The organism is Paenibacillus roseus (assembly GCF_016424485.1).
In the GTDB taxonomy this organism is placed as follows: Bacteria; Bacillota; Bacilli; order Paenibacillales; family Paenibacillaceae; genus Paenibacillus_D; species Paenibacillus_D roseus.
Window position 1 is genome coordinate 56,913 of record NZ_JAELUP010000016.1, and the last position, 56,911, is coordinate 113,823.

A 56,911-nucleotide genomic window follows, 5' to 3' on the forward strand; every position below is an offset into this window, starting at 1 on the left:
TTAGCGAAAAATTTTAAAATTGGTACTATTTCCATATCGTTCAGGATACAATAAAATAACGGCTTCAAATGGCCCCTGCTTGTGACAAAAGTTTCAGGACTTGGCTGGGAGACCGCAGCATAAGGAGGGATCGTTATCTATTATTCGAAAAAAAATGTAGAGCCGACGCCCGAGGAACAAACTGCAATCTGGACATGCAGTAATGACAGCTGCAGTTGCTGGATGCGAAACGATTTTTCGTTTCTCGAAGAACCTCATTGTCCCATCTGCAAGTCGGAGATGAGCCAAGGGACCAAGCTGCTGCCTGTGTTGAAAAGCTGACCGGGGGCGGGATTATCATGTCCTGCGCTCCGATGCATGATGATGCAATAGCATGCAAAAAACGGCCCCGCAAGTAAACTGGGGGCCGTTTTTTGCATGGGGCAATGGCTTCGTCCAGGCGGATTCCGGGCTAGTCGGCTTTGCCGTTTTGCAACGTCGGATCAGCCTTCCTGCAGGCTCTCCTGGAGTAATTCCTTCATTAGCTGAACATAATGCTTCATCATCGTAACGGAGCTGTATTGGCCACTAAAGTCCTCCAGGCCCAGGTAGCCGTTATAGTTCACCGCGCGCAAATCCTCTATGACCTGTCTGAGCGGCACGATGCCTTCGGTGATCCCGACCCATTTGCTGCTCCAAACGTACTCACGGGCTGAAAGCTGCTCTCCCTGTCTGAACCAGCCCGCATTTTTAATATGCACATGAGCCAAATACGGTCCGAGCAATTCCATGCCCATACGATAATTTTCGAAGCCTTCATGCACCATATTGCCAGGGTCGTAAAGAACACCTATCCACTTTGGGTCGAGTCCTTCCACCAACCGATACGCAGAAGAAGCGCTAGGGGAAATCGTCGCATGATGGGTCTCGATGACCCCTTTGACGCCGTATTGCTTGCACAGCGATTCGGCTTCTTTCAAGTAGTCCCGTTCCTTTTGGAACAGGCTGCCGAAGCTCTCCGTCCGGTTATAGCCAGGTACGCCGAGCCGAATGATGGAGGCGCCCAAATATTGTGCCGCCTGAAGCACTTTCTCTGTAGCCTTCAAATCCCCGGCTGTCAAATAAGGAGTCACGCTGACATGCTCAAGGCTTGCTGAGGCGGCGGCTTGCTTGTAGCGGTCCCAGCCGCTTTCGTCCTCGAACGGGGAGATGGAGCAAAGATTGTTCCGCCAGAAGGAAGGAGCTTCATTCTTGAACTCCTCGGGAGTTTCCTTAAACCGCCATTCGATGCCGTCCAGTCCGGCTTCCTTGGCAGAAGCAGTGAGCTGCTCCGGCGACAAGTCCGGGGTAGCGACAGTAAATACAGATAGCTTCATTGGTTGTCCTCCTGATCCCTTTTTGTTAAGAGCGTTATTCAATCCGAATGGCTTGCTGCTGAGCAATGAGACACAACTCGGCGGCTTTGAATATGTGAGCTTGGGTCATGGCCCGCTCCGTTCTTTCCAGACAGTCGAGGATGAGTTCCCCAAAGAAAGGGTAGCCGACCTTGCCCTCCAGCTCGATATGCTGCTCGCCGTCTGCATTCACGAGATAGAGATGGTTGCCCTGCTGACTGCGGGCGATATCCACATATTTGCGCAATTCAATATAACCTTCTGTACCCAGCAGCAGTGTGCGTCCGTCCCCCCAGGTGGACAATCCGGACGGGGTCAGCCAGTCGACACGGAAATATTGAGTGGAGCCGTTGGCTCCCGTCAGCGTGGCGTCGCCGAAATCCTCCAGCTCCGGGTATTCCTTGTTGTTGTAGTTGGCGACCTTGCTGCTCACTACACGGGCATCCGTATTGCCGGTATAGTACAAAAACTGCTCGATCTGGTGGCTGCCGATATCGCATAGAATGCCTCCGTACTGCTCATGCCGGAAAAACCAGTCCGGCCTGGAGGATGCATTCAGCCTGTGCGGTCCAAGTCCCAGCACCTGTACGACACGCCCGATCGCTCCCTCGGCAATAAGCTGCCCGGCGAACACGGCGCTCTCCACATGCAGCCGCTCACTGAAATAAACGGTATACTTGCGTCCCGTCTCTGCAGCAACTGCTCGCGCTTCCTCGAGCTGTGCAAGTGTCGTGAATGGTGTCTTGTCTGTGAAATAGTCCTTGCCGTGGCGCATAACCTTCACGCCGAGCGGTCCCCGTTCGCAAGGGATGGCGGCGGCCGCGACGAGGCGAATTTCCGGGTCCTGCAAGATATCCTGCTCGGACGAGGCGATTCGAACACCCGGATACTGTCGGCAAAAAGCCGCTACTTTCTCCGGGTCAGGGTCATAGACCATCTTCAGCACAGCGCCAGCTTCGATCAAGCCATTGCACATTCCATAGATATGTCCGTGCTCCAGGGCCATGGCCGCGAAGATAAACTGCCCCGATGCAACGACCGGACGCGGTTTGCCCTTGGGGGCGTAATTCATCCCATCCTGCTTGCTCATCGTACCGTGTCCTCCTTGCTAATGTGTGCCTTTTACATCCAGCGCCTGATAATTATCAGCCTGTTTGTCGGATTTGGATGCGCGAATTCGTTCTTGCAGCTTTTCGTAGAACAGCTCTTCATTAATCGGCAGTTCCACCCAGTCATCGATCCAGGTCGATAGAAGCATGGCGTTGGACAAGGTCAGTCCATGGATTCCTTCCTCGCCTGGCGCGAGCAGGGGAGTCCCGTTCAATATGGCATTGGTCCAGTTCTGGGTAATTCCCTTATGTTCGTCGCTGTGCCCATGGATTGGGATTTCGCACTTCCAGCACTCCGGCTGCCCGAAGCCGCCCGTAAAGCTGCGATTAAATTCCGTCTCGGACACCCTTGTCCGCCAAAATGTCATCTTGCCGTCCTCGATTACAATTTTGCCACGCTCGCCGGACAGCTCGAAGCGGTTGGTCCCCGGCGTCTCAAAGGTGGAAGTGACGAACAGTCCGGTAGCTCCGTTCTCATATTCCACATAGGCGGTTACATCATTTTCAACCTCGATATTGCGGTGTTTTCCGAAGGAGCAGAATGCCCGGACCCGCTTGGGCATCATTCCGGTTGTCCACTGCCACAGATCAAGCTGGTGAGGGTCCTGATTGATCAAGACGCCGCCGCCCTCTCCTGCCCATGTAGCACGCCAGCCGCCGGAATCATAATAGCTTTGGGAGCGGTACCAGTTGGTAATCAGCCAGTTGGTGCGGCGGATTTCGCCAAGTTCACCGGAGCTGATGAGATCTTTCAGCTTCTGATACAGCGGGTTGGCACGCTGATTGTACATAATGCCGAATACTTTGCCGCTGGCTGCGGCGACTTCATTCATTTCTCTCACTTGCTTTGTATAGACACCGGCCGGCTTTTCGATAAGTACATGAAGCCCTGCCTGGAGCGCTTCAATAGCCTGCGACGGATGATCGTAGTGGGGGGTGCAAATAATAACGCCGTCTACAAGCCCGGAGCGCAGCAGCTCCCTGTGATCCTCAAATTGAGCCACATCGCTTCTCAGCTCTTCCTTGGCCCATTGGAGCCTCTCCGGTCTCGGGTCTGAAATCGCTGTCAAAATTGCGCCGGATACTTCCCCATTAACCAGATAGCGGGCGTGACCGCTGCCCATATTGCCGAGTCCGATAATCCCGATTCTGAGCTTGCCCATCGTTTGTATACACATCCCTTGTCGTATGATGACCCCATTGTAGCATGCGGCGGCGGACCTTACTTTACCGGCATTGTCTGAACTAAGGGTTTCATTTAACTGTGGTTGCCAAATAATATCTGTTACCTGTGAATGAACCGATATTTTAGCAATAGAAAAGGACCCTTCTCATCGTCGTTTCCTACGAATGACAGGGGCCTTTGTTTCCAATCTTTTTGTTTGCAGGAAAAAAAACGACCCGCCTCATGCCGACGGGCCATCAAGAAGGATTAATACTGTTTTTTCAGCAACTCTCTGATTACGGCCTGTTTCCGCTTCGTGACCGGGATTGTCTTGACATCCCCCACCTCGGGACCGAAGTAGAGAAGATCGTTCTCAATGGCGCTGATTCTTCCCAGATTGACATAGCAATCCGATTTTACCTGCACAAAGCAGGATTTGGAAATCATAGATTTGAGCTGCTCCGCGGACAACCTTTTTTTAATATTGTAATTCCTGCCGTGGAAGCTGACCATGCCCAGTGAGCCGACTTTGAAAAAAAGAATGTCCGTTTCCACCTCAAAGTTTTCATACACGTTTTTGGTTTCCAACGCTACACCCATCCTTTTCAAGCTCCCCCCATTTGAGATTCGCAACATTAATGTTAGCGCTTACAAATTGTATCACACAAGGGCCTGGCTTGAAAAGCTATTTTTCGGGAAATAATATGTGGCCTGTTCGCATTCAGGTAATTGAAGATGGTATGATAATTGAATAACGAGGAGCGAGAGGAGGATAGCGGTGGCAGGGTGGCAGCGGTTGTATGGGTATGGAATGGCAGCGGTGATCGTACTGTGTATAGCAGGGGAATTGATCTGGGTGCCGGATGTCCTCCATTGGAAAGGTATTTATTGGCTGGATATGCTCAATTGGCTCGTTTTCTTGTTGTTGCTTCCTCCTGTTTTATGGGCGGCAGGAGCGGTTCAAGGGCTGCGCTGGGAGCTTGAGAAGGAGAAAGCTTTGGGAGAGCTGGCGCACAGGGAGAGAAAACGTCTAACAGTCAGCGTCATCCGAAAAGGGGCTATCCTGGCATTCTCTTTGATTTGTATTGTGATTTTACTATATATGGGCATCAGGCGGGAACTTTCCTTTATGTTTCTCCTCGTTCTGGCCGGTTTAACAATTCTTATTTGGCTTGCGGCGATCTGGGATATTATAATGTTCGAAATCCGCAACCGCGAAAAGCAATTCCCCTGGCGGGGAACCACGCTGTTCATACTGTCTGCGGCAATGCTGTCCATGTTGTTCTGGCCGACCTCATCTCTTGTTACATATCCCGGCCTGACAATTAACATGAACCGTTATGTCCATGTGGAAGGCGGCCAGCCTAAGGGTGAAATTATGGGATTGCTTGTCTTTGACCGCCCGGCCTTTCCCGCTGACTATTTGTATGCCAGATTGTTCCCGGCTTATCAATTTCGGCCGCTGGAGTCGCTTGGCATGTCCATAGGCGAATACGAGAGTCTCGTCCGGGATTTGAAGACCGAAGCTGACCAGCTTGGCAGCGCCATCGCCTTTCGTGAAGCTGGAATTGGGAAGGGCATTGCGAAAAATGGAGCCAAGGTCTTGCTGGTTGATACTTCCGGTCCTGCTTCAGGCCAGCTTCATCCGGGTGATGTTATTACCCGTGTGAACGATAGCCCGGTAACTTCAATGGATGGCTTGAAGGAACAAATGTCCAAGGTCCTCCCCGGTGCGACTGTTCGAATTGAATTGCTGCGGAAGGGCGAGAAGCTAATTCTTGAGCTTGACACAATCCGGAATCCGAATGATAAGCAGCAGGCTATTATGGGAATTCAGGCGATGGACAGCCTTTCTCTGGATTTGCCGCTGCCGGTCACCTTCACGTCTTATTTTGCTCATGAAGGCGGTCCGTCGCATGGAGCGGGGCTTGCACTTACGCTCCTGGATCAATTGACGCCCGGCGGGATTACGAATGGTCACCGCGTCGCTGTCACCGGAACAATTGATGCAGGCGGGGGCGTCGGGCGCATTGGCGGCATAGAGCAGAAGGCTTTTACCGCACAGCGGGCTGGGGCGGATGTATTTTTTGTGCCTGCCGGGCAGGAAGATGACGCGCGCAAGGGAGCTAAAAGGCTGAATATTGTCCCTGTGAGGACACTTGATGAAATTATAGGATGGCTGCGTAAACGGACTGTATAAGGTGAAAATGGTATGTAAAGCTGCAACTAGATGTTTTTTTCGTCTAAGGAGGCGTATTCCCGGCTTTGACTTTCAAAAGTTCTGGTAGCATAATAATTTTTATTTGAAACTTACTATGTACAGACAGACGAATGGCACATATTCGTCTGTTTCGCTGTCAAGGGAGGAAGCGAATGTGCTGTTGAATGCTCTGCAGAGCCTGCGGACAAAGCCGTTCGGATTTTTTACTGTGTTGCTGCTGTTAAAGAGCTATCTGGCGTATGTGGCCATTTTCGGAACCGAATTGTCCCTGGCTCCTTTGTTGACGGAGATTCCTTTTATTTGGCTCATTTTTTGCCTGATTGAATGGTTCGCGTCCAAAAGAAAGCTGCTCTATTACTTTCTGACCAATCTGCTCGTTACCGCAATCTTTTTCGCAGCAATTATGTATTACCAATATTATGGCGTCATCGTGGATTATCATGCGCTTGAGCAGGTCAATCAGGTGACGGCTGTGAAGAACAGCGTATTTTCATTAATCAAGCCCTATTATTTGCTGATTTTTACGGACATTGTCGTCCTGGCCGTCTTCTATTTGAGAGGAAGAAAGAAGCTGGACTGGCGACTTCCTTCTTCGGGGCGCGAGCGCAGGGGCTACATGACCGCCTTGTTCGTAGTCTCGGTCGTGATGTGTTTTGTGAATATCTTCCCTAACCGAGCCAGCATGAATGAGCTGAAAAAAGCGGAGGATATGGGCATTCTCAACTATGAAGCGTACACGATCTTTTCCAAAAAGACGCAGGATTGGACGCCCCTCGCGGATATTACTCAGGAGAAGATTGACGGCATCAAGCAGATTCAACCGCTTCAGTCTCTCGAGTATCAAGGCGCTGCTAAAGGCAAAAATCTGATCATTATCCAGATGGAATCGTTTCAAAACTTTCTTGTTGGTCTTGAGCTTGACGGGCAGCAGGTTACACCGAATATCAGCCGTCTGATGAAGGAGAATTTCTATTTCCCCAATTTCTATCAGCAGGTGGGACAGGGGAATACATCCGATGCGGAGTTTATCGTCAATACTTCCCTGTATATTCCGCAGCGGGGCGCGGCTACCGGAGTCTATGCCGGCAAAGAGCTTCCCAGTCTGCCTAAGCTGATGAAATCCCAAGGCTATAATACGGCGACGTTCCATACGAATGTCGTGGAATTCTGGAACCGCGGGGAGCTGTACAAGGCGATTGGATTCGACCATTACTATGATGCGAAATATTTCGGTGAAGAGGATACAGTCTTTTTCGGCGCTTCAGATGAAGTGCTGTATCGGAAGACGCTGGATCAGCTGAAGGAGATGGATCAACAGCCTGAGCCGTTCTACGCCCAGATCATCTCCATGACGGCTCACCATCCCTATTCGATTCCGGAAGAGAAGTACAAAATGAAACTGCCTGAGCGCTTTGAGGGGACTTTCGTCGGTGATTATATCCGCGCCCAGAATTATGCCGATTACGCGCTCGGAGAGTTTATCGCTGGCTTGAAGGAACGCGGAATTTGGGATAACAGCATCATCGTTATTTACGGGGATCATCTTGGTCTTCCGATCTACTCCTTGGAGCGGAAAGATAAGGAGTTGATGGAGGAAATTTACGGCCGCGAATACAGCTATACGGACATGATTAATATTCCGCTGGCTGTAATTGGCGCTGATTTCACCCATCCGACGGTGTTTCCGCAAATCGGTGGCCAGGTGGATGTTTTGCCGACGATAGCCAATCTGATGGGGATTGACCTTGCCGGGCAAATCCATTTTGGTCAGGATATCATCAATCAGACTTATAATGTTCTGCCGCAGCGCTATTATTTGCCTTCCGGTTCCTTCGTGAGCGAAAAATCGCTGTTCATGCCGGGAAGCGGCTATGAGGACGGCACTCAGTATCCGCTTGCCGGGGACGGAGGGCATCATAGCGGAGGCGCGACAGAAAAGGAATATAATCAGGCGCTTGAGCTGCTGCATCTCTCCAACAGTTACGCAGGTCAGCTGCCTGACCGCGTCAGGGAGCCGCAATAGCAACTGTCTCAACCATACTGCACAGGTGGCTCCAAAACCAAATTCAAGGCGCCCGCAAGCATCGGTCCTAACCGGGGAAGATGCTGCGGGCGCCTTGTTCAAGTTGAGCGAATGAAAGTCTGGCAGGTCCTTTGTTTGCTCAGGTTATGGATGATGCGGCAATAAAATTCCGTCCTCCACGATTGGATGCGTTTCAAGTTCCGGTCCCAGAACATTCGGGGAGTCTAAGGGTTCTTCGTCCGGCCTTACATCGGTCCTTCGGGATACGCCTATAATGGTAGGCTGCGCTGGATAGGTGTCGGTTGATATAAGCTCCTGCTCCATCTTCTGGTCCTGCTCCAGACGAGTGCGGTATACCTTTACAACGTAGCCGGTAGATCCCTGCTTCAGCACAACCCGCCCGCCGCGGCCTGCAGCATTGCTCACAATTTCCTTGACAGGAGGGGTGATGGTCTTGACGAGTTTCGTCTCGATTGTATATCGGGTTGTCTTCGGGATGGAGCCGAACAGCTTGACCGTAAGTGTCCGGTTGTACACTTCAGTTCGAATGATCAGATGATGTGCTGTTGAGTTGCGGAAGCGGAAGTTGAGGTAGCCTTCGGCAAAGGTCGCATCGCGCCCCATTGGCAAGTATGGCACAGCCCTGGAGTGGTTGCGGCGCTCGACAATCTCCAGTCCCGCGAGAAGGGCTGCATTGTACAGAGTGCTTGATACCTGGCAGATTCCGCCGCCAATTCCGGGCACGAGCTGTCCGTTTACGATGACGGGGGCTTCACGGAAGCCGTAGTGCTCTTGCGCCGCGGTAATGACCTTGCTGTAATCGAACAGTTCACCGGGAGCAAGCTCCCAGTCGTTTAGTATTTTGGCTGTAGAGGTTACATTATAGGCCCGACCTTCCGAACTGCGGGCAAATTCTGTGCTGAAACTAGATATTTTCCGTTCTACGCCTTGTCCCTTTAAATAATCCAAGGTGATGGCAGGATGCACAGCGGCAATTTGCAGTCTGAACGAGCGTAGTTCGCCCCCGGCTTGTCCCTGCATGACTTGATTGGCCCAGCCGCTGACCTGGGCGAACAGCTTATCCAATTCCAGACGATGCCCGTCTTGATGAGGTTCATAGACAATCTGGTCGGCAGCAGTAATGGAACGGCGGGCGTTCACAGGCTCGTTATATTCCAGCCAGCCCCATTGCGACCGGATGGTCTTCTCAAATGTTTTGACGCCTTCTGCAAGCTGCACCGGAATTTGCCGCGGGAAGTGGTAGCGGTAAGTGATCTTCTCAGCAAGATTCCCTTCATGAAGAGCGAGTATCCTGTTGCGAATGTTCTCCCGTTCAACGGCAAACCCCAATTGGCGGAGTGCCCACTGCCGACTGTTCTCCTTGGTATCGTTCAGTGTAATTCGAGCCTGCAACTTCTCCAATTCATTCCATGCCACCTCTAGCTTATCCAGCGCCTGCTCTGTCCCAAGTCCGCCGATGTGCACAGAACCTACAGTCGTGCCGTCGGGTATACGATTCTGGGAGGCATAAATATAAAGCAGCCCCCAGCTGGTTGTTACAATGAGGATTACGATGCCAGCAATAATAAAAGCGACATGGAGTTTTTTCAACGTCGAGTCCCTCCTTGTTTTTAACTTGCAGAGGAAGCAAAGCGGTATCATTTCTATAGATATGCGGACGGGTCTGCGATTTGACCACCAACTTGTATAAAACCGACTATTTTTGATTATGCCGGGCTCGCAAAAAAAATTAAAATTATTAGAATATTGTCGAATAAAAAGTTTTTGAGAGGAATTAAGTGTTTCCTGTCGAAGAAGATAAAGCTGATAATCTACAGGATGTGATAATGTGATCGAAATGCAAGATATTTGGAAGACGTATGCTAATGGCACACATGCTTTGCGCGGCGTCTCTGTAATCATAGAAAAAAATGAATTTGTCTATCTGGTCGGACCCTCCGGGGCCGGGAAATCGACGTTTATGAAGCTGATTTACAGGGAAGAGGTTCCTACCAAAGGCCAAATCTCCGTCAATGGTTTTAATATCGGCAAGCTTAAGCCCCGTAAAATTCCATTTGTCCGCCGCAATATCGGCGTTATCTTTCAGGACTTCCGCTTGCTGCCAAAGTTCACTGCGTATGAGAATGTAGCTTTTGCCATGGAGGTCATTGAGACGCCGCGGCGGCTGATCAAGAAGCGGACGATGGAGGTGCTTGAGTTGGTAGGGCTTAAGGGCAAGCATAACAGTCTGCCTGCACAGCTATCCGGCGGTGAGCAACAGCGGGTAGGCATCGCCAGAGCCATCGTTAACAATCCGGCCGTTATCATTGCGGATGAGCCGACAGGAAACCTGGACCCGGAGACTTCATGGGGTATTATGAATTTGCTCGAAGAAATTAACTTCCGGGGAACGACAATCGTCATGGCTACGCATAACCGGGATATTGTCAACAAGCTCCGCAAGCGTGTCATTGCCATTGAAGACGGAATCATTGCTCGGGACGAGGCCAGAGGGGAGTACGGCTATGAAATTTAGGACGATCCTCCGGCACATCAGAGAAGGAACAAAAAATATTATCCGCAACGGATGGATGTCCTTTGCTTCCCTTAGCTCCATCGTTATTTCCTTGTTTATTCTGGGCGTGTTCCTGCTGCTGGCCCTCAATGTCAATAATCTGGCCAACCAGATTGAGAGTCAGGTTGAGGTTAAAGTCTACTTGCAGCTTGGTGTCGAACAAAGCAAGGTTGAAGAACTGCATAATGCAATTGCCAACATGCCGGAAGTACGTTCCGTTAAGTTCGTCTCCAAGGCGGAAGGTCTGGAACTGCTGCGTGTAAGTTTGGGCGAGGACGGCAAGGATTTGCTTGAGGGCTTTGACGAGACCAATAACCCGTTGCCGGATTCGTTTACAGTCGAGGTCATTGAGCCGCAGACAATTTCATTTGTAGCCAACAAGATCAAAGCGATCAATGAGGCAGACCCAACCGTCCCGATTACGAATGTAAAATACGGGCAAGGCACAGTAGAGACATTGTTCAAATTTACAACAGCGGTTCGCAACATCGGTCTGATTATTGTAGCTGGTCTGGCGCTGACCGCAATGTTTCTCATATCGAATACGATTAAAGTGACGATATTGGCGCGACGCCGTGAAATTGCGATTATGAAGCTTGTCGGGGCAACGAATCATTTTATCCGCTGGCCGTTTTTCATCGAAGGCGCATTAATTGGTCTTTTGGGTTCGGCAGTTACAACCGCTATCCTGCTGGTGCTGTATCAGCAGCTTGTGCAAATCACGCAATTTGAGCTGGGGCTCATGATGATCAAGCTGGTGACGATCGAGGATGCAGGTTGGCTTATTTCCGGAGTTTTAATTGCAATCGGTACATTGATCGGGATTTGGGGAAGTACGATTTCGGTTCGCAAGTATCTGAAAGTGTAGGTGAGATATTAGTGAAGAAGGCGTTAACACTTCTTACAGTTCTTATAATGGCGGTTGTATTATTCCAGCCTGCGGACGGACAAGCAGCCCCTTCGGAAGTGGACAAAATTAACCGGGAACTGGAAAAGGTCCGCATTGAAATGAAAGCTGCGGCGAGCAGCAAGCTGCATGCTCAGGAAGAGTTCAAGGCAATTGAGCAAAAAAAAGAAGAAGCCGCCCAGTCCGTTACGAGAATCATGACCCAGATCAGCCAGACAACAGAAAATATGCAAGGTGTGCGCGACCGTCTGGCGGTTACGGAAGGTGAACTGGTGGAGGCCGGAGAAAGTCTGCAAGAAGCAGAGAAGCGGATTGAAGCGCGGGACAAGCTGCTCCAGTCGCGAGTTCGGCTGTTGTATACAAGCGGTTCCGTTTCTTATCTGGATGTGCTGCTAAGTTCCACCAACTTTGTCGATTTTCTTGATCGGTTTGACTCTATTCAATCGATTTTGTCACAGGACAAGACGATTCTTGAGGAACACAAGAAGGATAAAGAGCTTATTGTAATCAAAAAGGCGGAAGTAGAGACGAAGCTTGTAGAGGTAAAAGATCTGTACGGCCGTCTGCAAGTTTACTATGCGCAGCTTGTGGATAAGGAGAAAGAAAAGGAAAAGATGATCCTTTCCTATTCCGAGCAAATGGAAGAGCTAGAGGACATTTCGGCGGAGCAGGAAGCGTTGATTATGAAGCTCGCCAAGAAGGCTTCGGACCTGGAGAAGCAGCGTAATCGCGTACAGTCCCATTACAAGTCCGGCGGCAAGCTGCTGCGCCCAATCGGAGATGGCTATCGGATCAGTTCGGGCTTCGGGCCGCGTACACACCCGATTACCGGGGAAAAAGGCAAGATGCATCAGGGCGTTGACTTCCCGGCTCCTGCGGGAACGGCAATCTATGCGGCAGAATCCGGTGTAGTTCTGGTGGCTCAAGCGACCAGTGGTTATGGCAATACCGTTATTATCGATCATGGCAATGGCCTGTGGACGCTCTATGGGCATATTCGCAACGGAGGCATAAAAGTCGAAGCTGGCGAAAATGTAAAACGCGGACAAAAAATTGCTGAAGTCGGAACGACTGGCAACTCGACAGGCAATCATCTTCATTTCGAAGTGAGAAAGAACGAGAAGCCGCAAAATCCGATGAGCTATATTCGGTAAATGCAGTGTATTCATAATAAAATGCCAATTGCTCCCCCTGCTTCGGCCGGAAACGGCAAATAATTCCGAGCGGCTTGTCATATACTAGCATGGATGAATAAACCGGTAGGATAGGTGGGGTGTAGAACGATGAATTTTAAAGGCCGGACAGTGCTTGTATTTGTTCTGCTGACAATGGTGGCGTCGGTTCTGGCCACACTGGTGCTGGCAGATCGTCTGGTACTTGGCGGACTTGGCAGCGGCAAAGGGCTGGTATCCGCATTGCCGTCCGGTCAATCTCAAGGATTGACCAGGCAAGAGGAAAGCAAGCTCGGCGCAGTATTGTCCCTAATTGAAACGAAATACTACAAGAGCGTGGATCGCGAGAAAGTAGTCGACGGCGCAATTAACGGCATGATATCCGCTCTTGGTGATCCTTATTCTTCCTACATGGAGAAAGAGACGGCAGAGCAGTTCACCGAGTCGATTGAAGGCTCCTTCACAGGAATCGGCGCGGAGGTGATGATCGATAACGGCAATATTACGGTTGTCTCCCCGATCAAGGACTCCCCGGCGGAACGAGCAGGTTTGATGCCAAAGGATGTGCTGGTGTCCGTAAACGGTGAAAGTCTCGAAGGTCTGCAGCTTAATGAAGCGGTGGCCAAAATTCGGGGGCCGAAAGGAACGAAGGCCAAACTTCAAATTCGACGCAGCGGCGTAGCACAACCGATATCGCTTGTGCTAGTACGTGAGGATATTGATGTCGAAACCGTCTATGCGAAAATGCTGGAGGGCGGTGTTGGAAAGATCGAGATTCGCCAATTTTCCATGCACACCGGGGAGCGTTTCCTGAGCGAATTGGAGCAGTTGGAGAAGCAGGGGATGAAGGGGCTTATCATTGATGTCCGCAACAATCCGGGCGGGGTGCTGCCGGTCGTAGTGTCCATTGCACAGCCGTTTGTTCCGTCAGGACAGCCGATTGTACAAGTGGAGGAAAAGAGCGGAACCAAGGAGCAGACCTTGTCCAAGGGAACCGGACGCAAATATCCGGTCGCCATTCTGATCAACAAAGGCAGCGCCAGCGCTTCCGAGGTGCTGGCAGGGGCACTGAAAGAGCGGGCCGGGGCGGTTGTTATAGGCGAGACCAGCTATGGCAAAGGGACAGTCCAAGTGAGCTATAACAAGGTGCTTGGGGATGGCAGCCTGGTAAAAATGACGATTGCCAAATGGCTCACCCCGGACGGCAATTGGGTGCATGAGAAAGGGATCAAGCCTAATGTAGAGGTGTCCCCTCCGGATTATTACAGCGCTCCTCGCCTGTCGAAGACTAAGGTGCTGACCAAAGACATGCTGAGCGAAGAAGTGCGCAGTATGCAGCTAATGCTTGGCGGGCTGGGGTATAAGGTAGACCGTAAGGATGGTTACTTCAGCAAGGATACAGAAACGGCGCTCAGGTCATTCCAGACCAATCAAGGGCTGCCGGTTACCGGGAAGCTAGACAGAACATCGGCTGAAAAGCTGGAACAGCAGTTGATCGAATTTGTTCGTGACGAGGACAATGATATTCAACTGATTCGGGCGATTGAAGAGGTTAAGGGAAAAATAGGACATTAGAGCATTGGCAGGATTTTGATGCGGGTGCGTCGAATGAGTAGAAGGTTGGCTGCTGCCTTGATGAAAGGCGGCGGTTCAGCCTTCTTTTTTAAAATACAAGCTTTTGCCCGTCAAATGACGGCAAAGCCGTTATGCTGGATAGGGAGTGAACAGATGCAACTGACCTTTGAAATATTGCGGCAGACAGGCGTAGCAGCATTGGGGCTGTTGCAGCAGCCTTTCTATTACATTGCCGTGCTGCTTATGGTGCTGCAATTCCTCAGGCAGACCCGGACGGAACGCAAATTGTTTCATGTCCGCTTGCATGTCTGGCCGCTGTTGTTGCTGCGCGCCATGCTGCTCGGGTTGGCCGTAGGTGCTTGTGTATCGCTTCTCTCCTTTGGATTAGGGGCCGCGGTTACCATGCAGACCATTTACTGGCTGTGGGCGGTAGCAGGCATTCTGGTGCTATTTCGAGTTCGGTATTTATGTTTTGCCTATAGTGCGGGGATCATCGGCATCCTCCACTCCGTTGCAGGATGGCTGGAACCCCAGGCGCTGGGGAAGGCGGCTGCTCCCTTCGTCGAATCTTTGCAGAGTCTGGACATTCCCGGTCTGCTGATATTGATCGCGCTGTTGCATCTGGCAGAGGCATGGCTCGTGCGTCTGCAGAGTACGGAGCTAGCCAGCCCGCTGTTTCTGGCGGGCAAGCGCGGGAAGTTGATTGGCGGCTATCAACTGCAAGGCTATTGGCCGATTCCGCTGCTGCTGCTTGTTCCTGCCCAAGCAGGGACTGGTGCCGACGCTATTTTGCCCTGGGCCCCTTTGCTAGGCGGAACTGCCTTGGCAGGAAGCTGGACCATGCTTGGTGTTCCGATGGTTGTCGGGTTCAGTGAACTGACACGTTCCCTTCTGCCTGAGCAGCGTGCCCGTCAAACTGCAAAAGCGCTGCTCTATTACAGCCTGATACTAGGCGCCGTAGCCGCCGTAGCCGCTTGGTGGCCGCCGCTGACTCTGGTTGCAGCGCTTTGCGCGCTGCTGTTGCATGAAGCGATTGGCTGGATTAGCGCAGCTGCCGAACAAAAACGGAGTCCGTACTATGTGCATAGTGATCAAGGGCTCAGAGTACTGGCGGTCGTGCCGGGTTCCCCTGCGGAGGCGCTTGGTATTGTGCCTGGGGAGATTATATACAAGGTCAATGGGTATACAACACAGACACCGGATGTTTTCCACCGGGCGCTGCACGTTAATTCTGCCTTCTGCAAACTGGAGGTTATCAATCATGAGGGGCATAGCAAGTTTTTGCAGCGTGCCCGCTTTGCCGGGGAGCATCATCAGTTGGGTATTATTTTGGCGCCAGATGAAAGCTCAGGTTACTATGCGGCAGCTAAGCCGGCCAGCTTGATCGAGCTGTTTGCCCGCAAGCCTGCGGCCAAAAGCCGCGACACGACTTCCTCCATGTAGGGCAGACATGCTCGCATATTGTACCGATCGAAATTCGAAAATAAAGGGGTATCTTTCCCGGCCAAGTGATGATGGCAGGTGAAAGATACCCCTTCTTTCTCGAGCCTTTAGCTACTGGGAGTAAAAAACGAGCTACTCGCTGGCAATCTCCAGCCACGCCTCAAGCGTACTCCCGGCTTCAATAAACGGCAACTCTTCCTTCCGGTTCAACTCATGTGTTTTGGCCATCCATGGCTCTACACATACGAATGGCTTCCCTTCTACCGACCAAAGGACGACATATTTAAACACATCGCTGTAGGACAACTTGATACGAGTATCCTCGGCAAGGGAGAAGGAGATTTGAGGCTTGCGGGCATCCAGCAGCGTCAGTGATTCAACTTTGCCGCTCAGATCAATCGCGTGATCGATCTGTTTAATTTCTCCGTCGTTGTAGTCCAGATAGACCGTTGCATCCGTTTCATAGACAAGCTCTTTGTTTGCAGTTGCAAAATAAGGGTGGAACCCGGCGTAGACCGGCATCGGTTTGCCGGATAAATTGCGGTATTGCTGTTCCAGACGGAGCTTGCCGCCCTGCAGGATATACGTAAATTCCAACTCGAACTCAAATGGATACGACGCAAGAGTAGAGGCGTCACTGTGCAGGCGTACGGTCAGGCTTGCTGCTCCATCGGTGCCGAAAGATACGACTTCCCAATGGTTAGTCCGGGCGACACCGTGGTTTTTCATGCTATATGTATGGCCTTCCCATTCATATTGTCCATCCGTCAACTGGCCGCTGATCGGGAACAGAATCGGGTTTCCTCCGCGAATGTTGGACACCGGGTCCATGAAGGTTGCTTTGTCGAGATAGAACAACTCCTTGCCCCTAAGCCTCAGTTGGGTAGCTATGGCGCCCCGATCTGGACAGATGCTTACAGAAGAGTCAGTGTCTGCTTCCGTCAATTGATAAATGGTGAATGTATGATCCAGCTTGTGAACAGCATAGTTGCTCATAATGGCATGATCCTCCTTATTCGGCGTTCTACATGAAGCATACCACAGCCGCTCACGATTTTCGAATATCAGCTATGATGACCACCAGGAGCGGGAGTAACTTGCTGCGATAGTCCCCCTAACAGATTACTAACGATTTATTGTGACCCTCCGCCGCATATAGTAAGATAAATGTGGAGCAGGGCTTGCGAGTGAAGGGTTCCTCCGATTGCTTGTTCCCGGACTTCGAAGTGATTCGGTCCAATTTAAAGCGATTGTCAGCCTCTTTAGCAAGGGGGATTTAACATGCACAAAATATTGATTGTTGAAGACGATCCCATCATGGGGGATATGCTTTCGATTTATTTGCAGGAGGAAGGCTATCTCGTTCAGCAGGCACATACAGGCTTAGAGGGTCTGCGGCTGCTTGCCGAGTATGCGCCGGATATTGTGCTGCTGGATCTGATGCTGCCTGATTGGGATGGTATCCGACTCTGTACCGAGATGCGCGGTCGTTCGGATGTTCCGATTATGGTCGTTTCTATGAAAACCGAGGTTTCCGAGCGTGTAGAAGCTTTGAAAGCGGGAGCCGATGATTATTTATGCAAGCCTTTTAGCCTGCACGAGCTGACAGCTCGTGTCTACGCACTGATTCGCCGGGCCAAGACACTATCGGCTGAACGGATGCCTTTCATGGTGGAAGAGAGTACTGCGGCAGCTAGTCTTCTGCCTGCAGCCGAGGTTGTGGTGGACCAACAGAAGCGCACGGTTGAAGTCCGAGGTGAACGGGTTGAAACGACGTATTCGGAATTCGAGCTGTTGCGGATGTTCATCTCTCAACCGGGGAGGGTGTTCAGTCGAGAGGATTTGATCAATGCGATTCGCGGCGATGAATCTTTCGTGACGGACAGAGCGATTGATGTGCATATTGTCAATTTGCGCAAAAAGATCGAGCGGAATGCCAAAGAGCCGAAATTTATCCGAACAGTATGGGGAGTAGGCTACAAGTATATGCTTCCTGAAGTATAAGCAAACCTAAAGCTCACTTTCGACAGATGGCCTAATGAGGCAGCCGTCTTCCGGCAAGTGAGCTTTTTGGAGGAATACATGCGAGCGGACGAGTCTTTGAACAGGGAAGCGTCAAGATTACGATACTTCAAGGTAGAGCTTCGTTCCGTCCGTATATTTTAAAATGGCAACGTCGCGAATTAATTCTACAGATTTTATTCGTTTCCACTTTTTATAAAAATCAAACTGCAGCGACATCTCTCCGAGCTTGGCATTCAGCAGATCCAAATATTCAGAATGGTCGTAAGCGAGATAGACCGGTATCGACTTGTTTTTGAACGTGATCATTTTAACCATCACGCGTCACCTCCGTTTCTTTACGTTTATTATACGGGAAATCATTTAGCTTTTTATAAAGGGCGCATGAGAAGAGTGTTGCATTTGCTAACAAATAATTAACAAACTATTACCCTTTGAACCGGTTTTTAATCAGGCTTTAGCCCGGCTCCTCGCTGCAGACGTTTCACAATTTCGATATAATCCTCAGCCGAGATTCCGGGCGCAAATTCCTCCGGCAGTTCCTTTAGATCAGGTACAGGGCAGCCCTCCGGGGTACCGATCACGACCTCCAGTTCCTGCCCGTTCTCCGGATGGTTTCCTTTCCAGATTTGGTCAATGTCCCGGTAGTCATCCATGCTAAAGGTGAACAGCTTGTTGCCAAGCCCCATGTTTTCAAACTTTCTTGTCGCGTCGAAGCTGCGGTTGCTCAGATTGGGTATCGGAATCAGCTTTGTCATATCGACACCTGTAGCGATTTCCAATGCTTTTGCATAAGCGAGTACATGTACGCCGCCGCGCACAAGCAAGTAGCCGATTGTTTCTCTTGCGACAGGGTGATTGGTCATTTCATAGACTCTCATTTTATGGGTTCTTGCTCCGCATTCCAGAAAAAAGTTGTGCAGCAAATCAAGAATCAGATTGCCGCTGTTGAATACATAATCTCCCCGCCACGGCTGCCCCATGGAATCCCCGGCCAAGGAGGTTTGCGCCGTCTGAATAAAAAAGTAGGAATTACGTTTGTCGAGTCCTTCATTTAATGGGGTTGAATCCGGCTTTCCGGGTCGGGTCGTTCCGGTCAGAACGAGATTAATCGTTGTTCCGACGAGCTCGACGTGTCCTATTTCTTCGGCGGTTATACTGGCAACAAGGTCATAAAAGGGTTTGAGCTTGTTTTTACCCCGGAAATTAAAGGACTGGTATAAATAATTGTTAAGGGTAGACATCTCTCCGAATCTGCCACCCATTAACTCTTGTGTAGCAGCAGCGGCGTTGGCGTCAGGATACGTTGAAGGAGGCAGCTCAATTTGCAGCTTATTTATACGTGTAAACAAGTATCTGTCACCTCATTTCGATTTCTAACCCAAATTTATGAGGGAACGAACCTTCGTAGACCAAGGAAAGATGCGGTGTTGTCCGGTCAGGACAAACTAAAATTATCGATTCAGGACGAGCAGAACTGCACGTTATGCACAGACACATGCCATTAGACTCAATTTTACTGTGCATTGCTGGAACATTAATTGGTTTAGTGTACAATAGAAGGATAGCGTCAGTAGTCGTAGCAACTGCTGCAAAAAACAGGTTGAGGAGCCGATAGTTAAAAGAGAAGGCTGTTTTGCAGGCTCCCATCGAACGTATTCGTTGTCTCATGCAGACCTTTAATGGTCGTAAACGAACGGGAAAGGAACGTTATGGAGTTTTCCAAAGTGTTCTTTGTGCATATTAGTTTGCTTATTACTTTCGGCTATTTGCTTAATTTAATTTACAAATATTTGTTCTACCGGACATCCCCGCGCAATCGCATGATTGCTTCTGTAGCTGTATTTATTTTCGCAGGCTGGATAACCATGTTTTTCGGCCTTCAACTGACTGAAGATGTGCTGTTCGATCTGCGTTTTATTCCGGTTGTAATTGCCGCTCTTGTCTACCAAAGACCGCTGCTGTTAGTAGCGATCGGCGGTGGTATCGGCTTGGCCCGGCTTACTTTCGGGGTGAACGACGCTGCCTTTGCAGGGCTGATCAATATGACCCTGATGGGAGCTGTAGCCGCTCTCTTGGTATCCTATTTCTCGAAATCCACCCATACCTTTCGGACAAAAGCTCTAATCGCCATTCTAATGCTGAATACACTCAATGTCATCAATATTGGCATTTTTGGAGTTATCCCTTTTTGGACTTACTTATCGCAAATTGCCTGGATTATATACCCGCTGGGAATTTTGCTTACAGCGATGTTTGTGTTCATTGTTCGTGACTTCTACCTGGAGCAGCAGCGGATGGCGGACCTTCACCAAATGAATATACTGCTGAGAAGACAGGCGAAGAAGCTGCGCAAGGCCAAGCGGGAACTGGAGATTAAGGCGAGTGAGCTGTTGAAAGGCTCCCGGTACAAATCCGAGTTTCTTGCCAATATGTCGCATGAGCTGAAAACGCCTCTAAATAGTATTATTTTGCTCTCCCAGATGATCAAGGAGCAAAGTGATGGACTGGAGGACGAACATTCCAGCGGCGCTGCCAGAGAAGAAAGCAAATACGCCGATATTATCCACTCTGCAGGAAATGAGCTGTTGACGCTAATCAATGACATTCTTGATCTGTCCAAAGTTGAAGCCGGAAAAATGGACATCCTGGTTGAGCAGGTACCGCTCGCGGAAACGATGCAGCTGCTCTATGATCAGCTCGCTCCGGTACCAGCCGCCAAATCATTAAGCTTCAAGCTTGAGATTCGGCCAGATATTCCCGATATGCTTGAGACAGATGCGTTGAGAATGAACCAGATATTGCGAAATTTGCTGATGAATGCATTCAAATTTACAGACGAGGGAGGAGTAACCCTTCTCGTCGAGCGTACTGCAGATCAGGGCGTTCCTTATGTAGTGTTTAAAGTAATGGATACGGGTATTGGCATCCCGCAAAATAAGCAGGCGGTTATATTTGAAGCTTTTCATCAAGCAAATGGGGCGATTAACCGAAATTACGGTGGTACGGGGCTTGGTCTGTCGATCAGCTTGCAGCTTGCCAGGCTGCTAGGCGGTTCCCTTCAATTGACTAGTCATGAAAATCAGGGCAGCATCTTTACGTTGCGCCTGCCTGAACAGCTTGATCATCAAAATCCAGTGTTTAAAGGAGCCTCTGATGGCTAAAATAAAAATAAAATTTTGCTGTACGGAGTGCGGCTCCGAATCTCCAAAGTGGTTGGGCAAATGCCCGGGGTGCGGCTCCTGGAATACAATGGTTGAAGAGAAAGAAACGACTGTCCGTACACAAGGCTTAAAAACTTCCCTCAAGGGGACGAAAGAAAAGCCGCTTCCTATCATAAATATAGAAGGTGGGCAGGAGCCAAGAATTGAAACTCGCCTTGGAGAGTTGAATCGCGTATTGGGCGGAGGTGTTGTTCCGGGTTCGCTGATTCTGGTTGGCGGTGATCCCGGCATCGGCAAATCAACACTCCTGTTGCAAACCTCACATGCGCTTTCCGCCCAAGGGCTAACCGTCCTATATATTTCGGGCGAGGAGTCGGTTCGACAAACGCGTCTTCGCGCAGACCGGCTCGGTGCGCTTTCCGAAACACTCTATGTCCTGTGTGAGACCAACCTGGAGCTGATTGATGAGGCGATCGAGGCGATCTCCCCCGATTTGCTGGTTATTGACTCGATTCAGACCGTCTATGAGCCCTCGGTGCAATCAGCCCCGGGCAGTGTGGCACAGGTCAGGGAGTGTACGGCCCATTTTATGCGCATTGCCAAAGTGAAAGGAATTGCCACTGTTCTGGTAGGTCATGTTACTAAGGAAGGCGCGATAGCGGGGCCACGGCTTCTGGAGCATATGGTTGACTGCGTGTTGTATTTCGAAGGCGAGCGGCATCATTCCTATCGTCTGCTGCGGGCTGTGAAGAACCGGTTTGGCTCGACTAATGAGATCGGTATCTTTGAAATGATGGAGTCCGGCCTGCGGGAAGTGGTGAATCCTTCCGAATTGTTTTTGTCCGAGCGCCCGCTTGGTGTGTCCGGTTCTACGGTTGTTGCGAGCATGGAAGGGACGCGACCGGTTCTGGTTGAGCTTCAGGCGCTTGTCGCTACGACCAATTTTCCGTCCCCCCGTCGTATGAGCACAGGGATTGATCATCACCGTATGGCCCTTATTATTGCAGTATTAGAGAAACGCATGGGTATGTTTTTGCAAAATCAGGATGCTTACCTGAATGTTGCCGGCGGAGTCAAGCTGGATGAGCCTGCGGTTGATTTGGCTGCAGCCGTCAGCCTGGCATCAAGCTTTCGCGATGTCCCGACCAAGCCTTATGATGTGATTTTCGGCGAGGTGGGACTGACGGGCGAGGTGAGGGCAGTGTCCAGAGCCGAACAGCGGGTGAAAGAAGCGGAAAAGCTTGGCTTCAAGCGTGTCATTATGCCGGAGAACAGTCTCAAGGGCTGGAGACCTCCGGCAGGGATTGAAATCGTTGGTGTGAGTACTGTATCCGAGGCGCTTGCAGCGGCACTCAGCTAGAAGGGGGACCAAAAACGTGAAAGAGTTGAACCAGCAAGAAATTATGAATCAGCTGCTGCCTTTGGTTGCACCCGGGACAGCCTTCCGGGAGGGGCTCGAAAACGTACTTCGGGCAAAGACGGGTGCATTGATCGTGGTCGGCTACAGTCCAGAAGTAATGGAGCTTGTCGATGGAGGCTTCTCCATCAATTGCGATTTTACGCCTAATAATCTGTATGAGCTTGCGAAGATGGATGGCGCTATTATTTTGAGCGAGGATTTCCGGCGCATTCTTTTTGCCAATACGCAATTGATCCCAAACAGCACGATTCCGTCCATCGAAACCGGGATCAGGCACCGGACAGCTGAGCGTGTAGCCAAGCAGATAGGCAAGCTGGTCGTTTCGATTTCTCAGAGAAGAAATATTATCACCTTATATCAAGGCAACATGAGGTATTCGCTGAAGGAAATCGGCGTTATCCTGACCAAGGCGAACCAAGCGATTCAGACATTGGAGAAATATAAAGCGGTGCTTAGTCAAAGCTTTACCAACCTGTCCGCTTCCGAATTTGAAGAGCTGGTGACGCTGCAGGAGGTCGCCAATGTAATTCAGCGCGTGGAAATGGTGCTGCGAATCAAAACGGAAATTAACCGCTATGTAAATGAGTTGGGAACGGAAGGCCGTCTGATCAGCATGCAAATGGAGGAATTGGTAGGCGGTGTTGAAGAAGATGCATGGTTCCTGCTTAAGGATTACTCCAAGGATAACCATGACGATAAAATTAAAGAAATTCGCGCAGCCTTGAAAAAAATCAGCTCCGAAGAGCTGCTGGATATTCATCATATCATCCGTCTGCTTGGCTATCCGTATACGGCGTCGGTTACAGAGGAGTCCATACAGCCGCGCGGTTACCGTCTGTTGCATAAAATTCCGCGTCTGCCTATGGTCATTATTCATAATTTGGTTGAACGGTTCCGTCATCTGCCCAATATTATTGCAGCCACCATCCATCAACTGGATGAGGTGGACGGTATTGGAGAAGTCAGAGCGAGAGCGATCAAAGAAGGCATGAAGCGAATTCAGGATCAAGTGTTGATTGACAGACAAATTTAAATCCCATACAATGTTAGAATGGTCCAAATACAGGTGGGAAAAATTGTTCGATACCTTAATAACGTAATGGGCATAGTAAAGATGAGGTGGAATTGATGATAACAAAATCGATACCGAGTCTTTTTACGGTTGGGAATTTGTTTTTAGGTATTGTTGCTATTATTCTGGTGTTCAATGAGAAACCCGAATATGCGGCAATTATGGTTATCATTGCAATGCTGCTTGATGGTGTGGACGGGCGTGTTGCCCGGGCGTTGAATGTGACGAGTGAGTTCGGGAAGGAGCTTGACTCTCTTTCGGATGTTATCTCTTTTGGCGTAGCTCCCGCATTTATTATGTATGTAGTTGCGTTTCAGGATCTGAATGCTGCTGCTGCATGGATCGTGACGGCTTTGTTCCCGATATGCGGCGCACTGCGGCTGGCCAGATTTAACGTAGTGTCCGGCACGCCTGGCTATTTTATCGGGTTGCCGATTCCCGCGGCTGGCGGCGTATTATGTACGCTGGCGCTGTTTTATAAAGATATCCCGGTTGCGGTGCTGCTGATCAGTACCCTTGCGCTCTCCTATTTAATGGTGAGCAACATTAAATATCCAAGTTTCAAGAAGGTCGGGTTGCCCAAAGGCTCGCTCTGGCTGATTCCGCTTATCATCATTATTGCCGTCGTACTGGGCTTGATGTACCGTGAGCATCTGACAAAAATTATTTTTGTACCGCTGGTTTTATACGCGCTGTACGGCTTAAAAAAAAACGCTAAGCTTGGTATTCTAAGGCTCAGACGCAAGAAGCGCCAAAGTTCCGAGGAGACGGTATCCTCGGATCAGAGTGTTTAAAAATTAAATCTACACGTGAATTTTCAAATGACGGAAAAGACCGCAGAATCGCGATAAGTGATTCTGCGGTCTTTTTTTTGAAAATATTCCAAAGCTCATAAGAGGGAGGTATGCTCAGCTTAGTTTGAAAAGGCCCAGCGTGGTGCATTTTTGGGTTTCGTGATCCACCACATCATTCAAATTAATATCAAGAAGATTGGACAAGGCGGACATATAGAACAGATTTCGGCCCAGTTCATCCTTAATGGCATCCCTGCAATGCTCACAAAGTTGGCCGGAAAGATGATTCTCTACATTGCTTTTGGCTTCTTGCAAACCTATTTCGTCGGTGAAATTTTGCTTTTTGGCGTGAAGTTGTATACAACCGCATTCGGTAACAGCTTTAGTGACGGCGCGATTAACGGTTGCTCCGGTTTGTCCATACTTGGACATGACATCCATCAGGCTGCGATGACGAAGCAGCAGTTCGGATACTTGCTGTTGGAGATGTTCCAGTGTAGGCGCGTTCAATACTCCACCTCATTTCAAATTTACTGACCTGCTTCTATTATAAATTATGAAAACCCGAATTGACAAAATATATAATTATTGAAGTTAAGCAGCAGAGAGTAGTCTGAAAATAATGTATGGAAAATTCTTGAAAGACACGATTAGCCTTCCGTTATTTGGACCATAATTGTAATGGAGGTGATCGTCGTGTTAAAACGAATCATACAAATTCTTGGAATTATTACAGGCGGATACGCAGGTGCAGAGTTGTATCATGGATTTGGCGGCCAGGGGGTCTGGATGGACCCGTCGCTCGCGATACTGCAAAACAGCGGGTTATACTACTCCAGTATCGGAATTGGCATGTTTGCCGGGCTGATTGCAGCTACTTTAGCATCTGAACCCGTCATTCGTCTGTTGAAGCAAATGGCGGACAGTACGGCTGAATTGCCGATGTCCGAGCTGATTTCCCGGGGAGCCGGTCTGGTAGCAGGACTTGCAATTGCCGCTTTGCTATATCCTGCAGTAGCCGGTTTGGAGGGGGTGGGACGGCTGCTTCCTGCAGTCATGACACTGTTCTTCGGCTATGCAGGTATGAGAATCGGCGGATTAAAGAAGGACGAGCTGGCGGCTGGCTACAGCAATTTTTTGGATATCCGGGTGGCAAAGCAGTCGATTTCTGAGGAAGTCGGGTTTGAAGAACATAAAATTTTGGACACCAGCGTCATTATCGATGGCCGCATCGCGGATATTTGCAAAACCGGATTTATTGAAGGCACGCTGGTTATTCCCGAATTTGTACTGGAGGAACTTCAGCACATTGCGGATTCATCCGATCTGCTCAAGCGCAACCGCGGCCGTCGGGGGCTTGATATCTTGAACAAAATTCAAAAGGAACTGGATGTCCGCGTCCTTGTCTACGAAGGTGATTATGAGGAGATAGGGGAAGTGGACAGCAAACTGGTGAAGCTGGCGAAGGCGCTTGGAGGCAAGGTTGTGACCAATGACTTCAATTTGAACAAAGTGTGTGAGTTGCAAGGCGTATCCGTACTCAATATTAATGATTTGGCAAATGCGGTGAAGCCTGTCGTGCTGCCCGGCGAAGAAATTGTAGTTCAGGTTATTAAGGATGGCAAGGAGCATGGCCAAGGTGTTGCTTACTTGGATGACGGCACAATGATTGTTGTCGAGGGCGGACGCGAATTTATTGGTACGACCATGGAAGTTTTAGTGACCAGTGTGCTTCAGACCTCTGCCGGCCGCATGATTTTTGCCAAGCCAAAGCTGCTGGAGAAAGCCCAATAGTGTCTGTGATTGTGGTATGATAAAGTCAACACGACCATAATCAGGGAGAAGCGGTGTCCAAGATAGCGGGCTTGCGGTTGTAAGCAGGCTTGAGTCTCCGGATGCTGCTTCATCAGCCTGGCAGTAAGGCAGGGAATGAAAGATGATAATGGAAGCTTGGGGCGCAGTTATTGTTGCCGCCGGCAAAGGGACCCGAATGGGGACCATTCAGAGCAAGCAATACTTGCCGCTATGCGGCAAGCCGGTACTCGTACATACATTGGAGAAGTTCGAACAGATTGAAGAGGTTGCCGAGGTTGTCCTTGTTGTCGGAGAACAGGATGTGGGGCTTTGCCGTTCCTATGTGACTGACTACAAGCTGACCAAGGTCAAGGCAGTTGTAGCCGGAGGCGCAGAGCGCCAGGATTCGGTCTACCGCGGATTGCAGGAACTGGATTCCCGCTGGGTCATGATTCATGACGGCGTGCGTCCGCTGGTGAGCCGGGAAGCGGTAACCCGCTGCTGTCAGGCAGCCTACAGGCATGGCGCAGCTGTACTCGCTGTTCCTGTGAAGGATACAATCAAACAAGTGAATGATCAGGGCGTGATTACCGGTACGCCGGACAGGCAAAGTCTGTGGTCGATTCAGACACCGCAGGCTTTTCAGCGTGCCCAGATTGTCGATGCGCTTGAGCGTGCCGCCGCAGACGGATTTCTGGGCACGGATGACGCGATGGCTGTGGAGAGAATCGGAGTTCAGGTAGCCGTCGCGCATGGGGAATATACGAATATTAAAATTACGACGCCCGAAGACTTGCCGATGGCCGAGCTGTGGCTGTCCGGACAGAAATAGGCTGGGGAAGGGGACTTATTATACCATGATTCGTGTAGGACAAGGCTTTGATGTGCATCAGTTGGTTGAGGGAAGACCGTGTATTATCGGAGGGGTAACCATCCCTTATGAGAAAGGGCTGCTCGGCCATTCCGACGCCGATGTGCTGCTTCATGCGATCACGGATGCCGTACTCGGAGCGCTCGGACTCGGGGATATCGGGAAGCATTTTCCGGATACGGATGCAGCGTTCAAGGATGCAGATAGCCTGAAGTTGCTTGAGCAGGTATGGTTGCTTGTGAAGGAGCGCGGCTACAAACTGGGGAATGTGGATTCCACAATTATCGCTCAACGTCCGAAGATGCTGCCTTATATTCCGCAGATGGCGGAAATTATTGCCCGCGCACTGGAGGCGGATATCTCCCAGGTGAATGTCAAAGCGACGACGACGGAGCAACTCGGCTTTACCGGACGCGGGGAGGGAATTGCCGCGCAATCGGTTGTCTGTCTTGTCAGGGATGTGCTATGATTTGGAACACAAGCTTGTATCGGCTGATTCTGTGCAATAGCGCACACAGGACGTATACTCTTAAAAATCAGGGGAGGCAACGAGAATGGCACAGGAAGTGAGAGTACGGTATGCACCTTCGCCTACCGGACATTTACATATCGGCAATGCGCGTACCGCATTGTTCAACTATTTGTTTGCGCGCAAGCATGGCGGCAAGATGATTATTCGCATTGAGGATACGGACGTTAAGAGAAATGTAGTGGGCGGCGAAGAAAATCAGTTGACGTATTTGAAGTGGCTGGGCATTAGCTGGGATGAGAGCATCGATGTAGGCGGTGGTTACGGTCCTTACCGGCAGACCGAGCGTCTGGATATTTACCGCGTATATTACGAGGAACTGCTGGAGAAAGGGCTGGCTTATTACTGCTACTGCACGGAAGAGGAGCTGGAGCAGGAGCGCGAGGAGCAGCTTGCACGCGGAGAGACGCCTCGCTATTCGGGCCGTCACCGTGATCTGACCGAGGAGCAGCGCCGCAGCTTTGAAGCGGAAGGCCGTGTGCCAAGTGTCCGCTTCCGCGTTCCGGAGGGCAGACGTTATACCTTTAACGATATGGTCAAAGGTGAAATCAGCTTTGATACCGTGGAGATGGGCGACTTTGTTATTGTGAAGAAAGATGGTATCCCAACCTACAACTTCGCAGTTGTCATCGATGATTACAAGATGGAAATCAGCCACGTCCTGCGAGGCGAAGACCACATCTCCAATACGCCGCGGCAATTGATGATTTATGAGGCACTGGACTGGGAGCCGCCGCAGTTCGGCCATATGACGCTTATCGTTAATGAGCAGCGCAAGAAGCTCAGCAAGCGTGACGAGTCCATCATTCAATTCATCGAGCAGTATGATAATCTTGGCTATTTGCCGGAGACGCTGTTCAACTTTATTGCTCTGCTTGGCTGGTCGCCGGAAGGGGAGCAGGAGATTTTCACCCGGGAAGAACTGACGGACATTTTCGACGCTTCCCGCCTGAGCAAGAGTCCTGCTGTTTTTGATACTCAGAAGCTGGCCTGGATGAATAATGAATATCTTAAAAAGGCGGAGTTGCCCCGCGTAGTCGGCCTGTGCTTGCCTCATCTGCAGAAGGCTGGCAAAGTCGGTGCAGAGCTGGATACAGCCGAGTACGATTGGGTTACCAGTCTGATTGGGCTTTATCAGGACAAACTGCGCAGCGCGGCGGATATCGTGGAACTGACCGAGCTGTTCTTCCGCGAAGGCCCGGCGGATGAAGCAGAGGCGGCAGCTGTATTGGTCGAAGAACAAGTTCCGGCTGTACTGTCGGCTTTCTCCGGCCAGATTGAAGCGGCAGGAGACGCCGAGTTTTCTGCGGATGCAATCAAGGCGATGATCAAGGCGGTACAGCAGGAGACAGGCTTCAAGGGCAAGCAATTATTTATGCCGATCCGTGCTGCGCTGACAGGACAGACTCATGGACCGGATTTGAATGAGACCATTCGCTTGCTCGGCAAGCAAAAGGTGCTGGCAAGATTAGGTACCCGCCTGGGTTGATGGTTTGTTCTTGTCAACCCTAATCTAAACAGTTATACTAGGGTCATTAAGAATGAACAGCGTTTCGATACATTTTCATAGTGAAGGCTTTGAACAGGAAAAGTACGTTTTGAAGGGATTCTCAGAGAGGACAACCGGCGCGTGAAACCCTGCATGCTTCTTGAAGTATATTCAGATGCGCCAGGCTGGAAGTTGTCTAGTTCCCAAGACGAAAAATGCACCTGGGAGCCTTGCTCCGATCCGAATACAATTTGCCGTCTCAGTCGGCTGGTTGATTCGGGGTAGGCGGCAACGTCAAGTCCGCGTTACAGGGCATAAAGGGACGGAACAGGTCTGGCTGTTTTCGCCCGAAAGCGGAGTGGAACCACGATCATACGTCTTCGCAGCCAAGTGCTGCGGGGCGTTTTTTTATTATATAAAAAGAGATCTGTATGCTGAAGCCTGCGTTTTGGTTCCTGGAAAGTTCGCTTGTACATCATGAAGCGAGGCAACAGTATATGGCAAGAAGCGTATTGTAAAGGGGGGCGTGCGATGTTCAGGAGTTTCAAGTCAGATATTCAGGCCGTTTTTGAGAATGATCCTGCGGCGCGCAGCAAGTTTGAAGTTATCTTCACGTATTCAGGATTGCATGCCATCTGGTCGCATCGCATCGCTCACTTTTTGTACCGGAAACGCTGCTTCACCTTGGCCCGCATGGTGTCACAGATCAGCCGTTTCTTCACAGGTATCGAGATTCACCCGGGAGCGGTAATCGGAGAGCGGTTCTTTATCGACCATGGGATGGGGGTTGTCATTGGGGAGACCTGTATAATCGGAGATGATGTCGTGATTTATCAAGGCGTTACACTTGGGGGAACGGGGAAAGAGAAAGGCAAGCGGCATCCGACTATCGGCGATCATGTTGTCATAGGTTCGGGTGCGAAAGTGCTTGGCAGCTTTACGGTCGGCGAAGGCTCCAGTATCGGGGCCAATTCGGTTGTCGTTCGGGAGGTGCCGCCGTTCAGCACCGTTGTCGGAATTCCCGGGAAAATCGTGCGGAGCAACGGCCGACGGGTTGCCGACCGTTTGGATCATAGCCATCTGCCCGATCCGGTTGTTGACACCTGCCGCCAGCTTCAGGCAGAGCTGGATGAGATGAGGGAACAAGTGGAAAGAATGAAGGATAAAGCCAGGCAGCCGGTAGGCAGCGGAGGAGAGTGACGAATGACTGTTTATATTTATAATACATTGAGCCGTGAGAAAGAGGCTTTTGTTACACAGGAGCCGGGTAAAGTGAAAATGTATGTATGTGGTCCTACCGTTTACGATTACATTCATATCGGGAACGCAAGACCGGTGATTTTCTTTGATACGGTGCGCCGTTACCTGGAGTTGAGCGGCTATGAAGTCAATTATATTATGAATTTCACGGACGTAGATGACAAGTTGATCCGCAAGGCAGAACAAATGGGCGCCACCGTGCCGGAAGTTGCCCAAACCTTTATTGACGCATTCAATGAAGATGTTGCCGCTTTGGGAGTAAGGCAAGCGACAGGCAATCCAAGGGTCACGGAAAATATTCCGGAGATTATTGATCTTATCTCAGAGCTTGTTGATAAGGGTGCAGCTTATGCCAGTGAAGGCGACGTCTATTTCCGGACATCATCCTTCGAAGACTACGGCAAACTGTCCCACCAGAACATTGAAGAACTGCAGATGGGAATTCGGATTGAAATCGGCGAGCGGAAGGAGAGCGCCCAGGATTTTGTGCTGTGGAAAGGTGCAAAACCGGGTGAGATCAAGTGGGATAGTCCATGGGGGCCGGGACGTCCAGGCTGGCATATTGAATGCTCGGCCATGGCGCGCAAATATTTGGGTGATACGCTTGATCTCCACGGCGGAGGGGCTGATCTGCAGTTCCCGCATCATGAGTGCGAGGTAGCTCAATCGGAGTCCTGCACAGGTCATCCGCTGGCCAACTACTGGATGCATAACGGGTATATCAATATTGATAATAAAAAAATGTCGAAATCTCTCGGCAACGGCATCACGGTAAGGGTGTTGCTGGAGCGGGCAAAGCCACAGGCAATCCGTTACTTTATGCTCTCGACCCATTATCGCAGCCCGCTTAACTTTAATGATCTCACCATAGAGCAAGCTCAAAGCAGTGTGGATCGGATAGCCAACTGCGAAGCTAATCTGGAGCACCGGCTGCAGGCGCTGGGTAGTTTGGCTCATCAGGAACCGTCCGCTATTGGTCTTGAAGCAAGAGAAGCTGTGCTGGCGCGGCTTGAGGAGATTGAAGCGGCTTTCCACAGCAAAATGAGCGACGATTTCAATACGCCGGATGCAATTACGGCTGTCTTTGAACTGGTGAATGAAGCGAACCAGTATTTGCAGCGGGAGGTTGCCGAAGCGGTGGTGCTCAAGACGTTGTTGGCGAAGCTGCGCAAGTTTGACGATGCGCTTGGCGTGCTGCCGCTGCCGCAAGCGCAACCAGAACTTCTGGATGAAGAGGTAGACCGCTTGATTGAGGAGCGCATTGAAGCGCGCCGGACGAAAAATTGGGCACGCGCCGATGAGATCAGAGATGCGCTGGCAGACCAAGGCATCCTGCTTGAGGATACGCCTCAGGGTATTCGCTGGCGGCGCAAATGATGGATAACGAGAATGTAAGAGTTGCAGGAGTTCTGGCAGGTGTGGAGGAAACGCGCGCAGGACTGTGGTTTCATTCCCCTGCCAAGGAGCCGAACCAGCTCAGCCCGGTCGTGCTTGCTTATATCGGCGACGCTGTGTTTGAACTGCTAATTCGCCAGTATCTGATTTCACAGCCTAACCACAAGCTGCATCATTTGCACAAGGAAGCAATCTCTCGGGTCTCAGCGAAGGCTCAGTGCGCGCTTCTGCAAAGACTGATGCCGGCGCTTACGGAAGAAGAGGCGGACATCGTGCGGCGTGGGCGCAATGCTAAGAGTGGAAATCCGCCGAAAAATGCAGACCCGCATGATTATCGCCAAGCTACTGCATTAGAGTGCCTGTTCGGTTACTTATACTATCAGCAGCGCAGCGAGCGCATACATGAGCTGCTTGACATTGCGATACAAAGAACTTCGACCGCTGCGCACGAAGAGGAGGAGAACACATGACAGAACAGGAAAAACAGGAAGATTGGATTGCAGGCAAGCATCCCGTGCTGGAAGCGCTGAGGTCCGGCAGAGAGATCAATAAAATTTTGATTGCCGAGCAAGCGCAGAAACATGCGGTGCTCCCGATTATAACCGAAGCGAAGAAACTTGGCATCGTCATTCAAAATGTGGACAAGCGCAAGCTGGATCAAGTGTCCGGCGGTGTACAGCATCAGGGGGTTGCAGCGCAAGTTGCGGCATACCGCTATGCCGAAATAGATGAATTGCTGGCGTATGCCCGCTCCAAAGGCGAAGAGCCGCTTATTCTGCTGCTGGATGAGATTGAAGACCCGCATAATCTGGGTTCCATTCTGCGGACTGCAGAATGCACGGGCGTACACGGGGTTATCATTCCCAAGCGGAGATCGGCTTCCCTCAATGCAACGGTGTCCAAGACGTCGGCTGGTGCAGCCGAGCACGTGCTGGTAGCCCGCGTCACCAATATGGCTCAGACGATTGACCGGTTAAAGGAAGAGGGAGTTTGGATCGCAGGTGCCGATGTGGCTGCCAAGGGCGATGTCTATCAGGCCAATTTTAATATGCCGCTGGGTCTTGTTATCGGCAATGAGAGCAAAGGAATGGGCAGGCTCATCAAGGAAAAATGCGACTTTCTGGTCAAACTGCCGATGCTGGGCAAGCTGAATTCGCTGAATGCATCAGTTGCTGCCGGCGTATTGATGTATGAAGTTGTACGGCAGCGGCTCGGACAGGCGGGGAACCAGGCAAAGTTGGCTACAAGCCCGGCAGTGCAGAGTGAGTAAGTCATGAGCCGGCATCGTGACATCCTTCTTGTGGACGGATACAATATCATAGGCGCCTGGCCTGACCTGGAACGACTAAAGGAGGTTGGTCTAGAGGAGGCGCGCGATCGTCTGCTTGATCTTCTGGCTGACTATCAGGGGTTTACAGGGATGCAGATCTACGTTATTTTTGACGCGCATCAGGTTCCGGGGCTTGGCGCTTCCTACCATCAGCATCAGTTGACTGTGCTGTATACCAAGGAGAAGGAGACAGCCGACGAATGCATTGAGCGGCTCGTGGTGGAGCTGACCAGAAGAGGGCGCAACATTTATGTTGCTACCTCGGATCTGGTTGAGCAGCACGTTGCTTTTGGCAAAGGCGCATTGCGCGTATCCGCCCGGGAACTGCTGATCAACATTGAGCAGAACCAGAAGGCGATTAACACGAAGGTAAAGTCAGAGAATACGAACAAGCGCAATTCGCTCGATGACATTGTCAGCCTGGATGTATGGAGCCGGCTTGAAAAAATGCGCAGAGGAGAATAAGGTTTTTCTTTTTATACAATTAAATGTATATTTTGGTTATTTTCAAAAGCTTCCTTATTGACGGGGTTAGGTTACATAATGTATACTGACTCTATGTATAATTATTGATTTCTATGAAATACCAGTATTTTGATCGCTTTATTTGCTGTGGACGATGAGAGTTCTATCAGACGGCAGCAGCCACCTTTACGCTAGATTATTCGTTGCTAGGTCAGAGCAATGTATGCCTTGCAGGCCGGAGGGATAGTTAGTGAGCATCGACCTCAGAGAATTGAATGTACACGAATATGATTGCAGAACGGATGAAGATGTCGTTGAAGCAGTCCGTGAAGGCGACGGTATAGCCCTGGAGTACTTGATCAACAAGTACAAGAACTTCGTCAGGGCCAAGGCGCGCTCTTATTTCCTTATCGGAGCCGACCGGGAAGATATTGTTCAGGAGGGCATGATTGGCCTGTACAAATCCATCCGCGACTTCAAAGGAGACAAGCTGGCTTCATTCAAAGCTTTTGCAGAATTGTGCATAACAAGACAGATTATTACCGCCATCAAGACGGCGACAAGGCAGAAGCATATTCCTCTTAATTCTTATGTGTCTTTGGATAAGCCCATCTACGACGAGGATTCGGATCGTACTCTCCTTGACGTCATCTGTGGCTCCCGTGTATCCGACCCGGAAGAATTAATTATTAATCAAGAGGAATTTGTCGGGCTGGAAGATAAGCTGGCTGAAATATTGAGCGATTTGGAGCGCAAGGTGCTTCGTCTCTATCTGGACGGACGTTCCTATCAGGAGATTGCGGTTGATTTGGATCGGCATGTGAAATCGATTGATAATGCTTTGCAGCGTGTCAAGCGCAAGCTGGAGCGTTATCTTGAAATTCGGGATGTGTCCGGCTAGCAACTGTTTTGGAAAATTGAATGTAATCGTCGATTGCGATTTTGGAATGATGCAGCCTGCGCGCTTCTGCGGATTCGCGCTTGTGCTGCCATGTTGATGGAGACAGAAGGCTCGGGTTCGGGTCTTTTTTTGTTTTGTCTTAGGTATAAGGACTTTTCACACGAGCATTTCACTCGTTCAATTTCATATGACCAACTAAATTATCCTGTCAGGCTATAAAACTAGGGAAAATTGGAAATGCTATTGAGAGACGCAGGGAGCCTCGGATAGCAGACAGGTCAAGGGCTGAGGGGCATTTGTCCGGACCACTTTCTCGTTGACATGGTATGGCGATTGTGATAAAGTGTTTTAGGTAGCCCAAAATATGCATATGTTTTGAACGGGTTTTGAATCTTCGGATTCAACATAAACGTTTATGCAAGTGATCGACATGCTTTGAGATTGAGATGGTTAGTTTCGGGAGGTGTACTTGAATGCGGGTAATTATTACGTTGGCATGTACAAACTGTAAGCAAAGGAACTACACGACCAACAAAAACAAACGGAATCACCCCGACCGCATCGAGATGAAGAAGTTCTGCAAGTTTTGTAACGAGCATACTCCTCATCGCGAGACTCGATAGTTAATGGAGGTGTGGACGTGGCATTTCTAGCTAAGATGAAGCAGGGTTTTGGCTCGTCGTTTGCCTTCTTTGCGGACAGCTGGGCGGAGCTTAAGAAAGTTCGCTGGCCAAATCGTAAGGAGTTGACAAGCTATACAATTGTAGTGCTAGTTACAGTTGTGGCCGTCGGCATTTACTTTTGGCTTCTTGACATCGGGATCTCTAGACTGGTCGAGCTGATTGATTAAGAAGTGTCAAAAGGTGGCTTGTTATGGAAAAAAGATGGTACGTAGTTCACACGTATTCGGGCTATGAGAATAAGGTGAAAACGAATCTGGAAAAACGGGTTGAGTCCATGGGGATGGAGGACAAGATTTTTCGCGTTCTCGTTCCGATGGAGGAAGAAATCGTCAACAAGGACGGTAAAAAGAAGACGGTCATGCGTAAAGTTTACCCTGGCTATGTTCTTGTTGAAATGGTTCAAACCGACGATTCGTGGTACGTTGTTCGCAATACGCCTGGGGTAACAGGTTTTGTCGGATCTACAGGATCAGGCTCAAAGCCAACTGCCTTGCTTCCAGAAGAGGTAGACCAAATTCTGAAGCATATGGGTATTGAAGAGCCGAAGCCGGTGATCGAGTTCGATCTGAAGGAATCGGTTCGCGTTAAAGTTGGACCTTTCGCTAATTTTGTCGGTACAGTGGAAGAAATTTTGCTGGACAAGAGCAAACTGAAGGTTCATGTTAACATGTTTGGCAGGGAAACCCCGCTTGAGCTGGATTACACTCAAGTGGAGAAGATATAATATCCGGTTTTCTGATGGTCGCAGTTTGCTACCGTGCAGCTGCGATGGTGGGAGGGAAAGGCGCAAGTTGTCCCGTCTGACCACACTTTAGGGCAAGGAGGTGTGCAACATGGCAAAAAAAGTCATCAAATTGGTGAAACTGCAAGTACCAGCAGGTAAAGCGAACCCGGCTCCGCCGATCGGTCCAGCGCTTGGTCAAGCAGGTGTAAACATCATGGCATTCTGTAAAGAGTTTAACGCTCGTACAGCAGATCAAGCGGGATTGATTATTCCGGTTGTTATTTCAGTGTTTGAGGATCGTTCCTTCACGTTCGAAACAAAAACACCACCGGCAGCAGTTCTTCTTCGTGTAGCTGCAGGAATTGAAAAAGGTTCCGGTGAGCCGAACAAAAAGAAAGTTGCTTCCGTTTCTCGTGCGAAAGTTCGCGAAATCGCTGAGCAAAAAATGCCCGATCTCAACGCAGCTTCTGTTGAAGCGGCAATGTTGATGATCGAAGGTACTGCCCGTAGTATGGGTGTTACAATTACTGACTAATTGATTTAGCAGTGATTGCCGGGCGAACAATCGTGTTCGCTTGCGTGGGAGGATCATCCGATTAGGAGGATTTTCCGCTATGACCACATAAGGAGGAGTTTTAAATGGCAAAGCGTGGCAAGAAATATCAAGAAGCTGTTAAGTTGTTCAACAGCGAAGCAACTTATGAGCCGCCTCAAGCGATTGAACTGGTTAAAAAAGCAGCATCTGCTAAATTTGATGAGTCCGTAGAAGTTGCCGTCCGTCTGGGCGTTGACCCTCGGAAGCAAGACCAGGCTGTTCGTGGCGTAGTTGTACTGCCTCACGGAACTGGTAAAACCAAACGTGTTCTTGTATTCGCAAAAGGTGAGAAAGTGAAGGAAGCCGAAGCGGCTGGAGCAGATTATGTGGGCGATGCTGACATGATCAACAAAATTCAGCAAGGCTGGTTCGAATTCGACGTTTGCGTAGCTACACCGGACATGATGGCGGAAGTTGGTAAACTGGGTCGTATTCTCGGGGGTAAAGGTTTGATGCCAAACCCTAAAGCTGGTACAGTAACGTTTGACGTTGCTAAAGCAGTTCAAGAGATTAAGGCTGGTAAAATCGAGTACCGTCTTGACAAAGCAGGTCAAATCCATGCTCCAATCGGCAAAGTATCATTCAGCGAAGAGCAGTTGAACGAAAACCTTCGTTCCCTGATCGATGCATTGAACCGTGCTAAGCCGGCTGCTGCAAAAGGTGTTTACCTGAAAAACATCGCGGTTTCTTCCACAATGGGACCAAGCGCTCGTGTTAACACAGCTGCTTACCGTTAATAGAAATTCGCTTTAACAATTGAACATGCATGCCGTAGACAGTAGGTGCTATATGCTTAATTTCCTACCGAGGTGTTATGATATATAGGTTATGTAGCAGTGCTGTGCGCAGCGTTGATACATGACGTAATCATGGCCTTCGCTCGGTTGCGAAGGCCTTTTTCATGCACGGAATCGGATCAGGTAACCTTTACGGTTTGTACAAATTTCACAGGAGGTGTAAAGCTTGGCTAACGCAAAAATCATTCAAGAAAAACAACAAGCTGTTGAAGAGATTGCTGCGAAGCTGCGTGAGAGCAGAAGCACGGTTGTTGCCGACTACCGTGGCCTGAACGTTGCGCAGGTTACTGAACTTCGTAAACAGTTGCGCGAAGCTGGCGTTGAGTTCCAAGTGTTGAAAAACTCTTTGATTCGCCGCGCTACTGCTGCTAGCGAACTGACTCAGCTTGATGAAGTTCTGACAGGCCCAACTGCAATTGCATTTGCTAAAGACGATGTTGTTGCTCCAGCTAAAATTTTGAGCAACTTCGCGAAAAAGAACGAGGCTCTGCAAGTAAAAGGCGGCGTACTCGAAGGTCAAGTTGTTGGAGTGGATCAGATCAAGGCGCTTGCAGATCTTCCATCCCGCGAAGGCTTGCTGTCGATGTTGCTCAGTGTGCTTCAAGCACCAGTTCGCAACTTCGCGCTTGCAGTTAAAGCAGTTGCTGAAAAGCAAGAAGCTTAATGTTTGTATTGCATAACAATTCAAATTAAAACTATGGAGGTTCAACCATGAGTAAAGAGCAAATCTTAGAAGCAATCAAAGGCATGAACGTTCTTGAACTGAACGATCTCGTAAAAGCAATCGAAGAAGAATTCGGCGTAACTGCTGCAGCTCCAGTAGCTGTTATTGCTGGCGGCGGAGCAGCAGAAGTTGTTGAGCAAACTGAGTTTGACGTAATCTTGACTAGCGCTGGCGCTTCCAAAATCAACGTTATCAAAGTCGTTCGCGAAATCACTGGTCTGGGCTTGAAAGAAGCTAAAGACGTTGTTGACAACGCACCAAAACCAATTAAAGAAAAAGTATCCAAAGAGGATGCTGAAGCTATCAAAGCTAAGCTTGAAGAAGCTGGCGCTGCTGTAGAAGTGAAGTAATAGCTTGAACTCATAGCAAACCCCTTGAGGCCTCGCTTCAAGGGGTTTGCTTACGCTTGTTCCTCAAAAAGGAGGGAATTTATGTCGGACCACTACTACACACAAAAACCTGGCGTAAAGCATGATCGTCGGATGCATGAGGCAGTTCTGAGGGGGCAAAAATATCGTTTCGCAACGGACGCCGGAGTGTTCTCCAAAGCAGGGGTTGATTACGGAAGCCAGGTACTAATCGAATCGATAACACTGAATGCTTCGGCAGCGGTGCTCGATGTTGGTTGTGGTTACGGGCCGATTGGAATAGCGGCGGCATCGCTTGTCCCGCAAGGGAGCGTAACGATGATTGACATTAATGAGCGGGCCGTCGAACTGGCAAAGGAAAATGCGGCATTAAACGGGGTACGGAATGCCACAGTTATCCATAGCGATTTGTTTGAGGCGGTTAAAGACCGAAAATTCGACGTTATCCTGACTAATCCGCCAATTCGTGCAGGAAAATCAACAGTGCATCAGATTTTTGAAGAGGGATGGTCTTTGCTCAACCCAGGTGGGGAGATGTGGGTGGTCATCCAAAAGAAACAAGGAGCGCCTTCTGCGCTTGCAAAGCTGGAAACTTTGTTTGAGAGGATCGAAGAAGTAACCAAAGACAAGGGCTATCGGATTTATCGGGCGGTCAAACAGTAGGCACGAAAAAGATTTGACTCATGTTGCTGTTTGTGGTATTATTATAAAATGTCAGTATTATGATAGGCGAAAACTCTTTAGTTCGCTAAAATGTCAAGTGCTATTTTTTAGAGGCAACTATGCATAAAATTTTTGCATTTAACGTATAATGTTTAGATTTTGGGCAAAATTACTTGATATGAGATCATGCGGCAACTATGCCGCGCCGACCGCTGAGAAACATGCTCTTTTTTCGAACTACTTCGATAAGGGCTTTTCTTTATTGGGATGTAAGAAAGTGCCTGTTTTCAAAGATGCTTTCTTTTATTTATTCATATGCGCTGTTGATATAAGTTGACAGTGATAAATGTATACGCCTGGTTCTTGGTTTTGACAAGACTTGAGCGTTGAAGCAGACATGAGGGGTGAGGTTAAGTTGGCAGGACAACTTGTTCAGTATGGCCGACGCACGCGCAGAAGCTATGCTCGCATTAACGAGGTGCTAGAGGTCCCGAACCTGATTGAAATTCAGCAAAAATCGTATGAAAAGTTCTTGGATCGTGACTTGCTCGAATTGTTTCAAGATATTTCGCCGATCCAGGATTTTACGGGTAATTTGTCGCTGGAATTTATCGATTACAGTTTGGGTGAGCCGAAGTATTCGGTTGACGAGTCAAAAGAACGCGACGTCACGTACGCCGCTCCATTGCGCGTTAAGGTGCGCCTGATTAACAAAGAGACCGGCGAAGTGAAGGAACAAGAAGTGTTTATGGGCGACTTCCCGCTGATGACCGAGACAGGAACCTTTATTATTAACGGAGCGGAACGGGTTATCGTCAGCCAATTGGTGCGCTCACCCAGCGTGTACTTCAGCACGAAGGTCGACAAGAACGGCAAAAAGACTTATACGGCAACCGTTATTCCTAACCGCGGCGCCTGGCTTGAGTTGGAGACCGATGCCAAGGATATCGTATACGTTCGGATCGACCGTACGCGTAAAATCCCGGTGACGGTACTGCTTCGTGCTCTGGGCTTTGGCACAGATGCCGAAATTCTGGATTTGCTCGGACATGACGAGTACATCCGCAATACGCTGGATAAGGATAACACGGACTCTACCGATAAAGCGCTGATTGAAATCTATGAGCGTCTTCGCCCAGGCGAGCCGCCAACTCTGGATAATGCGAAGAGCTTGCTTGTTGCGCGCTTCTTTGATCCAAAGCGTTATGATCTAGCGAATGTAGGCCGCTATAAGATTAATAAAAAGCTTCATATCAAAAACCGTCTGTTCAATCAGCGTCTAGCTGAAACATTGATAGATCCGGCTACAGGAGAAATTCTCGCGGAAAGCGGACAAATGATTGACCGCCGCCTGCTCGATGAGATTTTGCCGTTATTGGAGAAGAACGTAGGCTTCAAGACATACCATGTCGCCGGCGGCGTTATGGATGCTAGTAGTATTCCTCTTCAAACCATCAGCGTATTCTCGCCGAACGAAGACGGTAAAATTATCAAAGTCATTGCCAACGGTATTATTGACAAAGCCGTTAAACATATTACGCCGGCCGATATTATTTCGTCCATTAACTACTTCCTTAACCTTCTTCACGGGGTTGGAAGCACGGATGATATCGATCACCTGGGCAACCGTCGTCTGCGTTCTGTCGGAGAGCTTCTGCAGAACCAGTTCCGCATCGGTCTCTCTCGTATGGAGAGAGTCGTTCGCGAGCGGATGTCCATCCAGGACGCGAATGCGATCACGCCGCAAGCTTTGATCAATATTCGTCCTGTTATCGCATCAATTAAAGAGTTTTTTGGAAGCTCCCAGCTCTCGCAGTTTATGGACCAGACGAACCCGCTTGCGGAACTGACCCATAAACGGAGATTGTCCGCACTCGGACCCGGCGGTTTGACGCGTGAGCGCGCAGGCTTTGAAGTCCGCGACGTTCACCACTCTCACTACGGTCGTATGTGTCCGATCGAGACGCCGGAGGGACCGAATATCGGTCTGATCAACTCCTTGTCTACATTTGCCCGAATTAATGAGTATGGGTTCATTGAAGCGCCTTACCGCTGGGTAGATCCGAAGACGAGTATTGTCACTAAACAAATTGCTTATCTGACGGCAGACGAGGAAGACAACTACGTTATCGCCCAGGCGAACGCGCAGCTGACCTCCGAAGGTAAGTTTGCGGAAGAGAATGTTATCGTCCGTTATAACAAGCAGGCGGATAACATTCTGACAATGCCGAGCGAGCGTGTTGACTATATGGACGTATCGCCGAAGCAGGTTGTTTCTGTGGCGACAGCGCTCATTCCGTTCCTTGAAAATGACGACTCCAACCGTGCGCTCATGGGATCGAACATGCAGCGGCAGGCTGTGCCGCTCCTCATTCCGAAGGCACCGCTTGTTGGTACAGGTATGGAACATAAGTCCGCCAAGGACTCCGGTGTGTGTATCGTATCTAAGTACGATGGCGTCATTGAGCGTGTAACTGCTAATGAAGTTCAGCTTCGCCGCATTGAAACGGTTGACGGCAAGCAAATCACCGGTGATCTTGTGAAGCATAAGCTCCATAAGTTCATGCGTTCCAACCAGGGAACTTGCATTAACCAGCGTCCGATTGTCCGCAAGGGCGAGTTCGTCAAGAAGGGCACGATCCTTGCAGACGGACCTTCCACGGAGATGGGCGAATTGGCGCTTGGCCGCAACGTTGTCGTTGCCTTCATGACTTGGGAGGGCTACAACTACGAGGATGCGATCTTGCTTAGCGAGAAGCTTGTTAAAGAGGATGTTTACACCTCTATTCATATCGAGGAATATGAGTCCGAAGCCCGTGATACGAAGCTTGGGCCGGAAGAAATTACGCGCGATATTCCGAACGTAGGGGAAGAAGCGCTCAAAAATCTCGACGAGCGCGGAATTATCCGCGTTGGTGCGGAAATTAGCGCAGGCGATATTCTTGTTGGTAAAGTAACGCCTAAAGGGGTTACGGAACTGACGGCTGAGGAACGTCTCCTGCATGCGATCTTCGGTGAGAAGGCGCGTGAAGTGCGTGATACCTCGCTGCGTGTGCCGCATGGTACGGATGGTATCGTCGTTGACGTAAAAGTATTTACTCGTGAAAATGGCGATGAACTGCCGCCAGGGGTTAATCAGCTGGTACGTGCTTATATCGCTCAGAAGCGTAAAATCTCCGAGGGAGATAAAATGGCTGGACGCCACGGTAACAAAGGGGTTATCGCGCGCATTTTGCCGGAAGAGGATATGCCGTTCCTGCCGGACGGAACGCCGGTTGAAGTCGTCCTGAACCCGCTGGGGGTACCTTCTCGGATGAACATCGGTCAGGTGCTGGAAGTCCACCTTGGCATGGCTTGCAAACATTTAGGTATTCACGCTGCTACCCCGGTATTCGATGGAGCGCGAGAGTATGACGTATTCGATACAATGGAAGAATCCGGAATGCAGCGCAACGGTAAAACCATTCTGTATGACGGAAGAACGGGTGAATCGTTCGAGCGTGAAGTTACAGTTGGCGTCATGTATATGATCAAACTGGCGCACATGGTTGATGATAAAATTCATGCCCGTTCCACAGGTCCTTACTCTCTCGTTACGCAGCAGCCGCTCGGCGGTAAAGCGCAGTTCGGTGGACAGCGCTTCGGGGAGATGGAGGTATGGGCGCTTGAGGCATACGGCGCCGCCTATACCCTGCAGGAAATTTTGACGGTGAAATCCGATGATGTAGTCGGACGGGTGAAAACCTATGAGTCGATCGTCAAAGGCGAGAACGTGCCGGAGCCAGGCGTGCCGGAATCGTTTAAAGTTTTGATTAAAGAGCTTCAAAGCTTGGGTATGGATGTCAAAATTCTGACCGAGAACGAAGAAGAGATCGAAATGAAAGAAATCGATGATGAAGATGATAGTACGGGTGACAAGCTGAACCTGAACCTTGAAGGAGCAGAAGTAGGCGTCGAGTAACAGAGCTTTGGATGCAAGGGTACGAAAGTGTACTGACACAGACTTAAGGAGGGTTGCTCCTTGTTGGACGTTAACAACTTCGAGTATATGAAAATCGGTTTGGCCTCCCCTGACAAGATTCGTTCCTGGTCTCGCGGGGAAGTCAAAAAGCCGGAAACGATAAACTATCGTACGTTGAAACCTGAGAAAGAAGGTCTTTTCTGCGAAAAGATCTTCGGACCTCAGAAAGACTGGGAATGTCACTGCGGTAAATACAAGCGTGTCCGTTACAAAGGCGTAGTCTGCGATCGCTGCGGCGTTGAAGTAACGCGTGCCAAGGTTCGCCGTGAGCGTATGGGTCACATTGAGCTTGCCGCTCCTGTCTCTCACATCTGGTATTTCAAAGGAATCCCGAGCCGCATGGGGCTGGCGCTGGATATGTCTCCTCGTTCACTTGAGGAGATCATCTACTTCGCTTCCTATGTCGTAACAGATCCAGGCGATACACCGCTTGAGAAGAAGCAACTGCTTTCCGAGAAGGAGTACCGCAGCTACCGTGAGAAATACGGTTATGGCTTCCAGGCTGGTATGGGTGCTGAAGCTGTTAAGAAGCTGCTGCAAGATATCGATGTAGAGCGCGAGCTGGATACATTGAAGGAAGAGTTGCGAACAGCCCAGGGACAAAGACGTAACCGCGCAATCAAGCGCCTCGAAGTAATCGAAGCGTTCCGCAATTCCGGCAATGAGCCAGGGTGGATGATTCTTGATGTGCTGCCGGTTATCCCACCGGAGCTGCGCCCGATGGTGCAATTGGACGGTGGACGTTTTGCAACTTCTGACTTGAACGACCTGTACCGCCGTGTAATCAATCGCAATAACCGTCTGAAGCGCCTGCTTGATCTGGGAGCTCCGGATATTATCGTTCAAAATGAAAAGCGGATGCTCCAGGAAGCAGTCGATGCGCTTATCGATAACGGCCGCAGGGGTCGTCCGGTAACCGGACCGGGCAACCGTCCGCTGAAATCGCTTAGCCATATGCTCAAAGGTAAACAAGGGCGCTTCCGTCAGAACTTGCTCGGTAAACGTGTAGACTATTCCGGCCGTTCGGTTATCGTTGTCGGACCAAGCCTGAAAATGTATCAGTGCGGTCTGCCGAAAGAAATGGCGTTAGAGCTGTTCAAGCCTTTTGTAATGAAGGAGCTTGTAAATAAAGGACTTGCTCATAATATCAAGAGTGCAAAACGCAAAGTTGAGCGTGTAAGCCCTGAGGTATGGGATGTGCTGGAGGAAGTTATCAAGGAGCATCCGGTTCTGCTGAACCGTGCCCCTACGCTTCACAGACTAGGTATCCAGGCCTTCGAACCGATCCTGGTTGAAGGGCGTGCAATCAAGCTGCATCCGCTTGTTTGTACAGCGTACAACGCCGATTTTGACGGTGATCAGATGGCGGTTCACGTGCCATTGTCCGCTGAGGCGCAGGCAGAAGCCCGTTTGCTGATGCTTGCATCAGGCAACATCCTTAACCCTAAGGACGGCAAGCCGGTTGTTACGCCTTCACAGGATATGGTTCTGGGAAGCTTCTATTTGACAATGGATAACATGGAGGCCAAAGGTTCTGGTTCCGTATTCGGAACCGTTAACGAGGCAATCTCGGCGTACCAGCGGGGTATTGTTTCCTTGCATGCGAGAATTGTTATTCCAGTTAAAGTACTCAAGAAGAAAACCTTTACTGAAGAGCAGCAGAATTCTCTGATTGCCACAACTGTCGGTAAAGTAATCTTTAACGAAATCTTCCCGGATACGTTCCCGTACATCAATGAAGCTTCCAAAGCTAACTTGTTGAACGGAACTCCGGAAAAATATTTCATTACCCAAAAAGGTACGGATTTGCAAGAGTTTATGCAGTCTCTTGCAACCGCTGGCGCAGTCGGCAAAGAGTACCTGGGCCAAATTATCGGCGAGTGTTTCCGTATTTACCATACGACACAAACCTCGATTATTTTGGATAAAATCAAGCAACTCGGCTTTACTTATTCGACCAAAGCGGGAATTACGATCGCTGTTTCGGACGTTATCGTTCCGCAGGAGAAGGATCAGATTCTTGTAGAGTCCGATGAGAAGGTCAGAGTCGTTACGAATCAGTACCGTCGTGGTCTGATTACCAACGAAGAGCGTTATGACCGTGTTATCGGCATCTGGAGTAAAGCCAAGGATCAAATTACCGATATTCTGATGAAATCGATGGACCGCTATAATTCCATCATGCTCATGGTAGATTCGAAGGCACGGGGTAACAAATCCCAGATTACACAGCTTGGCGGTATGCGCGGTCTCATGGCGAACCCGTCCGGTCGTATTATCGAGTTGCCGATCAAATCGAACTTCCGTGAAGGTCTGACGGTATTGGAATACTTTATTTCCACGCACGGAGCGCGGAAAGGTCTCGCGGATACGGCTCTTCGTACAGCCGACTCCGGTTACCTGACTCGTCGCCTGGTTGATGTAGCTCAGGATGTTATCGTTCGTGAAGATGACTGTGGTACGGACAAAGGCTTCTCCGTCGGCAAAATTCAGGATGGTAAAGAGGTTATTGAGGATCTGTTCGACCGTATTGAAGGCCGTTACTCCTTCGAGACGCTTCGCCACCCTAAAACTGGCGAAATCATTGTCAACCGCAATGAGTTGATTGATTCCAACAAAGCCGACGCGATCATTGAAGCCGGCGTAGAGCGTCTGCAAATTCGCTCTGTGCTTAGCTGCCGTGCCCGCCACGGCGTCTGCAAAATCTGTTATGGCCGCAACCTGGCTACAGGCAAACATGTAGAGATCGGAGAAGCAGTAGGCATTATCGCTGCCCAATCGATCGGTGAGCCTGGAACCCAGTTGACGATGCGTACGTTCCATACCGGTGGTGTTGCCGGAGACGATATTACGCAAGGTCTTCCGCGGATTCAGGAGCTCTTCGAAGCCCGGAATCCGAAAGGTCAAGCGATTATTACCGAGCTTGACGGTGTCGTTAAAGAAATCCGTGAAGCGAAAGACCGCCGTGAAATCGAAGTTCAAGGTGAAGCGGAATCCAAAGTATACTCTGTTACTTATGGATCGCGTATCCGTGTAACCGAAGGACAGCAGATTGAAGCCGGGGATGAGCTGACAGACGGTTCGATCGATCCGAAGGATATGCTGCGTATTAAAGGTATCCGTGGCGTTCAAAACTACATCCTGCAAGAGGTTCAACGCGTTTACCGTAATCAGGGTGTGGAAATTAACGACAAGCACGTTGAAGTTATGATCAAGCAAATGCTTCGTAAAATCCGCATCGTAGATGCCGGAGATACGACATTGCTTCCTGGCGCATTCGTTGATATTCATGAATACGAGGCAGCCAACCGTGAAGCGATTCTGACTGACAAAGAGCCAGCTGTCGCCAAACCGGTACTCCTTGGTATTACCAAGGCGTCGCTGGAGACGGATTCTTTCCTCTCCGCTGCTTCCTTCCAGGAGACAACCCGCGTTCTTACAGACGCAGCTATCAAAGGCAAGGTTGACCAACTCCTTGGCTTGAAAGAGAACGTTATTATTGGTAAGCTGATTCCGGCAGGCACGGGCATGAACCGCTACCGCAGCGTTCGCTTTGCAGGCATGGAAGAGGATACCGCTGCTGGTGAAGTGCAGCTTGAAAGCATTCCGGTAGAATCCTAATCATGTAACAGTTCCCGGGGGTGCAGGGAGAGACGAAGCTTGTCTTGACCTGCATCCCTTTTATCTGGTATTATTGAGTGGTTTGCTACACTTCACATATGTGGTTCATGAAATCCCTTGACATCAGGGGATGAGAGATGCTAATATAGCGGAGTGTGCCTAAATGTGTGGATTATTCTGTACTTGATTTTACATTAGATAGTATAAGGATGAGTTGCCATGGCATTTAAGATTGGCACGAAGCAGACAGCCAAGGCAGTTGAGCAGCGCGAGGCTGCGGCTATATATGTCGCTGAAGATGCAGACCCGCAACTAACGCATAAAGTCGTGCAAATCAGCTTGCAAGCGGGTATCGATGTGATCCGGGTAGACACTATGAAAAATCTCGGCATCAAGTGCGGGATTGAAGTAGGAGCCGCCATGGCTGCATGGATTCCTGATGAAGAATGAAAGAACTGTTTTTGCCGGTTCCTTTAAGGTTTAACTGGTAGAAACTTTTGTTTTGTTTTTTAATGAACCGCCTGGGTCTGTGGGCTTAAACTTTATAAGGCAAGGCAATGTTCATGGTGAATTAAAGGAAGGGGGTGGCAGCATGCCAACAATTAATCAGCTCGTTCGCAAAGGCCGTCAGGCTAAAGTTGTGAAATCCAAATCTCCTGCACTTCAAAGAGGGTTCAACGCGTTGAGACGTGAAGAAACCGGACAAAGCTCCCCGCAAAAGCGCGGTGTGTGTACTCGTGTAGGTACAATGACTCCGAAAAAACCGAACTCCGCTTTGCGGAAATATGCGCGGGTACGTTTGACTAACCGTGTTGAGGTAACGGCCTACATTGGCGGAATCGGACACAACTTGCAAGAGCACAGCGTGGTATTGGTTCGTGGAGGCCGGGTTAAGGATCTTCCGGGGGTACGTTATCATATCGTTCGCGGTGCGCTTGATACTGCTGGTGTTAATAACCGCAAACAAGCTCGTTCCAAATACGGTACGAAGCGTCCGAAAGAGAAAAAGTAATCTAACTTGGACATTGTCCATGGTGTGAAATAATTTGACTATTTGAAGAAAGGGGGACTTCCTCAATGCCACGTAAAGGTCCAGTTACAAAGCGGGATGTGCTTCCAGATCCGGTATACAATAGCAAGCTTGTTACGCGTTTAATCAATCGTATCATGATCGATGGTAAGCGCGGCGTAGCACAAACTATTCTTTATGATGCGTTCAGCCTGATCAAAGAACGTACCGGTAATGAACCAATGGAAGTGTTTGAAGTTGCGATTAAAAACATTATGCCTGTGCTTGAAGTTAAAGCTCGCCGTGTCGGCGGTTCTAACTATCAGGTGCCAATCGAGGTTAAGCCTGAGCGCCGTACTGCGCTTGGTCTCCGCTGGCTCGTGAACTACTCGCGCAACCGCGGTGAAAAAACTATGGTGGAACGTTTGGCTGCTGAAATTATCGATGCATCCAACAACACCGGTGCTTCCGTGAAAAAACGTGAAGATACACACAAAATGGCGGATGCGAACAGAGCGTTTGCACATTACCGCTGGTAGGATTTAAAACACGAAAGGAGACAAAATCATGGCTAGAGAGTTCTCCTTGAAAGATACGCGCAACATAGGTATCATGGCGCATATCGATGCCGGTAAAACGACAACTACCGAACGGATCCTGTTCTACACAGGCCGTACCCATAAAATCGGAGAGGTGCACGAAGGTGCTGCTACGATGGACTGGATGGAGCAGGAGCAGGAGCGCGGAATCACGATTACTTCCGCTGCGACTACCGCTCAATGGAAAGGTCACCGCATCAATATCATTGATACTCCGGGTCACGTTGACTTCACAGTTGAAGTTGAACGCTCCCTTCGCGTATTGGACGGGGCCGTTGGGGTTTTCAGTGCGAAAGAGGGCGTAGAGCCTCAGTCTGAAACCGTATGGCGTCAGGCTGACCGCTATGGTGTTCCGCGTATTGCTTATGTCAATAAAATGGACATCATCGGCGCAGATTTCCTGAATGTAATTCAAAGCATGCGTGATCGTCTTCAAGCTAACGCAGTGGCAATTCAGCTTCCTATCGGTGCTGAGAATGACTTCGTTGGTCTGGTAGACATCGTCGAGCGCAAAGCTTACAAGTATAAAGACGATCTGGGTAAAGAACCGGAAGAAGTCGAAATCCCTGCCGATCTGCAAGATAAAGTTGAAGAGCTTCGCCTTGAGCTGGTTGAAAAAGTAGCCGAGCTTGACGAAGAGCTTACAATGAAGTATCTTGAAGGCGAAGAGATAACGATCCCTGAGATCAAGGCTGCACTGCGCAAAGGTGTAGTTGAAGTTAAAATCTTCCCGGTAGTATGCGGTTCTTCCTACCGCAACAAAGGTGTGCAATTCGTATTGGACGCTGTTATAGATTATCTGCCTGCTCCAATCGACGTTCCAGACATCAAGGGTGTTCTTGAAGACGGAACAGAAACTGTTCGCAAATCTGCTGACGATCAACCGTTCGCAGCATTGGCGTTCAAAATCGCTACTGACCCGTTCGTGGGTAAATTGACGTTCTTCCGTGTGTATTCCGGTGTTCTTAGTTCCGGTTCCTACGTGCTCAATGCTACTAAAGGCAAACGCGAAAGAATTGGACGTATCCTCCAGATGCACGCGAACAGCCGTCAAGAGATTTCCGAAGTTTACTCCGGAGATATCGCAGCTGCAGTTGGTCTGAAAGACACAATTACAGGTGATACGCTCTGTGATGAGAAACATCCGGTTATTCTTGAGTCCATGAACTTCCCTGAGCCGGTTATCGAGATTGCCATTGAGCCAAAAACGAAAGCCGACCAGGACAAAATGGGTATCGGACTCTCCAAGCTTGCTGAGGAAGATCCAACTTTCCGCGCTTACACAGACGAAGAGACAAATCAAACGATTATTGCTGGTATGGGTGAGCTTCACCTTGAGATCATCGTTGACCGTCTGCTTCGCGAGTTTAAAGTGGAAACCAATGTTGGTAAACCACAGGTTGCTTACCGCGAGACATTCCGTGCTCCTGCTAAAGTTGAAGGTAAATTCGTTCGTCAGTCCGGTGGTCGCGGTCAATACGGTCACGTTTGGATCGAGTTCGAACCTCAAGAGCCAGGTACAGGATTCATATTTGAAAACAAAATCGTCGGTGGTGTTGTACCACGTGAGTATGTTCCTGCTGTTCAGGCGGGTATTGAAGAGTCTATGAAGAACGGTGTTCTCGCCGGCTTCCCGCTCGTTGATATCAAAGCCAGAATCGTTGATGGATCTTACCATGATGTTGACTCCTCCGAGATGGCGTTTAAAATCGCGGGTTCCATGGCGCTTAAAGCAGCGAAAGATAAATGTAATCCATGTCTGCTTGAGCCAATCATGAAAGTTGAAGTTACAGTTCCTGAAGAGTACATGGGTGACGTAATGGGTATGCTGAACTCCCGTCGCGGTCGCATCGAAGGTATGGATTCCCGTGCAGGCGCACAAATTATCCGTGCTAAGGTGCCTTTGGCAGAGATGTTCGGTTACTCCACAACGCTTCGTTCCGGTACTCAAGGACGCGGTGTGTTTGCAATGGAACTTTCTCACTACGAAGAAGTTCCTAGATCGATCTCTGATGAAATTGTCTCCAAAAACAAAGGCGGAAACTAATTGTTTTGAGACTTTGAAAAGTGAACTTGGCCTGGCATCAGCTTAAACGCTTTTGTCTGGCCCACACATATAATTCCTAACTATTAAGGAGGATTAAGTTCAATGGCAAAGGCTAAATTTGAACGTAATAAACCGCACGTTAATATCGGTACAATTGGTCACGTTGACCATGGTAAAACTACTCTGACAGCTGCCATCACTACCGTTCTTTCTAAAAAATACGGTGGCGCAGCTATCGCTTTTGACCAAATCGATAAAGCACCAGAAGAGCGCGAGCGCGGTATCACAATCTCTACTGCTCACGTTGAGTACGAAACTCCTAACCGTCACTATGCACACGTTGACTGCCCAGGTCACGCCGACTACGTTAAAAACATGATCACTGGTGCTGCTCAAATGGACGGAGCTATCCTGGTAGTATCCGCTGCTGACGGCCCAATGCCACAAACTCGTGAGCACATCCTGCTGTCCAAGCAAGTAGGTGTTCCTTACATCGTAGTATTCTTGAACAAATGTGACATGGTTGAAGACGAAGAGCTTCTGGAACTGGTTGAAATGGAAGTTCGCGACCTGCTGAACGAATATGAGTTCCCAGGCGATGACACTCCAATCATCCGTGGCGCTGCTCGTGAAGCGCTGCAAAACCCAGAAGGCCCTTGGGCTGAGAAAATCGTTGAATTGTTCGAGCAAGTTGACCAATACATCCCAACTCCTGAGCGCGACACTGACAAGCCTTTCTTGATGCCAGTTGAGGACGTGTTCACAATCACTGGTCGTGGTACAGTTGCTACTGGCCGCGTTGAGCGTGGTACTGTTAAAGTCGGTGACGAGGTTGAAATCGTTGGTCTGGCTGAAGAAGCTCGCAAATCCGTATGTACTGGCGTAGAGATGTTCCGCAAATTGCTGGATTCCGCTCAAGCTGGTGACAACATCGGTGCATTGCTTCGTGGTGTTGAGCGTAAAGACATCGAGCGTGGTCAAGTAATCTCCAAACCAGGTTCCGTTAAACCACACACTAACTTTACTGCTCAAATCTACGTTCTGACTAAAGAAGAGGGTGGCCGTCACAAGCCTTTCTTCACAGGATACCGTCCACAGTTCTACTTCCGTACAACTGACGTAACTGGTATCATCAACCTGCCAGAAGGTAGCGAAATGGTAATGCCTGGTGATAACATCACTGTTACTGTTGAGCTGATCGCTCCAATCGCTATCGAAGAAGGTACTCGCTTCGCGATCCGCGAAGGCGGCCGTACTGTAGGCGCTGGCGCTGTTGCTTCCATTCAAAAATAAGTCATCCGCAGTATAAGCTGCGCTGACGTTAAAGAGAGCCTCCCTCTTTCGGGGAGGCTCTTTTTTTTAAAAACTTAAGATAGATGTTTGGTATGCATTCTATTCATGATGAAATGGACAATGTCGAAAAAATGTTGTTGGATTATATGATGGGAGCTGTGCTGGCGTTAACTCTATTTTCAGAATCATAATGTTACTGTTGGTTCTGATCATCAGGTGTACAAAAAGGAAGTATAAATGAAGAAAATTATCCCGATGATGGTAACGCTGACCGTCTTATTGTTTTTGCGGCAGGATGTTCAAATTCCGTTAGCGACTTCAAAACACTAAAAGTTGAAAGTCTGGATTTGTTCAAGGGAGAGGCAGTGAAGTTCAATCCTTTTCTGGGACAGCTGTCAGGAGGGCTCAGGCTAGAATATACAGGGTTCAAACCTGGTATGAAGATAGAATATTCGAAGTGTGGGAAAACGGCGCGAAAAAAGCAAATAAGGGCGGAATAAGCTTTCCTCATGCTAGAGGTCAAGCTCATTCTGGTTTTGAGCCGCATTTTAAACATTAAATATCTTGCAAACTGCTTCTATAATAAAAGTATGAAATCTTGTTGCAATCGCCCGGACTTTTTTGTATAATAGTGAACGTTGGTCTGTGACTGTGCGATGATGTGAGAGGTTGCCGACACACCCGGCCCCTTTGCCATGGGGCGATGGTCGGGTTTTCTCACGGAGTATGTCCGATACTCAATTGGGCGATAGAAGGAGGGAATTATATGGCAAAGCAAAAGATTCGTATTCGTTTGAAAGCTTACGATCACAGAATTCTTGACCAATCTGCAGAGAAAATTGTTGAAACTGCAAAGCGTTCCGGTGCAGGTGTATCCGGTCCGATTCCGCTTCCAACGGAAAAGCAAATCATCACCATTCTGCGTGCGGTACACAAGTACAAGGATTCGAGGGAGCAATTCGAAATGCGCACACATAAGCGCTTGATCGATATTGTTAACCCAACGCCGCAAACGGTCGATGCATTGATGCGCTTGGACCTGCCGTCCGGTGTAGATATCGAAATTAAACTGTAATAGAACGGATTAGCAAAGGAAAAGAGGTGTCAACATGAAAGGTATCTTAGGTAAAAAGCTTGGGATGACGCAAGTATTTACTGCTGAGGGTAACGTAATACCTGTTACCGTTATCGAAGCTGGTCCTTGCGTAGTTCTTCAAAAGAAAGACCTAGAAAATGATGGCTATGAAGCAATTCAGCTTGGCTTTGCCGATAAAAAAGAAAGCAGAGCAAACAAGCCTGAAACTGGCCATGCCCAAAAAGCCAATACGGCTCCTAAGCGCTACATTCGTGAATTCCGCGGTGTTAACATCGGTGAATACGAACTGGGTGCAGAGGTAAAGGCTGACTTGTTCACTGCTGGAGAATTCGTTGACGTAACGGGTATTTCCAAAGGTAAAGGTTTTGCAGGCGTTATTAAACGTTGGGGACAAAGCACGGGTCCTATGTCTCACGGTTCCCGTTACCATCGCGGACCAGGTTCCATGGGTTCCATCCAGGCGAACCGCGTACCAAAAGGTAAACGTCTTCCAGGTCATATGGGTACAGACACAATCACAATTCAAAATCTTGAAATTGTACGTGTCGATGCTGAGCGTAACGTATTGCTCGTTAAAGGCTCCATTCCAGGACCTAAAAATAGCTTTGTTCGCGTGAAATCTGCGGTGAAGAAATAAAGCCTTATAAGAAAGGAGGAACATCTCGTGCCAAAAGTAGCAGTATTTAATGTGAGCGGCTCCCAAGTAGAAGAAATCGAATTGTCCGATAGCGTATTTGGAATCGAGCCTAACGTTCACGTATTGCATAGTGCTGTTGTTCTGCAACAAGCTGCAGAGCGTCAAGGAACACACAAGACTAAAGGTCGCTCCGAAGTTCGCGGTGGCGGTCGCAAGCCTTGGAAACAAAAAGGAACCGGACGTGCTCGTCAAGGTAGCATTCGCTCCCCGCAATGGGTTGGCGGCGGTACAGTATTCGGACCGACTCCGCGTACTTATGGTTTCAAACTGCCTAAGAAAGTTCGCCGTTTGGCTATCAAATCCGCACTTTCTTCCAAGGTTATCGATAATGAAATCATCGTGTTGGACCAACTCGCTTTGGCTCAACCAAAAACAAAGGAATTTGCTGCTATTCTGAATAACCTGAAAGTTTCCCGCAAAGCGCTGGTTGTAACTGCAGGTTACGAAGATAATGTAGCATTGTCCGCCCGCAACATCCCTGGTGTGAAGTTTGTAGCTGCAGACGGCATCAATGTTCTTGATGTTATGCAATATGACAAGCTGATCATTACCAAGGAAGCGGCTCTAAAAGTTCAGGAGGTGCTTGCATAATGAGTAGAGATCCACGCGATATTATCAAGCGCCCGGTTATTACCGAACGCACAACGGAAATGATGGCTTCCAAGCGTTATGTTTTTGAAGTGGACATTCGTGCCAACAAAACTTCAATTAAACAAGCGATCGAAGAAATTTTCAAAGTAAAAGTAGCTAACGTAAACACGTTGCGTGTGCCGGGTAAGCCGAAGCGCCAAGGTCGCCACGCTGGATATACTTCCGAATGGAAGAAAGCTTTTGTTCAACTGAGCGAAGACAGCAAAGAATTGGAATTCTTTGAATCTGTATAATCGAAACGGTATAAGAGGAGGGAATAAACGTGCCAATCAAGAAGTATAAACCGACTTCTCCTGCTCGCCGTGCGATGTCTGTATCCACATTTGAAGAGATTACGACAAGCACGCCGGAGAAATCGTTGCTGGCTCCGCTTTTCAAAAAAGCTGGTCGCAACAACCAAGGTAAAATTACAGTTCGTCACCATGGCGGCGGACACAAGCGTAAATACCGCATCATCGATTTCAAACGTACGAAGGATGGAATCGTTGGTAACGTAGCTACAATCGAGTACGATCCAAACCGTACTTCCAATATCGCTTTGATCCACTATGCAGACGGTGAGAAACGCTACATCATCGCACCTAAAGGTCTGAAAGTTGGGGACAAAATCATGTCCGGCCCTGGAGCCGACATTAAAGTGGGTAATGCACTGCCAATGGAAAACATTCCAGTCGGTACAGTTATCCACAACATTGAGCTGAAACCAGGCAAAGGCGGACAATTGGTTCGTGCTGCTGGTACTGAAGCTCAACTTCTGGGTAAAGAAGACGATTACGCTGTTATTCGTTTGTCCTCCGGTGAGGTTCGCCGCATTCTGAAAGTTTGCCGCGCTACTATCGGTTCCGTAGGTAATGAAGACCACGAACTCGTTAAAATTGGTAAAGCTGGTCGTTCCCGTTGGCTCGGCAAGCGTCCTGAAGTTCGCGGGGTTGTAATGAACCCTAACGATCACCCGCACGGTGGTGGTGAAGGCCGCGCTCCAATCGGACGTAAATCGCCAATGTCTCCTTGGGGCAAACCAACCCTTGGCTACAAAACGCGCAAGAAGAAAAAAGCATCCAGCCAATACATCGTTCGTCGCCGTACGAAGTAATGACGGCTTAGAAACTAACGGTTGTATTTTGAAAATAATCGCGTAAGCAATTGCGCAAGGTTAGACGAAGGGAGGAACACAAATGGGTCGCAGCTTGAAGAAAGGTCCGTTTATTGACGGTTACCTGCTGAAAAAAGTCGAGGATTTGAATGAAACCAACAAAAAGGTTGTCATCAAAACCTGGTCTCGTCGCTCCACCATTTTCCCACAGTTTATTGGTCACACGTTTGCCGTATATGATGGCCGCAAACACGTGCCGGTATATGTAACAGAAGATATGGTTGGACACAAGCTTGGTGAGTTCGCACCAACTCGTACGTACAAAGGCCATACCGACGATGATAGAAAAACAGGCAGAAGATAATATCTGCTTTCGAGTAATTGTACCTGAGAGGAGGTTCAACCATGTCACAAGCTAAAGCAAGTGCCAATTTTGTTCGAATTGCACCACGCAAGGCGCAATTGGTTGTGGATTTGATCCGCGGCAAGCAAGTTGGCGAAGCAATTTCGATTCTGCGCCATACTCCTAGATCAGCATCGCCGATTGTGGAGAAGCTTCTGAATTCCGCGATTGCTAACGCAGAGCACAATTTTCAATTGGACGTGAACAAGTTGGTTATTTCGCAGGTTTATGTGAATCAGGGGCCAACTATGAAACGTTTCCGTCCTCGTGCGATGGGACGCGCAAGCAGAATTAACAAAAGAACCAGCCACATCACTTTGGTGGTATCTGAAAAATAAGGAGGGATAACGTGTGGGTCAAAAGGTAAACCCTGTCGGTCTTCGGATCGGTATCATTCGTGATTGGGAATCGAAATGGTATGCCGGCAAAGACTTTGGTGATCTTTTGCTGGAAGACGTGAAAATTCGTGAGTACCTGAAGAACAAACTGAAAGACGCTGCAGTTTCCCGCATCGAAATCGAGCGTGCGGCTAATCGCTTGAATGTAACTATTCACACTGCCAAGCCAGGTATGGTAATTGGTAAGGGTGGATCTGAAGTTGAGAATTTGCGTTCAGAGCTTGCTAAAATCTCTAAGGGCAAAAAGGTACACATCAATATCTCTGAAATCAAGCAATCGGATCTTGACGCTATTCTTGTCGCTGAAAGCATCGCTCAACAGCTTGAGCGTCGTACATCTTTCCGTCGTGCATTGAAACAAGCGATTCAACGTTCCATGCGTGCTGGCGCTAAAGGAATCAAGACATCGGTTAGCGGTCGTCTTGGCGGCGCTGAGATCGCTCGTACTGAAGGATATAGCGAAGGAACGGTTCCGCTGCATACGCTGCGTGCCGATATTGACTACGGAACAGCAGAAGCTCATACGACTTACGGCCGTATCGGTGTAAAAGTATGGATCTACCGTGGCGAAGTCCTTCCAACGAAGAAGAAAGCTCCCCAGGAAGGAGGCAACTAATCATGTTGGTGCCTAAACGCGTCAAACACCGCAAGGAACATCGCGGTAACATGAAAGGCCGTGCTAAAGGCGGCACAGAAGTACACTTTGGTGAATTCGGTCTGCAAGCTCTTGAGCCTGCTTGGATTACGAACCGTCAAATCGAGGCAGCCCGTATTGCGATGACTCGTTATATCAAACGGGGCGGTAAAGTATGGATCAAAATTTTCCCTGCCAAGCCGATTACGCAAAAGCCGCTTGAGGTACGGATGGGTAGCGGTAAAGGTAACGTGGAGAAATGGGTAGCGGTTGTAAAACCGGGCAAAGTGCTATTTGAACTTGCTGGTGTTCCGGAAGAAATCGCACGTGAAGCAATGCGCCTCGCATCCCACAAGCTCCCGATCAAAACGAAGTTTGTGAAACGCGAAGAAGTGGGTGGTGAAGCAAATGAAAGCTAGTGAATTTCGCAACCTGACATCTGCTGAGATTGAACAGAAAGTCGCCGGTTTTAAGGAAGAGCTGTTCAACCTTCGTTTTCAATTGGCTACCGGCCAATTGGATAACCCAACTCGGATCCGTGATGTGCGGAAGGAAATAGCTCGTGCTAAAACCGTATTGCGTGAGAGAGAACTGGGAATCAGCAGCTAATTAATAGATCATAAGACCTTTAACCTGAATTAGAAGCCTAAAGCCAGTATGCTTGGCTGAAGGAAGGAGGAAGAACATGAGCGAAGAGCGTAATGCCCGCAAAGTTCAAATCGGTAA

At 49.3% G+C, this 56,911-nt stretch carries 59 protein-coding genes and 1 other annotated feature (2 of these 60 only partly in view); of the genes, 50 read left to right on the forward strand and 9 right to left on the reverse strand.

Going from position 1 to position 56,911, the window contains the following annotated elements:
* Both hprK and JFN88_RS06575 read left to right on the forward strand, forming a co-directional pair.
* Positions 1–4, forward strand: the end of a protein-coding gene (gene hprK, locus JFN88_RS06570) for an HPr(Ser) kinase/phosphatase (RefSeq protein WP_199018541.1). The gene continues 905 nt to the left of window position 1, outside the view; 4 of the gene's 909 nt are visible here — the last part of the coding sequence; its start codon lies off the left edge, out of view; the stop codon is at positions 2–4.
* A gap of 131 nt (positions 5–135) precedes the next feature.
* Positions 136–321 (forward strand): cold-shock protein, encoded by a 186-nt coding sequence (locus JFN88_RS06575; protein ID WP_199018627.1) that lies wholly within the window; start codon positions 136–138, stop codon positions 319–321.
* A gap of 161 nt (positions 322–482) precedes the next feature.
* Here the strand turns inward: JFN88_RS06575 and JFN88_RS06580 are convergent, their stop codons facing one another.
* From JFN88_RS06580 to JFN88_RS06595, 4 genes are all read right to left on the reverse strand, one after another.
* The gene (locus JFN88_RS06580) at positions 483–1,355 is read right to left on the reverse strand and encodes a sugar phosphate isomerase/epimerase family protein (RefSeq protein WP_199018542.1); all 873 of its coding nucleotides are present in this window, start codon (positions 1,353–1,355) and stop codon (positions 483–485) included.
* 34 nt (positions 1,356–1,389) lie between these two features.
* Positions 1,390–2,463, reverse strand: a complete 1,074-nt coding sequence (locus JFN88_RS06585; RefSeq protein ID WP_199018543.1) for a Gfo/Idh/MocA family protein — start codon at positions 2,461–2,463, stop codon at positions 1,390–1,392.
* 18 nt (positions 2,464–2,481) lie between these two features.
* The gene (locus tag JFN88_RS06590; RefSeq protein ID WP_199018544.1) at positions 2,482–3,645 is read right to left on the reverse strand and encodes a Gfo/Idh/MocA family protein; all 1,164 of its coding nucleotides are present in this window, start codon (positions 3,643–3,645) and stop codon (positions 2,482–2,484) included.
* Between the two features lie 269 nt (positions 3,646–3,914).
* Positions 3,915–4,247, reverse strand: coding sequence for a LytTR family transcriptional regulator DNA-binding domain-containing protein (locus JFN88_RS06595; RefSeq protein WP_199018545.1), 333 nt, complete (start codon positions 4,245–4,247; stop codon positions 3,915–3,917).
* A gap of 178 nt (positions 4,248–4,425) precedes the next feature.
* On the opposite strand from JFN88_RS06595, the gene JFN88_RS24955 reads away from it, so the two are divergent.
* Together JFN88_RS24955 and JFN88_RS06605 are read left to right on the forward strand one after the other, a co-directional pair.
* Positions 4,426–5,847, forward strand: a complete 1,422-nt coding sequence (locus tag JFN88_RS24955) for a PDZ domain-containing protein (protein ID WP_199018546.1) — start codon at positions 4,426–4,428, stop codon at positions 5,845–5,847.
* 175 nt (positions 5,848–6,022) lie between these two features.
* Positions 6,023–7,891, forward strand: a complete 1,869-nt coding sequence (locus JFN88_RS06605; protein ID WP_379166190.1) for an LTA synthase family protein — start codon at positions 6,023–6,025, stop codon at positions 7,889–7,891.
* 144 nt (positions 7,892–8,035) lie between these two features.
* Here the strand turns inward: JFN88_RS06605 and JFN88_RS06610 are convergent, their stop codons facing one another.
* Positions 8,036–9,502, reverse strand: coding sequence for a VanW family protein (locus JFN88_RS06610; protein WP_199018547.1), 1,467 nt, complete (start codon positions 9,500–9,502; stop codon positions 8,036–8,038).
* A gap of 238 nt (positions 9,503–9,740) precedes the next feature.
* On the opposite strand from JFN88_RS06610, the gene ftsE reads away from it, so the two are divergent.
* The 5 genes from ftsE (at position 9,741) to JFN88_RS06635 (ending at position 15,563) form a co-directional block, all read left to right on the forward strand.
* Positions 9,741–10,427: a cell division ATP-binding protein FtsE gene (gene ftsE / locus JFN88_RS06615; RefSeq protein WP_332908442.1), complete on the forward strand. Its 687-nt coding sequence runs from the start codon at positions 9,741–9,743 to the stop codon at positions 10,425–10,427.
* Positions 10,417–11,334, forward strand: a complete 918-nt coding sequence (ftsX, locus tag JFN88_RS06620; RefSeq protein WP_199018548.1) for a permease-like cell division protein FtsX — start codon at positions 10,417–10,419, stop codon at positions 11,332–11,334. Before ftsE ends, ftsX begins: the two co-directional genes overlap by 11 nt.
* Before the next feature lie 11 nt (positions 11,335–11,345).
* Positions 11,346–12,527, forward strand: a complete 1,182-nt coding sequence (locus JFN88_RS06625; protein ID WP_332908443.1) for a murein hydrolase activator EnvC family protein — start codon at positions 11,346–11,348, stop codon at positions 12,525–12,527.
* A gap of 129 nt (positions 12,528–12,656) precedes the next feature.
* The gene (locus tag JFN88_RS06630; RefSeq protein ID WP_199018549.1) at positions 12,657–14,120 is read left to right on the forward strand and encodes a S41 family peptidase; all 1,464 of its coding nucleotides are present in this window, start codon (positions 12,657–12,659) and stop codon (positions 14,118–14,120) included.
* 33 nt (positions 14,121–14,153) lie between these two features.
* Positions 14,154–15,563 carry a PDZ domain-containing protein gene (locus JFN88_RS06635; protein ID WP_233167459.1) on the forward strand — a complete coding sequence of 470 codons (1,410 nt, stop codon included), beginning with the start codon at positions 14,154–14,156 and terminating at the stop codon, positions 15,561–15,563.
* A 132-nt stretch (positions 15,564–15,695) separates the two neighbouring features.
* On the opposite strand, the gene JFN88_RS06640 is transcribed toward JFN88_RS06635, so the two are convergent.
* Positions 15,696–16,559, reverse strand: coding sequence for an aldose epimerase family protein (locus tag JFN88_RS06640; protein ID WP_199018550.1), 864 nt, complete (start codon positions 16,557–16,559; stop codon positions 15,696–15,698).
* A gap of 285 nt (positions 16,560–16,844) precedes the next feature.
* On the opposite strand from JFN88_RS06640, the gene JFN88_RS06645 reads away from it, so the two are divergent.
* Positions 16,845–17,567 carry a response regulator transcription factor gene (locus JFN88_RS06645; protein WP_199018551.1) on the forward strand — a complete coding sequence of 241 codons (723 nt, stop codon included), beginning with the start codon at positions 16,845–16,847 and terminating at the stop codon, positions 17,565–17,567.
* Positions 17,568–17,684: 117 nt separating this feature from the next.
* Here JFN88_RS06645 and JFN88_RS06650 read toward each other — a convergent pair whose 3' ends face one another.
* Positions 17,685–17,903, reverse strand: a complete 219-nt coding sequence (locus JFN88_RS06650) for a hypothetical protein (RefSeq protein WP_199018552.1) — start codon at positions 17,901–17,903, stop codon at positions 17,685–17,687.
* Positions 17,904–18,031: 128 nt separating this feature from the next.
* Complete coding sequence (locus tag JFN88_RS06655) at positions 18,032–18,937, reverse strand: manganese catalase family protein (RefSeq protein WP_199018553.1); 906 nt, start codon at positions 18,935–18,937, stop codon at positions 18,032–18,034.
* Positions 18,938–19,297: 360 nt separating this feature from the next.
* On the opposite strand from JFN88_RS06655, the gene JFN88_RS06660 reads away from it, so the two are divergent.
* From JFN88_RS06660 to pssA, 4 genes are all read left to right on the forward strand, one after another.
* Positions 19,298–20,749: an ATP-binding protein gene (locus JFN88_RS06660; RefSeq protein WP_199018554.1), complete on the forward strand. Its 1,452-nt coding sequence runs from the start codon at positions 19,298–19,300 to the stop codon at positions 20,747–20,749.
* Positions 20,742–22,109: a DNA repair protein RadA gene (gene radA, locus JFN88_RS06665; RefSeq protein ID WP_199018555.1), complete on the forward strand. Its 1,368-nt coding sequence runs from the start codon at positions 20,742–20,744 to the stop codon at positions 22,107–22,109. Before JFN88_RS06660 ends, radA begins: the two co-directional genes overlap by 8 nt.
* A gap of 16 nt (positions 22,110–22,125) precedes the next feature.
* Positions 22,126–23,202 carry a DNA integrity scanning diadenylate cyclase DisA gene (gene disA, locus JFN88_RS06670; RefSeq protein WP_199018556.1) on the forward strand — a complete coding sequence of 359 codons (1,077 nt, stop codon included), beginning with the start codon at positions 22,126–22,128 and terminating at the stop codon, positions 23,200–23,202.
* Positions 23,203–23,297: 95 nt separating this feature from the next.
* The gene (gene pssA, locus JFN88_RS06675) at positions 23,298–24,035 is read left to right on the forward strand and encodes a CDP-diacylglycerol--serine O-phosphatidyltransferase (protein ID WP_199018557.1); all 738 of its coding nucleotides are present in this window, start codon (positions 23,298–23,300) and stop codon (positions 24,033–24,035) included.
* 114 nt (positions 24,036–24,149) lie between these two features.
* Here pssA and JFN88_RS06680 read toward each other — a convergent pair whose 3' ends face one another.
* On the reverse strand, positions 24,150–24,545 hold the full coding sequence (locus tag JFN88_RS06680; RefSeq protein WP_199018558.1) for a nucleoside triphosphate pyrophosphohydrolase family protein: 396 nt from the start codon (positions 24,543–24,545) through the stop codon (positions 24,150–24,152).
* A gap of 186 nt (positions 24,546–24,731) precedes the next feature.
* On the opposite strand from JFN88_RS06680, the gene JFN88_RS06685 reads away from it, so the two are divergent.
* From JFN88_RS06685 to rpsQ, 36 genes are all read left to right on the forward strand, one after another.
* Positions 24,732–25,829: a PIN/TRAM domain-containing protein gene (locus tag JFN88_RS06685; RefSeq protein WP_332908444.1), complete on the forward strand. Its 1,098-nt coding sequence runs from the start codon at positions 24,732–24,734 to the stop codon at positions 25,827–25,829.
* Between the two features lie 148 nt (positions 25,830–25,977).
* Entirely contained in the window at positions 25,978–26,661 is a 684-nt protein-coding gene (ispD, locus tag JFN88_RS06690) for a 2-C-methyl-D-erythritol 4-phosphate cytidylyltransferase (protein ID WP_199018632.1), read from the forward strand.
* A gap of 25 nt (positions 26,662–26,686) precedes the next feature.
* A complete protein-coding gene (ispF, locus tag JFN88_RS06695) occupies positions 26,687–27,169 on the forward strand; it encodes a 2-C-methyl-D-erythritol 2,4-cyclodiphosphate synthase (protein WP_199018560.1) in 483 nt (160 codons plus the stop codon).
* Between the two features lie 85 nt (positions 27,170–27,254).
* On the forward strand, positions 27,255–28,718 hold the full coding sequence (gltX, locus tag JFN88_RS06700; protein WP_199018561.1) for a glutamate--tRNA ligase: 1,464 nt from the start codon (positions 27,255–27,257) through the stop codon (positions 28,716–28,718).
* Positions 28,719–29,249: 531 nt separating this feature from the next.
* Complete coding sequence (cysE, locus tag JFN88_RS06705; protein WP_233167461.1) at positions 29,250–29,918, forward strand: serine O-acetyltransferase; 669 nt, start codon at positions 29,250–29,252, stop codon at positions 29,916–29,918.
* Between the two features lie 3 nt (positions 29,919–29,921).
* A complete protein-coding gene (gene cysS, locus JFN88_RS06710) occupies positions 29,922–31,355 on the forward strand; it encodes a cysteine--tRNA ligase (protein WP_199018562.1) in 1,434 nt (477 codons plus the stop codon).
* Positions 31,355–31,843, forward strand: a complete 489-nt coding sequence (locus JFN88_RS06715; protein ID WP_199018634.1) for a Mini-ribonuclease 3 — start codon at positions 31,355–31,357, stop codon at positions 31,841–31,843. The genes cysS and JFN88_RS06715 overlap by 1 nt, the downstream gene beginning before the upstream one ends.
* Positions 31,840–32,643, forward strand: coding sequence for a 23S rRNA (guanosine(2251)-2'-O)-methyltransferase RlmB (gene rlmB, locus JFN88_RS06720; protein WP_199018563.1), 804 nt, complete (start codon positions 31,840–31,842; stop codon positions 32,641–32,643). The genes JFN88_RS06715 and rlmB overlap by 4 nt, the downstream gene beginning before the upstream one ends.
* A gap of 3 nt (positions 32,644–32,646) precedes the next feature.
* Positions 32,647–33,168: an NYN domain-containing protein gene (locus JFN88_RS06725; protein ID WP_199018564.1), complete on the forward strand. Its 522-nt coding sequence runs from the start codon at positions 32,647–32,649 to the stop codon at positions 33,166–33,168.
* Between the two features lie 250 nt (positions 33,169–33,418).
* Positions 33,419–34,069, forward strand: a complete 651-nt coding sequence (gene sigH, locus JFN88_RS06730) for an RNA polymerase sporulation sigma factor SigH (protein ID WP_199018565.1) — start codon at positions 33,419–33,421, stop codon at positions 34,067–34,069.
* 473 nt (positions 34,070–34,542) lie between these two features.
* The gene (gene rpmG / locus JFN88_RS06735; protein ID WP_081666981.1) at positions 34,543–34,692 is read left to right on the forward strand and encodes a 50S ribosomal protein L33; all 150 of its coding nucleotides are present in this window, start codon (positions 34,543–34,545) and stop codon (positions 34,690–34,692) included.
* 17 nt (positions 34,693–34,709) lie between these two features.
* Complete coding sequence (gene secE / locus JFN88_RS06740) at positions 34,710–34,919, forward strand: preprotein translocase subunit SecE (protein ID WP_199018566.1); 210 nt, start codon at positions 34,710–34,712, stop codon at positions 34,917–34,919.
* Positions 34,920–34,942: 23 nt separating this feature from the next.
* Complete coding sequence (nusG, locus tag JFN88_RS06745; RefSeq protein WP_199018567.1) at positions 34,943–35,476, forward strand: transcription termination/antitermination protein NusG; 534 nt, start codon at positions 34,943–34,945, stop codon at positions 35,474–35,476.
* A gap of 109 nt (positions 35,477–35,585) precedes the next feature.
* The gene (rplK, locus tag JFN88_RS06750; RefSeq protein WP_199018568.1) at positions 35,586–36,011 is read left to right on the forward strand and encodes a 50S ribosomal protein L11; all 426 of its coding nucleotides are present in this window, start codon (positions 35,586–35,588) and stop codon (positions 36,009–36,011) included.
* Between the two features lie 104 nt (positions 36,012–36,115).
* On the forward strand, positions 36,116–36,808 hold the full coding sequence (gene rplA / locus JFN88_RS06755) for a 50S ribosomal protein L1 (RefSeq protein ID WP_199018569.1): 693 nt from the start codon (positions 36,116–36,118) through the stop codon (positions 36,806–36,808).
* A gap of 14 nt (positions 36,809–36,822) precedes the next feature.
* Positions 36,823–36,981 (forward strand) — a sequence feature (ribosomal protein L10 leader region).
* 53 nt (positions 36,982–37,034) lie between these two features.
* Positions 37,035–37,532, forward strand: a complete 498-nt coding sequence (gene rplJ / locus JFN88_RS06760) for a 50S ribosomal protein L10 (protein WP_199018570.1) — start codon at positions 37,035–37,037, stop codon at positions 37,530–37,532.
* Between the two features lie 47 nt (positions 37,533–37,579).
* Complete coding sequence (gene rplL / locus JFN88_RS06765) at positions 37,580–37,942, forward strand: 50S ribosomal protein L7/L12 (protein ID WP_199018571.1); 363 nt, start codon at positions 37,580–37,582, stop codon at positions 37,940–37,942.
* A gap of 81 nt (positions 37,943–38,023) precedes the next feature.
* Positions 38,024–38,623, forward strand: coding sequence for a class I SAM-dependent methyltransferase (locus JFN88_RS06770; protein WP_199018572.1), 600 nt, complete (start codon positions 38,024–38,026; stop codon positions 38,621–38,623).
* Positions 38,624–39,020: 397 nt separating this feature from the next.
* The gene (gene rpoB, locus JFN88_RS06775; RefSeq protein ID WP_199018635.1) at positions 39,021–42,584 is read left to right on the forward strand and encodes a DNA-directed RNA polymerase subunit beta; all 3,564 of its coding nucleotides are present in this window, start codon (positions 39,021–39,023) and stop codon (positions 42,582–42,584) included.
* A gap of 87 nt (positions 42,585–42,671) precedes the next feature.
* Positions 42,672–46,265 (forward strand): DNA-directed RNA polymerase subunit beta', encoded by a 3,594-nt coding sequence (gene rpoC, locus JFN88_RS06780; RefSeq protein ID WP_438943385.1) that lies wholly within the window; start codon positions 42,672–42,674, stop codon positions 46,263–46,265.
* A 219-nt stretch (positions 46,266–46,484) separates the two neighbouring features.
* Entirely contained in the window at positions 46,485–46,715 is a 231-nt protein-coding gene (locus tag JFN88_RS06785) for a ribosomal L7Ae/L30e/S12e/Gadd45 family protein (RefSeq protein WP_199018574.1), read from the forward strand.
* 142 nt (positions 46,716–46,857) lie between these two features.
* Positions 46,858–47,277, forward strand: a complete 420-nt coding sequence (gene rpsL / locus JFN88_RS06790; protein ID WP_199018575.1) for a 30S ribosomal protein S12 — start codon at positions 46,858–46,860, stop codon at positions 47,275–47,277.
* A gap of 65 nt (positions 47,278–47,342) precedes the next feature.
* Entirely contained in the window at positions 47,343–47,813 is a 471-nt protein-coding gene (rpsG, locus tag JFN88_RS06795) for a 30S ribosomal protein S7 (protein ID WP_199018576.1), read from the forward strand.
* 28 nt (positions 47,814–47,841) lie between these two features.
* Positions 47,842–49,920 carry an elongation factor G gene (gene fusA, locus JFN88_RS06800; protein ID WP_199018577.1) on the forward strand — a complete coding sequence of 693 codons (2,079 nt, stop codon included), beginning with the start codon at positions 47,842–47,844 and terminating at the stop codon, positions 49,918–49,920.
* A gap of 102 nt (positions 49,921–50,022) precedes the next feature.
* Entirely contained in the window at positions 50,023–51,213 is a 1,191-nt protein-coding gene (tuf, locus tag JFN88_RS06805) for an elongation factor Tu (RefSeq protein WP_199018578.1), read from the forward strand.
* Positions 51,214–51,979: 766 nt separating this feature from the next.
* Positions 51,980–52,288: a 30S ribosomal protein S10 gene (gene rpsJ / locus JFN88_RS06810; RefSeq protein ID WP_005544556.1), complete on the forward strand. Its 309-nt coding sequence runs from the start codon at positions 51,980–51,982 to the stop codon at positions 52,286–52,288.
* Positions 52,289–52,322: 34 nt separating this feature from the next.
* A complete protein-coding gene (rplC, locus tag JFN88_RS06815) occupies positions 52,323–52,946 on the forward strand; it encodes a 50S ribosomal protein L3 (RefSeq protein ID WP_199018579.1) in 624 nt (207 codons plus the stop codon).
* Between the two features lie 27 nt (positions 52,947–52,973).
* Positions 52,974–53,597: a 50S ribosomal protein L4 gene (gene rplD / locus JFN88_RS06820; RefSeq protein ID WP_199018580.1), complete on the forward strand. Its 624-nt coding sequence runs from the start codon at positions 52,974–52,976 to the stop codon at positions 53,595–53,597.
* Positions 53,597–53,890, forward strand: coding sequence for a 50S ribosomal protein L23 (rplW, locus tag JFN88_RS06825; RefSeq protein WP_199018581.1), 294 nt, complete (start codon positions 53,597–53,599; stop codon positions 53,888–53,890). The genes rplD and rplW overlap by 1 nt, the downstream gene beginning before the upstream one ends.
* A gap of 29 nt (positions 53,891–53,919) precedes the next feature.
* Positions 53,920–54,750: a 50S ribosomal protein L2 gene (rplB, locus tag JFN88_RS06830; protein WP_199018582.1), complete on the forward strand. Its 831-nt coding sequence runs from the start codon at positions 53,920–53,922 to the stop codon at positions 54,748–54,750.
* Between the two features lie 82 nt (positions 54,751–54,832).
* Entirely contained in the window at positions 54,833–55,114 is a 282-nt protein-coding gene (gene rpsS, locus JFN88_RS06835) for a 30S ribosomal protein S19 (RefSeq protein WP_028559482.1), read from the forward strand.
* A 41-nt stretch (positions 55,115–55,155) separates the two neighbouring features.
* Entirely contained in the window at positions 55,156–55,491 is a 336-nt protein-coding gene (gene rplV / locus JFN88_RS06840) for a 50S ribosomal protein L22 (RefSeq protein WP_199018583.1), read from the forward strand.
* A gap of 13 nt (positions 55,492–55,504) precedes the next feature.
* On the forward strand, positions 55,505–56,167 hold the full coding sequence (gene rpsC, locus JFN88_RS06845) for a 30S ribosomal protein S3 (protein ID WP_199018584.1): 663 nt from the start codon (positions 55,505–55,507) through the stop codon (positions 56,165–56,167).
* A gap of 2 nt (positions 56,168–56,169) precedes the next feature.
* Positions 56,170–56,604 (forward strand): 50S ribosomal protein L16, encoded by a 435-nt coding sequence (rplP, locus tag JFN88_RS06850; protein WP_199018585.1) that lies wholly within the window; start codon positions 56,170–56,172, stop codon positions 56,602–56,604.
* Complete coding sequence (gene rpmC / locus JFN88_RS06855) at positions 56,594–56,794, forward strand: 50S ribosomal protein L29 (protein WP_006037938.1); 201 nt, start codon at positions 56,594–56,596, stop codon at positions 56,792–56,794. The genes rplP and rpmC overlap by 11 nt, the downstream gene beginning before the upstream one ends.
* 76 nt (positions 56,795–56,870) lie before the next feature.
* Positions 56,871–56,911, forward strand: partial view of a 30S ribosomal protein S17 gene (gene rpsQ, locus JFN88_RS06860; protein ID WP_028559486.1) — the 5' end (the start) only. The gene runs 226 nt beyond the window's last position; the window shows 41 of its 267 coding nt (coding positions 1–41); its start codon is at positions 56,871–56,873; its stop codon lies off the right edge, out of view.

What these genes read in the sequence shown, in the direction of transcription:
- JFN88_RS06580 (WP_199018542.1), bottom strand. Translation starts at nt 1,355, where the DNA reads ATGAAGCTATCTGTATTTACTGTCGCTACCCCGGACTTGTCGCCGGAG.
- JFN88_RS06585 (WP_199018543.1), bottom strand. Translation starts at nt 2,463, where the DNA reads ATGAGCAAGCAGGATGGGATGAATTACGCCCCCAAGGGCAAACCGCGT.
- JFN88_RS06590 (WP_199018544.1), bottom strand. Translation starts at nt 3,645, where the DNA reads ATGGGCAAGCTCAGAATCGGGATTATCGGACTCGGCAATATGGGCAGC.
- JFN88_RS06595 (WP_199018545.1), bottom strand. Translation starts at nt 4,247, where the DNA reads ATGGGTGTAGCGTTGGAAACCAAAAACGTGTATGAAAACTTTGAGGTG.
- ftsX (WP_199018548.1), top strand. Translation starts at nt 10,417, where the DNA reads ATGAAATTTAGGACGATCCTCCGGCACATCAGAGAAGGAACAAAAAAT.
- JFN88_RS06630 (WP_199018549.1), top strand. Translation starts at nt 12,657, where the DNA reads ATGAATTTTAAAGGCCGGACAGTGCTTGTATTTGTTCTGCTGACAATG.
- JFN88_RS06635 (WP_233167459.1), top strand. Translation starts at nt 14,154, where the DNA reads ATGAGTAGAAGGTTGGCTGCTGCCTTGATGAAAGGCGGCGGTTCAGCC.
- JFN88_RS06640 (WP_199018550.1), bottom strand. Translation starts at nt 16,559, where the DNA reads ATGAGCAACTATGCTGTTCACAAGCTGGATCATACATTCACCATTTAT.
- JFN88_RS06645 (WP_199018551.1), top strand. Translation starts at nt 16,845, where the DNA reads ATGCACAAAATATTGATTGTTGAAGACGATCCCATCATGGGGGATATG.
- JFN88_RS06650 (WP_199018552.1), bottom strand. Translation starts at nt 17,903, where the DNA reads ATGGTTAAAATGATCACGTTCAAAAACAAGTCGATACCGGTCTATCTC.
- JFN88_RS06660 (WP_199018554.1), top strand. Translation starts at nt 19,298, where the DNA reads ATGGAGTTTTCCAAAGTGTTCTTTGTGCATATTAGTTTGCTTATTACT.
- radA (WP_199018555.1), top strand. Translation starts at nt 20,742, where the DNA reads ATGGCTAAAATAAAAATAAAATTTTGCTGTACGGAGTGCGGCTCCGAA.
- pssA (WP_199018557.1), top strand. Translation starts at nt 23,298, where the DNA reads ATGATAACAAAATCGATACCGAGTCTTTTTACGGTTGGGAATTTGTTT.
- ispD (WP_199018632.1), top strand. Translation starts at nt 25,978, where the DNA reads ATGGAAGCTTGGGGCGCAGTTATTGTTGCCGCCGGCAAAGGGACCCGA.
- ispF (WP_199018560.1), top strand. Translation starts at nt 26,687, where the DNA reads ATGATTCGTGTAGGACAAGGCTTTGATGTGCATCAGTTGGTTGAGGGA.
- gltX (WP_199018561.1), top strand. Translation starts at nt 27,255, where the DNA reads ATGGCACAGGAAGTGAGAGTACGGTATGCACCTTCGCCTACCGGACAT.
- cysE (WP_233167461.1), top strand. Translation starts at nt 29,250, where the DNA reads ATGTTCAGGAGTTTCAAGTCAGATATTCAGGCCGTTTTTGAGAATGAT.
- cysS (WP_199018562.1), top strand. Translation starts at nt 29,922, where the DNA reads ATGACTGTTTATATTTATAATACATTGAGCCGTGAGAAAGAGGCTTTT.
- JFN88_RS06715 (WP_199018634.1), top strand. Translation starts at nt 31,355, where the DNA reads ATGGATAACGAGAATGTAAGAGTTGCAGGAGTTCTGGCAGGTGTGGAG.
- rlmB (WP_199018563.1), top strand. Translation starts at nt 31,840, where the DNA reads ATGACAGAACAGGAAAAACAGGAAGATTGGATTGCAGGCAAGCATCCC.
- JFN88_RS06725 (WP_199018564.1), top strand. Translation starts at nt 32,647, where the DNA reads ATGAGCCGGCATCGTGACATCCTTCTTGTGGACGGATACAATATCATA.
- rpmG (WP_081666981.1), top strand. Translation starts at nt 34,543, where the DNA reads ATGCGGGTAATTATTACGTTGGCATGTACAAACTGTAAGCAAAGGAAC.
- nusG (WP_199018567.1), top strand. Translation starts at nt 34,943, where the DNA reads ATGGAAAAAAGATGGTACGTAGTTCACACGTATTCGGGCTATGAGAAT.
- rplK (WP_199018568.1), top strand. Translation starts at nt 35,586, where the DNA reads ATGGCAAAAAAAGTCATCAAATTGGTGAAACTGCAAGTACCAGCAGGT.
- rplA (WP_199018569.1), top strand. Translation starts at nt 36,116, where the DNA reads ATGGCAAAGCGTGGCAAGAAATATCAAGAAGCTGTTAAGTTGTTCAAC.
- rplL (WP_199018571.1), top strand. Translation starts at nt 37,580, where the DNA reads ATGAGTAAAGAGCAAATCTTAGAAGCAATCAAAGGCATGAACGTTCTT.
- JFN88_RS06770 (WP_199018572.1), top strand. Translation starts at nt 38,024, where the DNA reads ATGTCGGACCACTACTACACACAAAAACCTGGCGTAAAGCATGATCGT.
- rpoB (WP_199018635.1), top strand. Translation starts at nt 39,021, where the DNA reads ATGAGGGGTGAGGTTAAGTTGGCAGGACAACTTGTTCAGTATGGCCGA.
- rpoC (WP_438943385.1), top strand. Translation starts at nt 42,672, where the DNA reads ATGAAAATCGGTTTGGCCTCCCCTGACAAGATTCGTTCCTGGTCTCGC.
- JFN88_RS06785 (WP_199018574.1), top strand. Translation starts at nt 46,485, where the DNA reads ATGGCATTTAAGATTGGCACGAAGCAGACAGCCAAGGCAGTTGAGCAG.
- rpsL (WP_199018575.1), top strand. Translation starts at nt 46,858, where the DNA reads ATGCCAACAATTAATCAGCTCGTTCGCAAAGGCCGTCAGGCTAAAGTT.
- rpsG (WP_199018576.1), top strand. Translation starts at nt 47,343, where the DNA reads ATGCCACGTAAAGGTCCAGTTACAAAGCGGGATGTGCTTCCAGATCCG.
- fusA (WP_199018577.1), top strand. Translation starts at nt 47,842, where the DNA reads ATGGCTAGAGAGTTCTCCTTGAAAGATACGCGCAACATAGGTATCATG.
- tuf (WP_199018578.1), top strand. Translation starts at nt 50,023, where the DNA reads ATGGCAAAGGCTAAATTTGAACGTAATAAACCGCACGTTAATATCGGT.
- rpsJ (WP_005544556.1), top strand. Translation starts at nt 51,980, where the DNA reads ATGGCAAAGCAAAAGATTCGTATTCGTTTGAAAGCTTACGATCACAGA.
- rplC (WP_199018579.1), top strand. Translation starts at nt 52,323, where the DNA reads ATGAAAGGTATCTTAGGTAAAAAGCTTGGGATGACGCAAGTATTTACT.
- rplW (WP_199018581.1), top strand. Translation starts at nt 53,597, where the DNA reads ATGAGTAGAGATCCACGCGATATTATCAAGCGCCCGGTTATTACCGAA.
- rpsS (WP_028559482.1), top strand. Translation starts at nt 54,833, where the DNA reads ATGGGTCGCAGCTTGAAGAAAGGTCCGTTTATTGACGGTTACCTGCTG.
- rplV (WP_199018583.1), top strand. Translation starts at nt 55,156, where the DNA reads ATGTCACAAGCTAAAGCAAGTGCCAATTTTGTTCGAATTGCACCACGC.
- rplP (WP_199018585.1), top strand. Translation starts at nt 56,170, where the DNA reads ATGTTGGTGCCTAAACGCGTCAAACACCGCAAGGAACATCGCGGTAAC.
- rpmC (WP_006037938.1), top strand. Translation starts at nt 56,594, where the DNA reads ATGAAAGCTAGTGAATTTCGCAACCTGACATCTGCTGAGATTGAACAG.